This is a genomic window from Thalassobius sp. Cn5-15, assembly GCF_022347685.1.
GTDB lineage: Bacteria > Pseudomonadota > Alphaproteobacteria > Rhodobacterales > Rhodobacteraceae > Thalassobius.
Genome location: NZ_JAKRGF010000002.1, coordinates 394,326 through 442,424, shown reverse-complemented (window position 1 = coordinate 442,424; position 48,099 = coordinate 394,326). Strand labels below are relative to the sequence as shown.

Below are 48,099 nucleotides of genomic sequence, written 5' to 3'. Positions count from 1 at the left end.
GTTGGTTCCGGTGTTGTATCCAAAATCCTGGCCTAATTCAGGTTAGCGATTTAGCGATAGAATAGAAAAGGGCGTCCCTAGGGGCGCCCTTTTTGCGTGGGGGGAGGAGACTGGCAGGAGGCTGGCAAAAGGGCTTCGCTGACGATTGAATCGAGTTGTTTGGCATGAGAAGCCTGTGCTGCCTCACATTTCCTGCCAAAGGCCTCAAAACCCCTTGCCACATGGGCTTTGGCGCTGTAGATGGCGCAAGTCTGCTGTTGCAGATAGAGGCGGGGTGATTCCCGCCTTTTGGGTTCGATGAGGATCGGCGATGGTCGCTGACCCTCCTCTCAACTCCAACGCCTAAAAAAAGGCTGACGAAATGCAAAGTCAAAACATTCGCATTCGGCTGAAGGCATTTGATTACCGTGTGCTGGATGCCAGCACTCAGGAAATCGTCAACACTGCCAAGCGCACCGGCGCTCAGGTACGTGGCCCGATCCCGCTGCCGAACAAGATTGAGAAGTTCACCGTTCTGCGTGGCCCTCACATCGACAAGAAATCCCGCGACCAGTTCGAGATCCGTACGCACAAGCGTATGCTCGACATCGTTGATCCGACCCCCCAGACCGTTGACGCGCTGATGAAGCTCGACCTCGCCGCTGGTGTGGACGTCGAGATCAAGCTGCAAGCGTAATCGGGGGGTATAAATTATGCGCTCTGGTATTATCGCTAAAAAAGTGGGCATGACCCGCTTGTTCATGGAAGACGGCAAGCAGATCCCTGTAACCGTTCTTCAACTGGAAAACCTGCAGGTCGTTGACCAGCGCACCGAAGAGCGTGACGGTTACACCGCCGTTCAGCTGGGCGCCGGTTCGGCAAAAGCCAAACGCACCAGCCAGGCCATGCGCGGTCACTTCGCCAAAGCCAACGTTGCGCCCAAGCGTAAACTGGCTGAATTCCGCGTTTCCGCTGACAACCTGATCGAAGTGGGCGCCGAAATTTCGGCTGAGCACTATGTTGAAGGTCAGAAAGTCGATGTTGCGGGCACGTCGATCGGTAAAGGTTTTGCCGGTGCGATGAAGCGTCACAACTTCGGTGGTCTGCGTGCATCGCACGGTGTATCGATCTCGCACCGTTCGCACGGTTCGACCGGCCAGTGTCAGGATCCCGGCAAGGTTTTCAAAGGCAAGAAAATGGCCGGCCACATGGGTGCCGTCCGTGTGACCACTCAGAACCTGGAAGTCGTCAAAACCGACGCCGACCGTGGCCTGATCATGGTCAAAGGTGCCGTTCCCGGTTCCAAAGGTGGCTGGGTCACCGTTAAGGACGCCGTGAAAAAGGCTCTGCCTGAAAACGTACCGTTCCCGGCCGCTCTGAAAACCGCAGCTGCTGAAGCTGTGGCCGAAGAAGCACCTGCCGAAGGGGGTGAAGCATGAAACTTGATGTGATCAAACTCGACGGTGGCAAGGCTGGTTCTGTAGAACTGTCCGAAGACCTGTTCGGTCTGGAGCCGCGTGCGGACATCCTGCACCGTGTGGTCCGTTGGCAGCGTAACAACGCGCAGGCCGGCACCCACAAGGTGAAGACCCGCTCGGAAACCTCCTACTCGACCAAGAAGATCTACCGCCAGAAGGGCACCGGTGGCGCTCGTCACGGCGACCGCAACGCGCCGATCTTCCGTAAAGGTGGTATCTACAAGGGCCCGACCCCGCGTTCGCACGGCCACGACCTGACCAAGAAGTTCCGTAAACTTGGTCTGAAGCACGCTCTGTCGGCGAAAGCTGCAGCAGGTGAGCTGGTTGTGATCGAAGCTGCCGAGGCAGAAGGCAAAACCGCTGCGCTGGCCAAACAGGTGAAGAACCTTGGCTGGAAGCGCGCGCTGATCATTGATGGCGCAGCCGTCAACGAAGCGTTCGCCGTCGCAGCACGCAACATCGAAGGTCTGGACATCCTGCCGACGATGGGCGCCAACGTTTATGATATCCTGAAGCGTGACACCCTGGTGATCACCAAAGCAGGTGTCGAAGCTCTGGAGGCTCGCCTGAAATGACCAAAGCTGCACTGTATGATGTGATCCGCAAACCGATCATCACCGAAAAAGCGACCATGGCGTCGGAAAACGGTGCTGTTGTGTTTGAAGTGGCGATCGACAGCAACAAACCCCAGATCAAAGAGGCCGTTGAGGCTCTGTTTGGTGTGAAGGTCAAAGCTGTGAACACCACCATCACCAAAGGTAAAGCCAAGCGTTTCCGCGGCCAGCTGGGCAAGCGTAAAGACGTGAAGAAGGCTTATGTTACCCTGGAAGAGGGCAACACCATCGACGTGACCACCGGTCTGTAAGTCGCTGGACTGCTGAAAATAGGAGGCCCCTGCGCAAGCGGGGGCCTTTTTCGGTTTGGGGGTCTGAAAATAGTCGTTTGGATTTGCCAAAAAGTCGACGAATTCAGTTTGGAAATACCGACTTTCTTGCATTGTGCGTTCAAAAGTTTGGGGTAGTTTAGCCGTTCGATAAGAGCGAGTCGCTGCGATGCCCCCGATCAACCTGATTGTTAACGGAACCTTTGACGCCGGTGCCACCGGCTGGTCCGGTACGGATATCGAGGCGACCTACCGCGAGAATGCTTATCTGGGCAATGGATCTGCAAACCGCGTGGCCGAAATTGATGGCCATCGGCGCGCCACCACGGTGATGGAGCAGAGTTTCACTGTCTCTGGGTCCAGCACGCGTACAGTCACCTTTGATACGGCATTGCGGACTGCTTCAAATCGATATGCTGGGGCGGAAGGGTTCCGTGTCGAGGTTTTGGATGACAAGGGCACTGCCATAGCCTTTGCCGAGGTGCGCCCAACAAACAACGTCTTGCAGGAATTTTCGCTGCCAGTGACCTTTCCCGAGGCTGGCACCTATACGCTGCGGTTTACAGAACGTGGGCCGGATAACAGTCTGGGTGCGATCGTCGACAATGTCGAATTGATGGTGTGCTTTCATGGGGAAACGCGGATTGCCACCGACGTTGGCCATAAGGCCGTGCGCGACATTGTGATTGGGGATCGTGTCTGGACCGAAAACGGTTTGCAGCCGGTGCGCTGGGTTGGGCGCAGATGCCTGACGCCGGCGGATTTGGCGCAGGATCCCCTGTTGCGCCCAGTACGCATTGAGGCCGGGGCTTTGGGACAAGGGCTGCCAGAGCGGGATCTGCGGGTGTCGCGTCAGCACCGGATGCTGGTCCACTCGCCGGTGTGCCAGCGCATGTTCGGTGCTGCCTCTGCTTTGGTTGCTGCGGTGCGCCTGTGCGATTTGGACGGGATTCAGATCGACGCAGATGCGCGGGATGTCGACTACGTGCACCTTTTGTTTGATGCCCATGAGGTGGTCTTTGCCGAAGGCTGTCCGAGTGAGAGTCTGTTCTTAGGTCCGCAGACGCGGCGCGCGCTGACGGATGAGGCGATCGAAGAAGTGTGTAAAATTTTCCCCCGCTTCAAATCGCACACCTTTGTCGCACACAGCGCCTATTACATCCCCGAACGTAACCAGCAAAAGCAGTTGGTCTGGCGTTTGCTCAAGAACGGGCGTCGCCCTATGCAGAACTACCGGGTGGGCCAGACGGGCATCGAGGCTGCCTAAAACGCATTCTGTGCGACGGCTGAGCAGTCTCCGGTCTGTGTGGTGTTTGGCCGACGACGTGTTAGGCGCCTCAACGAAACGGCGGTAAGCGTCCTAAAAAGACCCCAATTCGCACACAGACTATCCATAAGTCTGGGGCAATCTCGCAGTGATTGAGCTGAGAGTGTGTGAGATGCCGCCTATTAACCTGATCGTGAATGGAACCTTTGATGCTGGTGCCACCGGCTGGTCCGGCACGGATATCGAGGCGAACCACCGCGAAAGCGCTTATCTGGGCAACGGCTCCTCTAACCGCGTTGCAGAGCTTGACGGTCGCAACAATCAGATCACGGTGATGGAGCAAACGTTCACCGTGTCCGGTTCCAGCACACGTACTGTTTCCTTCGATTCAGCGTTGCGTCTCTCGTCGAATGGGAATGCGGGTGTCGAAGGGTTTCGGGTTGAGGTGCTGGATGATACCGGCACCGCCATCGCTTTTGCCGAGATACGACCAACCAATAACACTTTGCAGGAATTTACGCTGCCGGTGACCTTTCCGGGGGCGGGAAACTATACGCTGCGCTTTAGCGAACGTGGGCCGAATGACAGCCGGGGCGCCATTGTCGACAATATCGAGCTGATGGTCTGTTTCCATGGCGAAACTCAGATTGCGACGGAGGCTGGCAGCAAGGCTGCGCGGGATATCGCGATTGGTGACCTGGTTTGGACCGAAAACGGTTTGAAACCAGTGCGCTGGGTTGGGCGGCGCAGGCTGGAAGCCGCTGATCTGGAGCAGGATCCGACTTTGCGCCCCGTGCGGATTTCAGCGGGTGCCTTGGGGCAGGGGTTGCCGATCCGGGATCTACGGGTATCACGTCAGCACCGGATGCTGGTGCATTCGCCAGTTTGTGAGCGGATGTTTGGCGCACCCTCTGCCATGATCGCGGCCGTGCGCCTGTGCGACATGGGGGGTGTCAGTATCGACGAAGATACGCAGGAGGTGGACTATGTTCACCTGCTGTTTGATGCTCATGAGGTGGTCTTTGCCGAAGGTTGCCCCAGTGAGAGTCTGCTGTTGGGGCCACAGGCGCGGCTGGCGCTGAGGGATGAGGCGATTGAAGAGGTCTGCAAAATCTTTCCCCAGTTTAAATTTCACGGCTTCGCCGCCAACAGCGCCTATCATATCCCTGAACGTAAACAGCAGAAGCGGCTGGCGTGGCGTCTGGGCAAAAACGGACGTCCGGCGTTGCAGGGGTATAGAGCACAGATTGCGCCTGTTTGTGTTGCATAGCGAAGATGTTGGTTGCGGCTGACCTTATCCCGCCTTGACGGGGACTTTATTGTCAGAGGGGCAGGATCGGTTGAATGCAAGGGATTGGCCTTGAAATGGCCGTCTTCTATCCTTCGAGCCTCCACAAACCGTCGCCATCCTATCTCGCATTAATGGGTGCATCGGTGCCCGACCTTCGCTGACGGGCCTAAGATGGGCGATGTCTGCGTCGTTTTCCTATCTAGACCCCTCTACAGGAGCTTTGAGTATGGCGTTTAAGAAACTGAGCATGATCACCGTTATCGCAAGCGTTCTGGCCCTGTCGGCCTGCAGTAGTGGTCCGCTGCCAGTGCGTGACGGCCCGCAAACCAAGAGCCCGATTTACGGTAAGTGGTAACGCAGCATCCACCTTTCTGTCTGTGCCGCAAGGCGCAACTCGGATCAAATAAAAGGGGCAGGCGCGCATTGCGCTTTGCCCCTTTATTTCTTGCCTCTGCTATAGACTCCCCCCCGCATCTCTGATACCTCCCGCGCATCTTGTGGCCCCGGATTCGTTCCGGGGCCTCAGATGTTTTGGAATTTGGGACCTTCGGGGCCCTATGATCGGCCACCTAAGTAGGGCGTTTCCTTCAGCAGGGGACAAACGGACGGGGGGCTATAACCTAAGGGTAGGCAATCGCCTGCCTCACAAAACGGAAGACAGAAGCATGGCACTTAAGTCGTATAAGCCGACTACGCCAGGCCAGCGTGGGCTGGTACTGATCGACCGTTCGGAGCTGTGGAAAGGACGCCCCGTCAAAGCCCTTACTCAGGGTTTGACCAAGAAGGGCGGCCGGAACAACACCGGGCGGATCACGATGCGTCGCAAAGGCGGCGGGGCAAAACGCCTCTACCGTATCGTGGACTTCAAGCGTAACAAATTCGACGTTGCAGCAACCGTTGAGCGTATCGAATATGACCCCAACCGTACCGCATTCATCGCACTGGTGAAATACGAAGACGGCGAGCAGGCCTACATCCTGGCCCCGCAGCGTCTGGCAGTTGGTGATCAGGTTGTTGCGTCTGCTAAAGCCGACATTAAACCCGGTAACACCATGCCCTTCTCGGGTATGCCCATCGGTACCATCGTTCACAACATCGAACTGAAACCGGGCAAAGGCGGCCAGATCGCCCGTGCAGCTGGTACTTACGCTCAGTTCGTTGGTCGTGACGGCGGCTACGCTCAGATCCGTCTGAGCTCGGGTGAACTGCGTATGGTTCGTCAGGAATGCCTGGCAACTGTTGGTGCGGTTTCCAACCCCGACAACTCCAACCAGAACTTCGGTAAAGCCGGTCGTATGCGCCACAAAGGCATCCGTCCGTCGGTCCGTGGTGTGGTAATGAACCCCATCGACCACCCCCACGGTGGTGGTGAAGGTCGTACCTCTGGTGGTCGTCACCCGGTAACCCCTTGGGGTAAGCCGACCAAGGGCAAGCGTACCCGCAACACCAACAAGGCGTCGCAGAAGCTTATCATCCGCTCGCGTCACGCCAAGAAGAAGGGCCGTTAAGACATGGCACGTTCTGTATGGAAAGGCCCCTTCGTGGATGCTTATGTGCTGAAAAAAGCCGAAGCATCGCGTGAATCGGGTCGTAACGAAGTCATCAAAATCTGGTCGCGCCGCTCGACGATCCTGCCCCAATTCGTGGGCCTGACGTTTGGCGTTTACAACGGTCAGAAGCACATCACCGTCAACGTCACCGAAGACATGATTGGTCAGAAGTTCGGTGAATATTCGCCGACTCGTACCTATTACGGTCACGCGGCTGACAAAAAAGCGAAGCGGAAGTAAGTCATGGGCAAGGCAAAAAATCCCCGCCGCGTGGCAGATAACGAAGCAATGGCCAAGGCCCGTATGCTCCGTACCTCGCCGCAGAAACTGAATCTGGTCGCCGCAATGATCCGCGGCAAGAAGGTAGAAAAGGCTCTGACCGATCTGACCTTCTCGAAAAAGCGGATCGCGCAGGATGTGAAGAAATGTCTTCAGTCCGCAATTGCGAACGCCGAAAACAACCACAACCTGGATGTGGACGAGCTGATCGTGGCAGAAGCCTTTGTAGGCAAAAACCTGACCATGAAACGCGGTCGCCCTCGTGCACGTGGCCGTTTCGGCAAGATCGTCAAGCCGTTCTCGGAACTCACCATCACGGTGCGTCAAGTTGAGGAGCAAGCCTAATGGGTCAGAAAGTAAATCCGATTGGCATGCGCCTGCAGGTGAACCGCACCTGGGACAGCCGCTGGTATGCCGACACCAAAGACTACGGTGATCTTCTGCTGGAAGATCTGAAAATCCGTGAGTTCATCGGTGAAGAGTGCAAGCAGGCCGGTATTGCCCGCGTGATCATCGAACGCCCCCACAAGAAGTGCCGTGTGACCATTCACACCGCGCGTCCGGGTGTGATCATCGGCAAAAAAGGTGCTGACATCGAAGTTCTGCGCAAGAAACTGTCGAACATGACCGACAGCGAACTGCACCTGAACATCGTTGAAGTGCGCAAGCCCGAGCTGGACGCTCAGCTGGTTGCAGAGTCGATCGCTCAGCAGCTGGAACGCCGTGTGTCCTTCCGTCGTGCGATGAAGCGTTCGGTTCAGAACGCCATGCGCATGGGCGCCCTGGGCATCCGTGTAAACGTTGCTGGCCGTCTGGGCGGTGCAGAAATCGCGCGTACCGAATGGTACCGTGAAGGCCGCGTGCCGCTGCACACCCTGCGTGCGGACATCGATTACGCTCACGCCGAAGCGATGACTCCCTACGGTATCATCGGCATCAAAACCTGGATCTTCAAAGGCGAAATCATGGAGCACGATCCTGCTGCTCGTGATCGTCGCGCTGCAGAAGCCCAGGATGGTCCCGCGCCCCGCACTGGCGGTGGTCGTGGCCGTCGTTAAGGAGATCTGACAATGCTTCAGCCAAAGCGTACTAAATTCCGCAAGATGCAGAAGGGCCGGATCAAAGGTCTGGCCAAAGGCGGTTCCGACCTGAACTTCGGCACCTACGGTCTGAAGGCAACCACGCCCGAGCGTGTAACTGCCCGTCAGATCGAAGCTGCGCGTCGTGCCATGACCCGTCACATGAAGCGTCAGGGTCGTGTATGGATCCGTATCTTCCCCGATGTACCGGTCACTGCAAAGCCGATCGAAGTTCGTATGGGTAAAGGTAAAGGTTCGGTTGACCGTTGGGTAGCCAAGGTCAAGCCGGGTCGTGTGATGTTCGAAATCGACGGCGTCGACGAAGAGATCGCACGTGAGGCCCTGCGTCTGGCCGCGATGAAACTGCCGGTGAAAACCCGCGTCGTCGTTCGCGAAGACTGGTAAGCCTTACCGCTCTTGAAAAATTCGAAACCCCCGCTGTTCGCGCAGCGGGGGTTTTGTTTTGTGTAGTTCTTGCGTGGCGCTCTAAAACCCCACATATAGCGCTCAAGCGAACAGAGGGTAAATCATGCGCAGAGCCGTAGCTGAATTTCTGGACCGCCCGTGGGTGGGCAATGCCATTTTGGCGGTGATCCTGTTTAACGCGATGATCCTCGGGTTGGAAACGTCACCTGCTGTGATGGCCACGGCGGGCGGCGTTATCGAGGCGCTGGATCAGATCTGTCTGGCGATCTTTGTGATCGAACTGGCCGCCAAACTTTATGCGCGCGGTTTTGCCTTCTTCCGCTCTGGCTGGAACCTGTTTGACGCGGCGATTGTGGCGATTTCCCTGTCGCCAGCGGGTGATGGTCTGGCCGTCCTGCGGGCGCTGAGGATCCTGCGTCTGTTGCGAGTCGTCTCGGTTGTGCCCTCCTTGCGCCGTGTGGTTGAGGCGTTCATCTTGGCGCTGCCGGGCATGGCCTCGGTCTTTTTGCTGACGGGCATCATCTTTTACATTGGCGCGGTGATGGCGACCAAGCTTTATGGCGCAAGCTTCCCTGAATGGTTCGGCACACTGGGTGCCTCGCTCTATTCTCTGTTTCAGGTCATGACGCTGGAAAGCTGGTCGATGGGCATCGTGCGTCCGGTGATGGAGGTGCATCCAAGTGCTTGGCTGTTCTTTGTGCCGTTTATCCTGATCACGGCCTTTGCGGTGATGAACCTTGTTGTGGGTCTGATCGTCAGCACTATGCAGGATGCCCATGCGGAGGAGACGGCGGCTGCCACGGATGAATACCGTGATGATGTTGTGGCCCGGTTGGACCGCATCGAACAGGCGTTGCGGGATCGCTAAGCAAGCGACGAAACGAAAACGGCCCCGCATGGGGCCGTTTCTATCTGGGGCTTACTCTGCCGCCCATTTGTAGTTGAAGCTGACAGAGACACGGTCATCCTCGGCCATGTTCATCGGCACCTCGTGGCGCAGCCAGCTCTCCCAGAGCAGCACATCGCCCACCTTCGGTTCCATATAGACAAAGGTTTGCAGATCGCGGCGCGCGTCCTTCTTGCGCGGCGGGGCGGCCATCAGGCGGCCGGAACGGGGATCTTCCAGCTTCAGTGACGACGTGCCTTCGGGCATCGACACATAGGTGGTGCCGCTGATCACCGAATGGGGGTGCAGGTGCGACGAGTGCATGCCGCCTTCGGGCAGGATGTTGATCCAGAGGTCTTCCAGCTCCAGCTTGCGATCGGCGAGGTCAAATTCCAGATCCTCGGCAAAGGCGGCGACGTGTGCGTCGAGTGCCTTGATCACATCGGCAAAGATCGGCGAGCGCCAGCCAAGGTCGGTGAGCGAGGCATAGGAGGTGTAGCCGGGATAGCCGTTTTCCTCACACCAGTCCTGACCAGCCTCATCATCCTCGGCAATGCCATAGCAGGAGGCTTCCAGCTCATCCGGATCAACGCCGGGGCCAAATTCGTTGAGTTCTGCGCGATAGATGCGCGTGACGAAGAGCGATTCAATCTGTGACATGGGGTGGTGATACACCCGCGCGTGCATGAGGGGTAGGGGGTGTGACGATTGGGCTGAACGCTGGCGAAGCATTGCTGCCAAACCTGCGATTTGGCAGGGCCCGTCTCTCCGACGGAGCGGGCGCTTCGCTTCACCTCTGCGGTTCAGGCGTGGTGTGCGGTTTGACATAATAAAATAAGGCCGCCCCATCTTTCCCTTGCCCTCACCCCTGATCCCCCTTATGTAGCGGCATCTGCGGATTCGCAGGCTGTAAGGATTCGTCCGTGCAGACATAACCCACCAGGCAACAAGGTGACCCAAACACATAGCGGGGCCTTCTGGTGTAGTAGAAAGGAAAAGGCGACATGAACGCCAATGAACTGCGTGATAAGACGCCGGATCAGCTCCGTGAGGAACTGTCGGCTCTTAAGAAAGAAGCGTTTAACCTGCGCTTTCAACAGGCCACCAATCAGCTCGAAAACACTGCTCGTATGCGCCAAGTCCGTCGTGACGTCGCACGCGTTGCCACTGTGCTGAACGAAAAAGCCCAAGCGGCTGCTGAATAAGGACCTGATTGATGCCCAAACGTATTCTGCAAGGCACCGTAACCTCGAACGCTAACGAACAAACCGTGACTGTTCAGGTTGAGCGCCGCTTTACGCACCCCGTTCTGAAAAAGACCATCCGTAAGTCCAAAAAGTACCGGGCTCACGATGAGAACAACCAATTCAACGTCGGTGACAGCGTCCGTATCCAGGAATGTGCACCGAAGTCGAAGACGAAGCGTTGGGAAGTGATCGCCTAAGTCTGACTTAGCCGATCCCAACGCTTTAATTAGCGAAACCCTGGGGAAATGGACCTCTGCAAGTCCCCCCACAGGTCGGGAGAAACCAAATGATCCAGATGCAGACCAATCTGGATGTAGCTGACAACTCAGGCGCACGCCGAGTTCAGTGCATCAAGGTTCTGGGTGGCTCGCACCGTCGTTATGCGTCGGTGGGCGACATTATTGTCGTTTCCGTAAAGGAAGCCATTCCGCGTGGTCGTGTGAAAAAAGGTGACGTGCGTAAAGCCGTCGTCGTTCGCACCGCCAAAGAAGTACGTCGTGAAGACGGCACCGCGATCCGTTTCGATCGCAACGCAGCTGTTATCCTGAACAACAACAACGAGCCCGTAGGTACACGTATCTTTGGCCCGGTTGTTCGTGAGCTGCGCGGCAAAGGCATGATGAAGATCGTGTCGCTCGCTCCGGAGGTGCTGTAATATGGCTGCTAAACTGAAAAAAGGCGACAAGGTCGTCGTGCTGACCGGCAAAGACAAGGGCAAAGAAGGCGTTATCGCTTCCGTTGATCCCGCAGCCGGCAAAGCAGTTGTAGATGGTATCAACATGGCCATCCGCCACACCCGTCAGACCCAGACCAGCCAAGGTGGCCGCCTGCCCAAGGCCATGCCGATCCAGCTGTCGAACCTGGCGATCCTGGACGCAAACGGCAAAGCAACCCGCGTTGGCTTCCGCATGGAAGGTGACCAGAAGGTACGCTTCGCCAAGACCACGGGGGACGTGATCTAATGACTGATGCAACTTACACCCCGCGTCTGAAGGCTCAGTATGTCGAAACCATCCGCGCTGCTTTGAAAGAAGAGTTCGGCTACAAAAACGACATGCAGATCCCGCGTCTGGACAAAATCGTCCTGAACATCGGCTGCGGCGCAGAAGCTGTCAAAGACAGCAAGAAAGCCAAATCCGCTCAGGAAGATCTGACCAAGATCGCTGGTCAGAAAGCTCTGACCACCGTTGCCAAGAACTCGATCGCGGGCTTCCGCGTACGTGAAGGTATGCCGATGGGCGCGAAAGTGACCCTGCGTGGCGACCGCATGTATGAATTCCTGGACCGTCTGATCACCATCGCAATGCCTCGTATCCGCGACTTCCGCGGTGTTTCGGGCACGTCGTTCGACGGCCGTGGCAACTACGCCACCGGCCTGAAAGAACACATCGTGTTCCCCGAAATCGACTTCGACAAAGTTGACGAAGTCTGGGGTATGGACATCGTGATTGCCACCACCGCGAACACCGACGCGGAAGCGAAGAGCCTGTTGAAAGCACTCAACATGCCCTTCAACAGCTAAGCGCGGGGAGATTAGAGTTATGGCTAAAAAATCCATGGTCGCCCGTGAGGTTAAGCGCGAGAAGCTGGTTGCAAAATACGCTGCCAAGCGCGCTGCCCTCAAAGAGGTTATCAACGACAAAGAAAAGCCGATGGAAGAGCGTTTTCGCGCTTCTCTCGCGCTTGCGAAACTGCCGCGCAACAGCTCGGCTACCCGTCTGCACAACCGCTGTCAGCTGACCGGTCGTCCTCACGCTTACTACCGTAAGCTTAAGGTCAGCCGTATCATGCTGCGGGAACTGGGCTCGTTTGGCCAGATCCCCGGTCTGGTGAAATCCAGCTGGTAAGGGAGAGATAGTAATGAACGATCCTATCGGCGATATGCTCACCCGTATCCGTAACGCTCAAATGCGTGGTAAGTCGAATGTTTCGACCCCCGCATCCAAGCTGCGCGGCTGGGTTCTGGATGTACTGGCTGACGAAGGCTACATCCGCGGCTACGAAAAAGGCACCGGTGTTGATGGTCATCCGACCCTCGAAATCGAGCTGAAGTACTACGAAGGCACCCCCGTTATTCGCGAACTGAAGCGGGTCTCCAAACCCGGTCGTCGCGTATACATGGGCGTCAATGACATCCCCGTTGTCCGTCAGGGCCTGGGCGTGTCGATTGTCAGCACTCCGAAAGGTGTGATGTCGGATGCAAACGCTCGCTCCAACAACGTTGGCGGCGAAGTGCTCTGCACCGTCTTCTAAGGAGGTCTGCAATGTCTCGTATTGGTAAAAAACCGGTCGAACTGCCCAGCGGCGTTACCGCCACTGTGTCCGGCCAGACCATCGAAGTGAAAGGCGCGAAAGCGACCCAGACCTTCACTGCAACCGATGATGTGACCATCGCTGTTGAAGATAACGCTGTGACCATTACCCCGCGTGGTAAGTCCAAGCGCGCTCGTCAGCAGTGGGGCATGTCGCGCACCATGGTGGCCAACATGGTCAAAGGTGTGACTGTTGGTTTCAAGAAAGAGCTTGAGATCAACGGTGTTGGTTACCGTGCTCAGATGCAGGGCAATGTCCTGAAGCTGAACCTCGGTTACTCGCACGACGTGAACTTCGAAGTGCCGGCCGGCGTGACCGTGACCGCACCGAAGCCCACCGAAATCATCATCGAAGGTGACGACGCTCAACTCGTTGGCCAGGTCGCGGCGAACATCCGCGAATGGCGTAAGCCCGAGCCCTACAAAGGCAAAGGCATCAAATACAAAGACGAGTTTATCTTCCGCAAGGAAGGCAAGAAGAAGTAAGGACCAGACTAATGGCAAACAGCAAAAGAACCCTGTTTCTGAAGCGCCGCCTGCGCGTCCGGAACAAACTTCGCAAAGTGAACACCGGCAAGCTGCGCCTTTCGGTTCACCGTTCGAACAAGAACATCAGCGCTCAGCTGATCGACGACGTCAGCGGTGTAACCTTGGTATCGGCTTCGTCGCTGGAAAAAGACCTGGGCGTTGTTGGCAAAAACAACATCGAAGCAGCTGCCAAAGTTGGTGCAGCTGTTGCGGAACGCGCCGTAAAGGCCGGCCACACCGAAGCGTACTTCGACCGTGGCGGTTTCCTGTTCCACGGCAAAGTCAAGGCTCTGGCCGAGGCTGCGCGTGAAGGTGGCCTGAAGGTCTAATGACCTGCGGGGGGCGCCTGTCGCCCCCCCGATGATCCGGGGTTGTCCTATCAGGCTTTTCTGATCGGGCAGTCACCAGGATTGAAACAACAGGCGCCGCAATGCGCCATTCAGAAAGGAATGCCGAAATGGCAGAACGTGAAAACCGCCGGGATCGCCGCGACCGCGACGAAGCTCCGGAATTCGCAGATCGTCTCGTCGCGATCAACCGTGTGTCGAAAACCGTTAAAGGTGGTAAGCGCTTCGGCTTCGCCGCTCTGGTGGTTGTCGGCGATCAGAAAGGCCGTGTAGGCTTCGGTAAAGGTAAAGCGAAAGAGGTCCCTGAGGCCATTCGTAAAGCCACCGAGCAGGCCAAGCGTCAAATGATCCGCGTACCTCTGAAAGAGGGCCGCACCCTGCACCACGACATGGAAGGTCGTCACGGTGCCGGTAAGGTCGTGATGCGCACCGCACCGGAAGGGACCGGGATCATCGCAGGTGGTCCGATGCGTGCCGTTTTCGAAATGCTGGGCATCAAAGACGTTGTGTCCAAGTCGATCGGTTCGCAGAACCCCTACAACATGATCCGCGCAACCCTGAACGGTCTGACCAAAGAGTCCAGCCCGCGTTCGGTTGCAGCACGTCGTGGCAAAAAAGTTGCTGACATCCTGCGCAAGGACGAAGCACCTGCCGCGGCAGACTCGTAAGGAGAGCGTCCCATGGCTAAAACCATCGTCGTAAAACAGATCGGTTCCCCGATCCGTCGCCCCGCAGATCAGCGCGCCACTCTGGTGGGTCTGGGTCTGAACAAGATGCACAAAACTCGTGAGCTGGAGGATACTCCCTCGGTTCGCGGCATGGTCAATAAGATCCCGCATCTGGTGAAAATCATCGAAGAGCGCGGCTAAGCCGTCCGCTTCTTGAAAATTGAAAACGCCCCGATCTTCTGGTCGGGGCGTTTTCTATTGTGCGGTATGTGGCGCATATGACCACTGTGACCAGTGGAGATAAGGGATCATATAGCCAAGCAGATATTCATGCAGAGGCAGATCTGCGCGGCGACGGCGGCAGCGGAGGCTCAGATGATGGCATGACAGCTGCGGCATCAGTATCGCAGTGACGTATGTTTCGGGGTGTTATGGCGCAGGATCGGTTCGAAATCCTGAAATCCGATTCTGTTCATCTTCGCATTGGCGCGCACGGCTCAAACGCTATCGTTATCTGCTGGTGGAGAGGGGGTGAGGGTTTCATCCACGAGCTGATGCGATGTCCGAACGGGGCTAAAAGGAATCGTGGGCCCGGTACCGCCAGTTGTCTGTGTCACGAAACGTAAAGCGCTGAGGTGCCTGCACAGGTGGTATGCGCCTGCAGCAACGCTCCGCTTTCGCTGTATGAGGTGGAGTTGCTAGTGGCCATCGCCGCGCCACTATGTCTGGCCTCAAACGCGGCCGCATGAGGCAAGCCATGCACAAAACGCAGAGCAGGCGGGCGGAGTCTGCGATACTCTTTCTACAACACCATTCCTATATAACCGCTGTCGCCAACAACGACATGCAAGCACGCTTGGGGAATTCGCCCTGACGTACAACATTAGGAATAAAAATATGGCTTTTGCAGCTACTACTCCCCGTGGGTTTCACCCCGTTGCCCGTCTGAACGCCGCCTTCGCGGCACTGAGAGCTGCGCGCAAGCGCCGCGCCGCTTACAATGAAACCGTGAGCGAACTGTCCGCGCTCAGCAACCGCGAACTGATTGATCTGGGCGTAGATCGCCACGACATCCAGCGCGTCGCTTTTGAGCACGTTTATCGCCTCTAAGCGGCGCATCAACGCACATCGCTTTGATTGCATGACGCCTCTGCCTTTGCAGAGGCGTTTTGCGTTTTTTGGGGGGCGGCCGGACGATGCATCGTTGTGTTCACAGGTGTTGGGCAGGGATCGCCCCCTTGATCCATGTGCCCAACCCGCGTATACGCGCCCGGTGGCCTTAGGTGGGTCATAGAATCAACAAGCAAAAAACGCCGTGTTTGACCCGCTTACGCTTCAGGGGTCAGTTCCGGCAAGGAGAAGCGAAATGAAACTTAACGAACTCCGCGACAATCCTGGCGCAACCAAAAAACGCATGCGCGTTGGCCGTGGTCCCGGCTCCGGCAAAGGTAAAATGGGTGGCCGTGGTATCAAAGGTCAGAAGTCGCGTTCGGGTGTCTCGATCAACGGCTACGAAGGTGGCCAGATGCCGCTGTACCAGCGCCTGCCTAAGCGCGGTTTCAACGTACCGAACCCCAAGAAATATGCCGTTCTGAACCTGGGCCTGCTGGGCAAGTTCATCGAAGCCGGCAAGATCGACGTATCTGCACCGATCACCGAAGATGTTCTGGTCGAAAGCGGCCTGATCCGTCGCAAACTGGACGGCATCCGCATCCTCGCCAAAGGCGAGTTCAACGCCAAAGTTGAACTGGATGTGACTGGCGCCTCCAAGTCGGCCATCGAAGCTGTCGAAAAAGCAGGCGGCTCTCTGAAGGTCAAAGGCGCGTAAGTGACGCGTTAACGGGTTGTGAGCGGCGGCTTCGCCGCTTACATATGACCCCAGTTTTCCTAAGAACGCCGCCTGAGCTGGAAAACGCTCCGGGCGGCGTTGTCATATGAAGAGAGACCAACGCATGGTATCTGCTGTAGAACAAATGGCTGCGAACACCAGCTGGTCCGCTTTTGGTAAGGCGACTGAGCTGCGCAACCGCATCCTGTTCACCCTGGGCCTTCTGATCGTTTATCGTCTGGGCACTTTCATTCCCGTTCCCGGCATCGACGGCAACGCACTGCGCGAATTCATGGAAGGCGCGGCAGCTGGTCTGGGGGGCATCCTGTCGATGTTCACCGGCGGTGCGCTGGGTCGGATGGGGATCTTTGCCCTGGGCATTATGCCCTACATCTCTGCCTCGATCATTGTGCAGCTCCTGACCTCGATGGTGCCGGCGCTGGAGCAGTTGAAAAAAGAGGGCGAGCAGGGCCGTAAAAAGATCAACCAATACACCCGCTACGGCACCGTGTTTTTGGCAACTGTGCAGGCCTACGGTCTGGCAGCGGGCCTTTATTCCGGTGATCTGGTGCAGGCGGAATTGGGCTATTGGTTCTTTGTTGCCTCCTGCGTGATCACGCTGGTGGGCGGCACCATGTTCCTGATGTGGCTGGGTGAACAGATCACTCAGCGTGGCATCGGCAACGGTATCTCTTTGATCATCTTTGTTGGCATCATCGCCGAAGTTCCTGCTGCACTGGCCCAGTTCCTGAGCCAAGGCCGTTCGGGCGCCATCAGCCCCGGTGTGATCATCGGTGTGATGGTCATGATGATCGCCACCATCGCTTTTGTTGTGTTCATGGAACGCGCACTGCGCAAGATCCACATCCAGTACCCGCGCCGTCAGGTCGGGATGAAAGTTTATGATGGCGGCTCCAGCCACCTACCGATCAAGGTAAACCCGGCGGGCGTGATCCCGGCGATCTTTGCCTCGTCGCTTCTGCTGCTGCCGACCACGATCTCTACTTTCTCTGGGAACCAGACCGGTCCGATCATGTCTACCATTCTGGCCTATTTTGGCCCTGGTCAGCCGCTCTATCTGTTGTTCTTCGTGGCGATGATCGTGTTCTTTGCGTTCTTCTACACCTTCAACGTTTCGTTCAAACCGGACGAAGTTGCCGACAACCTGAAAAACCAAAACGGTTTCGTGCCGGGCATCCGTCCCGGTAAGAAGACCGCCGAATATCTGGAATACGTCACCACCCGTGTGCTGGTTCTGGGTTCGGCCTATCTGGCAGCTGTGTGTCTGTTGCCGGAAATCCTGCGCAGCCAGTTGGCTATCCCGTTCTACTTCGGGGGCACTTCCGTGCTGATCGTTGTGTCCGTGACCATGGACACTATTCAGCAAGTGCAAAGCCATCTGTTGGCCCACCAATACGAAGGCCTCATTGAAAAATCCCAGCTGCGTGGCAAAGGGAAAAAACGCAACAGGAAGGGACCATCGCGTCGATGAACATTATTCTGCTTGGACCGCCCGGCGCGGGCAAAGGAACTCAGGCCGCGAAACTCGTGGAAGAGCGTAACATGATCCAGCTGTCCACTGGTGACATGCTGCGTGAAGCGCGCTCCAGCGGCACTGAAATGGGCAAGGTTGTGGCCGAGGTGATGGATCGCGGTGGTCTGGTGACCGATGACATCGTGATCGGCCTGATCCGCGAAAAGCTGCAGGGCGACAAAAAGGGTGGTTTCATCTTTGACGGCTTCCCCCGTACCCTGCCGCAGGCGGATGCATTGGCGGAGCTGCTGGAAGAGCAGGGTGAAACCCTTGCTGCGGTTGTTGAAATGCAGGTTGACGATGAAACGCTGGTTGCGCGGATCGTGAACCGCGCTGCCGAAGCGGTTGCTGCTGGTAAAGAGGCGCGTGCTGACGACAATGAGGAAAGCGTGCGTTTCCGTCTGGTCGAATACTACAAAAAGACCGCGCCGCTGATCGGTTACTACTATGCCAAAGGCCTGTCGACTGCGGTAGATGGTCTGAACGACATCGACACCGTGTCCGCAGACATCGCCAAGGTGCTGGACGCCTGATCGGACGGCTGACTGAATAAAAAACCCGGCTTTGCGGTCGGGTTTTTTTACGTCTAAAGAGAGCCTCTAAAGGCTTGCCGCAAGGGAAGTGTTGATTTTCTGACAGGCAAAACCGTGCGTATGCACAAGCTGGGTTGACCTTTGGCAGAATTCCTCCTACCTACGGCCATCCCCTATGGGGAATCGAATTTTTGCGCCGTCTTTTAGGCACCTGCGCAGACCACCTAGATCAGCAAAGGCCCGGTGAAAACACGCCGGGCTTACGTTGTGAAAAAAGGTTCTGGAACTACGGAACCGCAACTGAAAAGGAAAGTGACACGTGGCACGTATCGCCGGCGTTAACATCCCGACCTCTAAACGGGTCCCGATCGCCCTCACCTACATCACTGGCATTGGCCAGACCTCGGCCGAAGCAATCTGCGAAGCTGTAAAAATCGACTTCACCCGTCGCGTCAACGAACTGTCCGACGCCGAAGTGCTGGCCATCCGTGAGCACATCGACGCCAACTACACCGTTGAAGGTGACCTGCGTCGTGAAGTGACCATGAACATCAAGCGCCTGATGGACCTGGGTTGCTACCGTGGCCTGCGCCACCGTCGTAGCCTGCCGGTTCGCGGTCAGCGTACCCACACCAACGCTCGTACCCGTAAGGGCCCGGCAAAACCGATCGCCGGTAAGAAGAAGTAAGGGAGGTAGCTACCAATGGCACGTGATACCCGTCGTGGGGGCAAGAAAAAGGTCTCCAAGAACATCGCAGCTGGCGTTGCACACGTTAACTCCAGCTTCAACAACACCAAGATCCTGATCTCGGACGTACAGGGCAACGCGATCTCGTGGTCGTCTGCCGGTACCATGGGTTTCAAAGGTTCGCGTAAATCGACTCCTTACGCCGCTCAGATGGCTGCAGAGGACGCGGGCAAGAAAGCTCAGGAACACGGTGTTAAGACTCTGGAAGTTGAAGTTCAGGGCCCCGGTTCGGGCCGTGAATCGGCACTGCGCGCACTGGCCGCAATCGGTTTCAACATCACCTCGATCCGTGATGTAACCCCGATCGCACACAACGGCTGCCGCCCGCCGAAACGCCGCCGGGTCTAATCCAGCTTTTAAGACTGGGGCTGTGTCACCGACACGGCCCCAGTATGTCATTTTGAAGCCTCGGGCGTTCTGTCTTTGGGACATGGAGACAGAACAGGAATGGAGGGACGCATGATCCATAAGAACTGGGCAGAATTGATCAAGCCTACCCAGCTTGACGTAAAGCCGGGCAATGACCCGACTCGTCAGGCAACTCTGGTTGCTGAACCGCTGGAGCGCGGTTTTGGTCTGACCTTGGGCAACGCGCTGCGCCGCGTTCTGATGAGCTCGCTGCAAGGCGCGGCCATCACCAGCGTACAGATCGACAACGTTCTGCATGAGTTTTCCAGCGTTGCTGGTGTGCGCGAAGACGTAACCGATGTGGTTCTGAACCTCAAAGGCGTGTCGCTGCGCATGGAAGTCGAAGGCCCCAAGCGCCTGTCGATCAACGCCAAAGGTCCGGCAGTTGTGACCGCTGGTGACATCTCTGACAGTGCTGGCATCGAAATCCTGAACAAAGATCATGTGATCTGCCACCTCGACGATGGTGCAGACCTCTACATGGAGCTGACCGTCAACACCGGCAAAGGCTACGTTCCTGCGGACCGTAACAAGCCGGAAGATGCGCCCATCGGTCTGATGCCGATCGACGCCATCTACTCGCCGGTCAAAAAGGTTTCGTATGACGTTCAGCCGACCCGTGAAGGTCAGGTTCTGGACTATGACAAACTGACCATGAAGGTTGAAACCGACGGTTCGATCACTCCTGAAGATGCCATCGCGTATGCGGCGCGTATTCTGCAGGATCAGCTGTCGATCTTCGTAAACTTCGAAGAGCCCGAGTCGGCTGGCCGTCAGGACGAAGACGACGGTCTGGAGTTCAACCCGCTGCTGCTGAAGAAAGTGGACGAACTGGAACTGTCCGTACGTTCGGCCAACTGCCTGAAGAACGACAACATCGTTTATATCGGCGATCTGATCCAGAAAACCGAAGCGGAAATGCTGCGCACCCCGAACTTCGGCCGCAAATCCTTGAACGAAATCAAGGAAGTGCTGTCGGGTATGGGGCTGCATCTGGGCATGGACGTCGAGGACTGGCCGCCGGACAACATCGAAGATCTGGCGAAGAAGTTCGAAGACGCTTTCTAAGCCATCTAAAATACCGGGGCGGTCCAGTGGGCCGCCCCGTGTACACATGCCCGGAGCTGCCGGGGACTATTCGGGTCGCATGACCCCAAGGTGAGCCAGCGACACGCATCGCCGGCCTGACAAAGCAAAAACGCAAGTTTAGGAGATAGAAAATGCGTCACGCTCGTGGTTACCGCCGTCTGAACCGTACTCATGAACACCGTAAAGCGCTGTTCTCGAACATGGCCGGTTCGCTGATCGAACATGAACAGATCAAGACCACCCTGCCGAAAGCAAAAGAACTGCGCCCGATCATCGAAAAGATGATCACTCTGGCGAAACGTGGCGATCTGCACGCCCGTCGTCAGGCAGCTTCCAAGCTGAAGCAAGACCAGTACGTTACCAAACTGTTTGACGTTCTGGGCCCGCGCTACAAGGACCGTCAGGGCGGCTACGTTCGTATCCTGAAGGCCGGCTTCCGTTACGGTGACATGGCGCCGATGGCGATCATCGAATTCGTTGATCGTGACGTCGACGCCAAAGGCGCTGCTGACAAAGCACGCGTTGCCGCTGCAGAAGCAGCCGTTGACGAATAAGATCCTCGGTCATTCGTGACCGGACCTGCCCCCGCATCAGAAATGGTGCGGGGGTTTTTCTATTTTGTAGCCTGATTTTTTGCGGCCCATTTTGCCATGCGCTTTTTATGAGACCTATATAGCCACGGCGCTGCGATCCTCTCATACCCCCAGCGGGCAAGGGGGCGGATCAGGGGCAGCCGGCCAATGCGCGCGGCAAAACGGTAACGCGGCATCTGGTCCCAAAGGATCACAAAGGCATCAAATCCGACGTAGATCTGCCCCTGATGCAGCACATGCAGCCGCCGCATAGCCTGATCCGATGTGACGCCCCAATCGGTGAGATCGACGGTGTTCAAATCCTCAAAGGCCAAGGGCAACGCGCGCGCATCGGAGTAGGCGGCGTAATGACAAATCTCGGCGTTACAGACGGGACAGTCTGCATTGTAGAGCGTGCGGGTTTCGGGTGTTTCGGTCATGTTGTTTCCTATCTTGCGGATCAGATAGCCCCGATAGCTGGAATGTCATTGCCAAATCTTTGACTTGGCAGCGCCCGAACCGCCTCACGGGGCGGGCGCTCTGCTTCGCCCCTCGGTTCGGACGCGGTGTGCGTAAAAAACAGACATTGTCCCCCCCTTTACAGAATCCCGAATCGTCGCTAGCGTTCTGGCCATGACACATCAGACCGTATTCTTTTGGTATTCCTTCTATCCGCGCCACACGGCGGTCGGAGGGATCTGCGCGTTCTGAGGAAACATTCTAAACGCACCAGAGATACCAGACGAACCGCCCCCCAACGGGCGGTTTTTTCGCATCCGCCGACGGGGGGCCTAACCCAGACACTCTTCAATCTTAGGACACCCGACCATGACATCTGAAACCGCAAATCTGCGCATCACCAATATGATGGAAATGCGCACCCCCGCTGAACTGACCGCCAAACTGCCAATCACCGCGCAGTCCATCCGCACCGTTTTGGACGGGCGCACAGCCGTGCAAAAGGTGCTGCATGGCCATGATGATCGGCTGATTGTCGTTGTTGGCCCCTGTTCGATCCATGACCCAGAGGCGGCGATGGACTATGCCCGCCGCCTGGTCCCTCTGCGCGACGAATTGGGCGAACAGCTAGAGATTGTCATGCGCGTCTACTTTGAAAAACCGCGCACGATTTCCGGCTGGAAGGGGCTGATCAATGATCCCGGCCTTGATGGTACTTTCTGCATTGATGCGGGCCTTGAGGTGGCGCGCCAGTTGCTGCTGGACGTCAATCAACTGGGCCTGCCAGTGGGGACGGAATTCCTCGATGCCTCCGTGCCGCAGTACATTTCCGATCTGGTCAGCTGGGCCGCTATCGGTGCACGCACCACTGAGAGTCAGATCCACCGCGAAATGGCATCGGGCCTCAGCTGTCCTGTCGGGTTCAAAAACGGCACCCGTGGCAATGTGCAGATCGCCATTGATGCCGCCCGTTCGGCGGCGCACCCGCATCATTTCATGGCGCTGGCCAAAAACGGCCGTCCGGCGATTGCGGCGACCAGCGGTAACCCCGACTGCCACATCATTCTGCGCGGTGGGGGCGGCACGAACTATGATGCCACCTCGATCGATGCGGCCTGCCGTATGGCCGAACAGGATGGCATTCGCCCCCATGTGATGATCGACGCCAGCCACGCCAACAGCGGCAAGGATCCGATGAAACAGCCGATGGTTCTGGAAGATATCGCTGGCCAGATGGAGGCAGGCGATCACCGCATCACTGGTGTGATGATGGAGAGCAATATCGTTGCAGGCCGTCAGGATTTGGGCGACGGACCGCTGACCTATGGCCAGTCGATCACGGATGGTTGTCTGGGATGGGAAGACACGGTGACCATGCTACGCCGTCTGGCACAGGCAGTGGAAATCCGCCGCGCTAGCCCGCTGCGCAAAGCGGGCTGAACCCTTCATCAGCCGCAATCGGGATCGGCCCGCCGCGTGCCTTGCATTTACGGCGGGTCGACCGCATATCTTCGGTGACCTGAAGGAGGATCTTTGATGTTGCGTTACGCCGTGCCCATTGTCGCTGCCCTGACCCTTGCGGCGCAGCCGCTCATTGCTGTGGCGGAAACCAAGGTGCCCAGCTCGCAGGCAGAAATTGCGCTCGGCTTTGCGCCTTTGGTGAAACAGGCGGCCCCTGCGGTGGTCAACATCTACGCCAAACGTGTGGTGCAAACCCGCAGCAGCCCATTCAGCAATGATCCCTTCTTTCGCGAGTTTTTCCGTGATTTTGGCGAAACGCGTCCAGAGGTGCAGAACTCCCTCGGGTCGGGTGTGATTCTGTCGGCGGATGGCTATGTGGTGTCGAACTACCATGTTGTTGGCGGCGCCACGGATATTCGCGTGGTGCTGAAGGACCGCCGCGAATTTGCCGCCAAGGTGATGCTGGCGGACCAGGCCAGCGATTTGGCCATCCTGAAGCTGGAGGAGGCGCCGGACATGCCCTTCCTGTCCTTGCGCGACAGCGACGCGGTTGAGGTGGGTGAGCTGGCACTTGCTATCGGCAACCCTTTTGGCATCGGCCAAACCGTCAGCTCAGGCATTGTGTCGGGCCTCGCACGATCTGGCGCGGCCACGGGGGCAGGGCGGGCCTATTTCATTCAGACCGACGCGGCAATCAACCCCGGTAACTCCGGCGGGGCTTTGATTGATATTAATGGTCAGCTGATCGGGGTGAACACCTCGATCCTCACCCGCTCTGGTGGGTCAAACGGGGTGGGCTTTGCCATTCCTGCGGATCTGGTCGAACAGTTCGTGGCGCAGGCGCGTCAGGGCTACGACAGCTTCCTCCGCCCTTGGGCGGGGATGAGCGGGCAAAGCATCGACAATGCCATCGCCGAAACGCTGGGGCTGGACCGTCCCGGTGGCGTCCTGATCTCTGGCCTGCATGCGGCCAGCCCCTTTGCCGCAGCGGGCCTGCAACCCGGTGACGTAGTGCAGATGGTGTCGGGCGGTGAGGTGAACAGCCCGCAGGAAATGATCTACCGCATGTCGGTTGCCGGTATGGGCAGCCGTGTCGCAGTCACCTACTACCGTGATGGCGTTGCGCGCCAAGTGGATGTGGACCTGATCCTGCCACCGGAAGAGCCCGCGCGCGACACAGTCACTCTGTCGGATGCCGACGTTCTGCCGGGGTTGGAACTGTCGCATGTGAACCCTGCGGTGATTGCCCAGTTTGGCCTGCCGCTGGATGCGATGGGCGTGATTGTCGAAGCGACCGGCCCCTACGGCGCGCGTGTCGGCCTGCAACGGGGCGATATCCTGTTGGGCATCAACGGCACGCAGGCCACCACACCGGCAGAGGCGCGCGAAATCCTGTCAGAACTTGGCAGCAGGGTGGCGATCACCGTGCAACGCGGCTTGCAGCGGGTGCAGATCCGGTTCAGAAACTGAGGCATGGCTGACCTCTTTGCATCTGACACCCCATCTGCTGAAACCGCTACCGGAACGGCGCCGCGCCCGCTGGCGGATCGCCTGCGCCCGAAAACGCTGGCAGAGGTGATCGGTCAGCAACAGGTGCTGGGCGACGAGGCACCGCTGGGCGTCATGTTACGATCTGGCAGCCTGTCCTCGCTGATCTTCTGGGGGCCGCCCGGTGTGGGCAAAACCACCATTGCGCGGCTGTTGGCGGATGAAACCGATTTGCATTTCGTGCAGATCAGCGCGATTTTCACCGGCGTGCCAGAACTGCGCAAAGTGTTTGAGGCCGCGAAAATCCGCCGTCAGAACGGGCAGGGCACGCTACTGTTCGTGGATGAGATCCACCGTTTCAACAAGGCCCAACAGGACGGCTTTCTGCCGCATATGGAGGATGGCACCATCCTCCTTGTGGGCGCGACCACCGAAAACCCCAGCTTTGAGCTGAACGCGGCTGTTCTGTCGCGTTCGCAAGTCTTGGTGCTGGAACGCCTGTCGACGGAAGAGTTGGAGAGGCTGACCGCACGGGCGGAAGCGGAATTGGGCCGTGACCTGCCGCTCGATGCAGGGGCGCGGGAGGCATTGCTGGACATGGCCGATGGCGATGGTCGGGCGCTGCTTAATCTGATCGAACAGGTGGCCGCGTGGAAGGTGGTTGATCCGCTTGGCCGCGACGCGCTGGCAAATCGCCTGATGAAACGGGCGGCGAAATACGACAAATCCGGTGAGGAACATTATAACCTCATCTCCGCACTACATAAATCCGTGCGCGGATCAGACCCAGACGCGGCGCTTTATTGGTATGCCCGTATGCTGGAGGGCGGCGAGGATCCCCGCTATCTGGCCCGCCGCCTGCTGCGCATGTCGGTCGAAGATATCGCGCTGGCTGATCCGCAGGCACAGGCGATCTGCATGCATGCGTGGGAAGCGTATGAGCGCCTCGGCTCGCCTGAGGGCGAGCTGGCATTGGCGCAGGCGGTGATCTATCTGGCGCTGGCACCAAAAACCAACGCCGGTTATATGGCCTACAAGGCGGCGCGTCGCGCGGCCAAAAAACACGGATCAGAACCGCCGCCGAAACATATCCTGAATGCCCCCACGCAAATGATGAAGGATCAGGGTTATGGTGCAGGTTATGCCTATGACCATGACGCCGAGGATGGGTTTTCCGGCCAGAACTACTTCCCGGAAACGATGGAGCGTCAGCCGTTTTATCAACCAGTTGAACGCGGTTTTGAACGCGATCTGAAAAAGCGGATGGAGTATTTCGAAAATCTCCGTCGCAAACGAGGCGACTAGGGCTATGCAACGCACGCATGGCGCCAGAGCCTGCTGTAAAACTTGACAATGCAGCGTCCAGCCCGCAGGAGAGGCGCCATGTTTATCACCGCTTTGCATGTGGCCCTTGGCGGGGCAGTGGGCGCTGTTTTGCGTTACCTCTCGGGCGTGGCGATTTTCAAGCTGGTCGGCGCGGGCTTTCCGCTGGGCGTCCTGTTTGTGAATGTGCTGGGGTCTGGTCTTATGGGGATGGCGGTGGTGTTTCTGGGTCAGCGCGGGCTGAGCCACCTCAATCCGGTGCTAATGACCGGTGTTTTGGGCGGCTTTACCACGTTTTCGGCCTTTTCTTTGGAAGCCTACACATTGTTCGAGCGCGGACAGGTGGGGTGGGCGGCGCTGTATGTCGGGGTGTCGGTGGTCTGTTCGCTGGCAGCTTTGATTTTGGGCGTTTACGCAATGCGATGGGTGTTGGCATGAGCCGTGTACAGATGATCACAGTGGGGCCGGGTGACGGCGATCAGCGGCTGGACCGCTGGCTGAAGCGGATGTTCCCGCATGTGTCGCAGATTCGGATCGAAAAGATGTGCCGCAAGGGTGAACTGCGCGTTGACAGTGCGCGGGTGAAGCCCGCAACGCGGCTCGAGGTCGGTCAGAACGTCCGCATCCCGCCTCTGCCCGATGCTTCTGAGCAGCCCAAAGAACCCGCAAAGCCCAAGGTTTCCCCAGCGGATGAGAAGCTGATCCAGTCGACTGTACTCTACCGCGACGATCATATCATCGCGATCAACAAACCCGCTGGTCTGCCGACCCAAGGTGGCAGCAAGCAGAAACGCCATGTCGATGGTCTGGCAGAGGCGTTAAAGTTCGGGTTTGAGGAAAAGCCGCGACTGGTGCACCGCCTTGATAAAGATACCTCCGGTGTTCTGTTGCTGGCGCGTACCCGTCAGGTGGCGCAGGCGCTGACGGCCGCGATTCGCCATAAACAGACGCGCAAGATCTACTGGGCTTTGGTTGCCGGTGTGCCGACGCCCTATCTGGGCGAAGTGAAATACGGGCTGGTGAAGGCGCCGGGGCACGGCCGACAGGGCGAGGGCGAGAAGATGATCTGCGTCCACCCCCGCGAAGTGGATCGCACCGATGGGGCCAAACGCGCGCATACGCTTTATGCGACGCTCTACCGTGTGGCCAGCCGCGCCGCTTGGGTCGCGATGGAACCGGTGACCGGCCGGACCCACCAGCTGCGCGCCCATATGTCCGAGATCGGCCATCCCATTATTGGGGATGGCAAATATGGCGGATCTGGTCAGGAAAATCTTGGCGATGGCTGGGGCGCTCAACTGGGGGGGGTGATTTCCAAGAAGCTGCACCTGCACGCCCGTCAGATGCAGTTTGAACATCCGATCACCGGCAAGGTCACCTCCATTGAGGCGCCGTTGCCTGATCACATGGCGCACAGCTGGGACACGCTGGGCTGGTCCGAGGACCTGATCGAACACGACCCGTTTGAGGGTCTGCGATGAGTGCTGACCTGCGGCTGATCCTCTTTGATGTGGATGGCACGCTGGTGGACAGTCAGGCCCATATACTTGAATCAATGAGACGTGCCTTTCAGGGCGTGGGCGCGGCGCCCCCCAGCCGCGCGGCAACCCTCTCGATCGTTGGCCTGTCGCTGCCCATTGCGGTGGCCGAGCTGGCACCGGATATGACGGCGCAGGATCAGGCTTTGATCGTTGAGGGTTATAAACAGGCCTATATGCAGATCCGCGCTGAACAGGGATCTGCGCAATCCTCGCCCTTTTACCCACATGCCCGCACGGTGCTGGATCAACTGGCAGCGGTGGATCACTATCTGTTGGGGATCGCGACCGGCAAATCGCGTCGCGGCCTTGATGCGCTGCTGGCCGGCCACGGGCTGGAACGTATGTTTCTGACCCAGCAGGTGGCGGACCATCATCCCTCCAAGCCGCATCCCGCGATGATCGAAGCGGCGCTGAGTGAAATGGGACTGACCGCGGGTAACGCGGTGATGATCGGTGACACGGTATTTGACATGGAAATGGCAGGCGCGGCGGGTGTCGCTGCCATTGCAGTCGATTGGGGTTATCATGACGTGGCGCGTCTGGCGCCCTTGGCGGATCAGGTGGTCAGCGATTTCCGCGATCTGCCGGCTGCAATTGAAAAGATCTGGGAGAGTTGAGACATGAGCATCATGAAACCCAAACGGTTCTGGAAAGAGGCCAAAGTTGCCGAGGTTGACGGCGGTTTCCGGGTGGAACTGGACGGGCGGCCCGTGCGGACACCGGCAAAAACGCTGGTGATTCTCCCGACTCGCGCTTTGGCAGAGGCGATCGCGCAGGAATGGGAGGCCCAAGAGGGCGAAGTGGACCCCGCAAATATGCCGTTCACCCGTACCGCCAACTCTGCGCTGGACAAGGTGGCAACGCAGCACGATGAGGTTGCGGCGATGTTGGCGGAATACGGCGGCACGGATCTGCTGTGTTATCGCGCTACGTCTCCAGCAGAACTGATCGACCGTCAGGCGGCGCTCTGGGATCCAATGCTGGATTGGGCGGATCAGACTTTCGGTGCCCGTCTGGCAACCAGTGGAGGTATCATGCATGTGGCGCAGGATGCGGTATCCCTAGCCAAATTGGCTAAAAATGTGCACAAAATGGACAACTTTCAGCTGGCGGCCTTCCATGATCTGGTCGGCATTTCCGGCTCTCTCGTTCTTGCCTTTGCTGCCGCGTTCAACCAGCAGGAGATCGCCGCGATTTGGGATCTGTCCCGTGTCGATGAGACCTGGCAGGAAGAGCAGTGGGGCGCCGATGATGAGGCCACAGAACAGGCGGCCAAGAAGCGCGCGGAGTTCCTACACGCCAAGGCATTTTTCGACCTGTGCCAACCCTTTGATGTAGGTATTGATTAATAGGCAAATACCGACGTCTTCTGTGAAAGAACCGACAATGCTTCGGTTTTTGTGAACTGCGTCTTGACCTTTAGCGATGAATTCGCCCAATGTTTTGGAATTGCCGGGCAATGTCTCGGCTTTATCGCCCACGGTTCTGGCCTAAGTGTTATCAATGCTAAGACTACGGACCGAAGCATAACCGCCCAAAGCAGGGCGGATAATCAGGAAGAGGTAAACATGAAAAAATCCGTATTTCTTGGCGCGCTGACCGTTGCTGGTCTGGCCGCTGGTGCAGCGGCTGCTGGTACGCTTGACGACGTCAAAGCGCGCGGCAAGCTGAACTGCGGCGTGACCACCGGTCTGGTTGGCTTCGCTGCCCCCGACGCAAACGGCAACTGGGAAGGCTTCGACGTTGGTATGTGCCGCGCTGTAGCTGCCGCTGTTCTGGGTGATCCGGCCGCCGTGGAATTCGTACCGACCACCGGTAAAACCCGCTTTACCGCTCTGGCGTCGGGTGAAATCGACATGCTGGCGCGTAACACCACATGGACTTTCTCGCGCGATGTCGACCTGAAGTTTGAATTCGTTGGTGTGAACTACTACGATGGTCAGGGCTTCATGGTTCCCAAAGAGCTGGGTGTATCCTCGGCCAAGGAGCTGGACGGCGCGACTGTTTGTATCCAGACCGGCACCACCACCGAGCTGAACCTGGCGGACTTCTTCCGTTCCAACAACATCAGCTATGAGCCTGTTCCGGTAGAAACCAACGCAGAATCGCAGCAGCAGTACCTGTCCGGCGCCTGTGACGTTTACACCACCGACGCCTCGGGTCTGGCCGCAACCCGCGCCACCTTCGAAGCACCGGGTGAGCACGTTGTTCTGCCCGAAATCATCTCCAAAGAGCCGCTGGGCCCGCTGGTCCGTCATGGCGACAACGAGTGGGGCGATGTTGTTCGCTGGACTTTGAATGCGCTGATCTCCGCTGAAGAGCTGGGCGTGACCTCCGCCAACGTAGCAGAGCTGGCAGCAGGCACCGACGTTCCTGAAACCAACCGTCTGCTGGGTTCCGAAGGCACCCTGGGCGCGATGCTGGGTCTGGACGCAGACTGGGCGAAGAAAGCCATCATGGCAGGCGGCAACTACGGCGAACTGTTCGAAAAGAACATCGGCGAAGCAACCCCGATCGCTCTGTCGCGTGGCTTGAACGCATCCTACAAGGACGGTGGTCTGCTGTACTCGCCGCCGTTCCGCTAAATACATCTAACGTTAAAGGGCGCGGCGCAAGCTGCGCCCTTTGACCTACTGACAGGTAAAAAGTTCGACCAAAAGGCCGGCAAAACGGCTATAAAATAACAAGGTCGACAGACGGGGAATTCCCAAATGACAACTCTCACCGACCCTCCCAAGGCGTCGTTTCGGCTATCTATGCTGATTTATGACACCCGGTATCGTTCGCTGACTTTTCAGGCGATCGCTGCCATTATGCTTGCGCTGTGCATCTGGTTTCTGGGCAACAACCTGATCCAGAACCTGCGCGCTGCGGGCCTCAACATCTCTTATGGTTTCCTCGGCGACCCGGCTGGTTATGACATCAACCAGCGGCTTGTCGAATACGACAGCCAATCCTCCCACGCCAAAGCGGCGCTGGTCGGGATCCTGAACACCCTGCTGGTGGCCGTCTTGGCATGTATCACGGCCACCGTATTTGGCGTGATTGCGGGTGTTTTGCGCCTGTCGAACAACTGGCTGGTGTCCAAACTGATGGCCGTCTACGTCGAGATCTTCCGGAATATTCCGGTGCTGATCTGGATCATCATCATCTTCACCATCATGACCGCTGTGATGCCGGCTCCGCGTGATTTCCGCGGTGATGACGCCACTGCAGGCATGGTGCTGGACCTCTTTGCCTTCACCAATCGCGGCGTCTACATCCCGATGCCCTATTTCCAGAACGGTATCTTTGCCAATGCGGCGATGAACTGGATTCTGGTGCTGGCCGGTTTTGTCCTGTCGCTGGTGATCACCCGCCAGATCACATCCCGCGCCAACGCCAAGCAAGAGGCAACCGGCGTGCGCCCGCGCACCCTGCTGCCCATTTTGGCTGCGTGGTTTGTGCCCTTCGCCGTGCTGATGCTGGTGATGGGGCTGACCTTTGAAGTGCCGGCGCTGAAAGGCTTCAACTTCAAAGGCGGCATCAAGGTCGGTGGCCCGCTGATTGCCCTGTGGTTCGCCCTGTCGATCTATACCGGTGCCTTCATTGCGGAAAACGTGCGTGCTGGTATTCAGGCTATTAACAAAGGCCAGACCGAAGCCGCCGCTGCATTGGGGCTGCGCTCGGGTCGGATCATGAATTTGGTGGTCCTGCCGCAGGCGCTGCGGGTGATCATCCCGCCGCTGATTTCGCAGTTCCTCAATATCACCAAGAACTCTTCGCTGGCGATCGCCGTGGGCTATGCGGATATCACCGCAACGCTGGGCGGGATCACCCTGAACCAGACAGGTCGCGCGATTGAATGTGTTCTGCTGTTGATGCTGTTCTATCTGACCGCATCGCTGCTGATCTCGATGGCGATGAACTTCTACAACGCATCCGTGAAGCTGAAGGAGCGCTGAGACATGGCAACACCGAAAGATTCGATTGCCTTCGTCGCCGAAGGCACACTGCCGCAGCTGGATCCGCCCGCAAACTCCGTGGGTCCGGTTAAATGGCTGCGTGAGAACTTGTTCTCCACCCCCGCCAACACATTGCTGACCGTTGCGTCCTTCTATGTGATCTACATGATCCTCGGGCAGGTTCTGCCTTGGGTGATGAATGGTCTGTGGACCACCGGCAGCCTGTCGGAATGTCGCGAAATCCTGCAGGGTGAAACCGGCGCTTGTTTCTCGGTCCTGACCGAACGCTGGCACCAGTTGCTCTATGGTTTCAAATATCCGGCATCGGAATACTGGCGCCCGAACCTTGCTGTGGTTCTGTTGCTGGTTGCCGCTGCGCCGGTACTGTTCTTTGACTTGCCGCGCAAGTTGCTGATCTTCACCGCGCTTTACCCGTTTATTGCCTACTGGCTGATCTGGGGCGGAACGATCCTGGCGCCTGTCGTGGGCCTCTTGGGTTTCGTCGGTGCCGGGCTGGTGTTCCGCACCCTTGGGCGTGACAACTTCGCTCTTGGCTTCATCGGTGCCATTGGTGCCGCGCTGGTGGTGTGGTACGTGGGCGGGGCGCTGATCCCTGAGGGCGCATCGGATAATGCTGTGCTGCAGGCGGTGCCCAGCCGTGACCTTGGCGGGTTCATGCTGAACCTAATGCTGGGCGTCACCTGTGTGTCGCTGTCGCTGCCCTTGGGTATCGCGCTGGCACTGGGGCGTCAGTCCAACATGCCGCTGATCAAAGGCATCTGTGTGGTCTTCATCGAGTTCGTGCGCGGCGTGCCGCTGATCACGCTGCTCTTTGTCGCCTCGGTGATGTTGTCTTACTTCTTCCCACCAGATAGCACGGTGGACCTGTTCCTGCGCGTTGTGATCATGATCACCCTGTTCTCCTCGGCCTATATCGCCGAAGTGATCCGGGGCGGTCTGGCCGCATTACCGAAAGGGCAGTACGAAGCGGCAGACAGCCTTGGCCTGGCCTATCCCGAAGCGATGCGTCTGATTATCCTGCCGCAAGCATTGAAAATCTCGATCCCCGGTATCGTGAATGTGGCCGTTGGCCTGTTCAAAGACACCACACTGGTTTCGGTGATCTCGATGTTTGATCTGGTCGGTATGATCCGCGGCCCAATTTTGGCGTCCACCGAATGGAACGGCGTCTACTGGGAACTGCTGGGCTTTGCCGCGCTTTTGTTCTTTGTCGTCTGCTACGGCATCTCTCAATACTCACAGTGGCTCGAGCGTCGCCTCGCCACCGATCACCGTTAAGGAGTTCAACATATGTCTGAACTGGCAATCGACCGCGCAATTGACCGCACCAAAATGCAAGTCTCGGATGAGGTCGCAATCGACATCACCGGGATGAACAAATGGTACGGTGCGTTCCATGTGCTGCGCGACATCAACCTGACCGTCAATCAGGGTGAACGTATCGTTATCGCAGGCCCCTCGGGGTCGGGTAAATCGACCCTGATCCGCTGCCTGAACGCGCTGGAGGAACACCAGCAGGGCAAGATCATCGTTGATGGTACAGAACTGTCCAATGACCTGAAAAACATCGACAAGATCCGGTCCGAGGTTGGCATGGTGTTTCAGCACTTCAACCTGTTCCCGCATCTGACCATTTTGGAAAACTGTACGCTGGCCCCGATTTGGGTGCGTAAAACGCCCAAGAAAGAGGCCGAAGAGCGTGCAATGCACTTCCTTGAGAAGGTGAAAATCCCCGATCAGGCGAACAAATATCCCGGTCAGCTGTCTGGTGGTCAGCAGCAGCGTGTGGCGATTGCGCGTTCGCTCTGCATGATGCCGCGTATCATGCTGTTTGATGAACCCACCTCGGCGCTGGACCCAGAGATGATCAAAGAGGTGCTCGACACCATGATCGAACTGGCCGAAGAGGGTATGACCATGCTGTGTGTGACCCACGAAATGGGCTTTGCCCGTCAGGTGGCAAACCGGGTAATCTTTATGGATCAGGGGCAAATCGTGGAACAGAACGAACCGGAAGAGTTCTTCAACAACCCCAAGAGCGAGCGGACCAAGCTGTTCCTCAGCCAGATCTTGGGCCACTAAGAAAACCTCTGATACGATACAGAAACGGCGCCCCAAGAGGGCGCCGTTTTGCTGTTCTGGCGTTAGAAAAGCGGCTGGGAATTTGGGGCAAATTCCAAGGCGCTTAGATCAATCGCCGCGGAATGGTGAAATCAAGCACCATGCCTGTCTGCGGTCGCACCCCGGCCCAAGCATCTGCCTCAAACCCAAACACCGTTGTGGCGCAGGTGGGGTAGGGGGCAAACCCATCATCACGCGGATCCGCCGCCGCCAATTGCTGCGCCAGATCGCCAATGCCGGGGTTGTGCCCCAGCATCAAAACCGTCTGCGCGTCACGCAGCTGCCGCAACACCTCTAGCATCTGCAAGGCAGGCGAGAGGTAGAGGGACCGCATCATCCGTACCTCGGCGGTCATCCCCAACCGCTCCCACGTTGCCTGAGTGCGGACAGAATCCGAGCTGAGCACAAGGTCCGGAAGATGCCGTCTCTCACGCAGCCAATCCCCCATCGCCGTGGCCGAGGCACGACCGCGTTTGTTCAGCGGACGCTGATGATCGCTTAGCGTGGGATCATCCCAATCGGATTTGGCGTGGCGCATAAGGATCAGTTTCAGGCTCATAGAAAGGCCTCCATATGAAAGGCACTGTGATCCGCGTTCCGTGGATAACGGGCGCTGATCGGGCAGGCGCGGCGGGCCAGGCACCCCCGCATACAAACCTTGCCAGCCGCACTGCTGATATGGGCCTTGCAGGCAGAAACATCATAGATCCCACTGTCAAAGGCACCAACAGGGCAGGTGCTGCGGCAGGGTTGGTCTGCACAGCTGTCACAGGGGCACAGCGGTACCTTCTTCGGGATCTCTAACCGCTGGGGCAGCCCCAGCGCGCCGCGATAGGACACCAGCAGCCCCGCTGTATCATGCACCAACAGATTGATCGGGGAGGGCCAAGCCCGCCCTGTCGCCAGCGCCCATTGATAAAACGGCTGATAGGGTGGCCCGCCGAATGGATAAAACGCCTGGCCGTCAAATTGCGTCGCCAGATCAGTGATCATCCGGGTGGACCAGCGATCCATCGGATCGGGCAGGCCATCACCATACTCTGCCGTATGGACGAACTGTGGCCAAAACCCCGGCTCCTTTGGACCTAGCAGGATCAGCGTTTCCACCCCTGCCAGATCATTGGGGTAGAGCGCCCCCATAATAACAAGATGCCGCCCGGAGGCGGCATCTTCGATATCAGACCAGCTGATCAAACGTCCTCGGCTTCATCACCGCGGATCATTGATCCGGCGCCGTGTTCGGTGAACAGCTCCAACAGGCAGGCATTGGGCACCCGCCCGTCCTGAATAACGACCGCGCGCACGCCATCTTCTACCGCCTTAAGCGCGGTTTCGGTTTTCGGGATCATGCCGCCAGCGATGGTACCATCGGCGATCATGTCGCGCACCTGTGTGGTGCTCAGCTGGGTGACAACCGCCCCGTCAGCGCCTTTGACACCCTCCACGTCGGTGAGCAGCAGCAGGCGATCGGCCTGCAGCGCACCCGCGATGGCACCGGCGGCGGTGTCACCGTTGACGTTATAGGTCTCATTGCCCTCACGGCCTGCGCCGACGGGGGCGATCACCGGAATCATTCCGGCATCATACAGATCACGCACCACCTGCACGTTCATCTGGGCGGGACGCCCGACGAAACCCAGCTCTGGATCATCCACATCACAGATCATCAGCCCGTCATCTTTGCCGGAAATACCAATGGCGCGGCCACCTTCATGGTTGATCGCCTGCACGATACGCTTGTTGACCATCCCAGCCAGCACCATTTCGACGACCTCAACCGTGGCCTTATCGGTCACCCGCTTACCGCGCACCCAATCGCTTTCGATGTTCAGCTTGGCCAGCATTTCATTGATCATTGGGCCGCCGCCATGCACGATCACAGGATTCACGCCCACTTGTCGCATCAGAACCATGTCGCGGGCAAATTCGGCCATCGCCTCATCATTGCCCATGGCGTTGCCGCCAAATTTCACGACCACCACCGCGCCGGTGAAGCGCTGCAGGTAGGGGAGGGCCTCGGACAGGGTCCGGGCCGTTGCAATCCAATCGCGATCCATGTTCTGCTTCTTCATTGTGAACGTCTTATCTCTAACTAACCTAAACGGTGTTATCCGCTCAGCGGGCTGCTGCCAACCCCGCGATCTGCTGTGACTGCGGCGCCGGGTCCGGTTGCGCCCGCTGGTGGGGATGCTACGCTGACCGCAAAAGGTGGCTAGAGAGAGTGGCAGAGATGAGTGATACAGGCGACAGACGTAAAACCCTGCTGTTGACTGGCGCCAGTCGCGGTATCGGCCACGCCACCGTGCGTCGGTTCAACAAAGCGGGCTGGCGGGTGATCACCTGTTCCCGTGCGCCCTTTCCAGCGGAATGCCCCTGGGGTGGAGGGGCGGAAAACCACATCCAGATCGACCTGTCTGACCCTGCCGATACCATCAACAAGGTTGAAGAAATCCGCGACCGTCTGGACGGCAAGTTGGATGCATTGGTCAACAACGCGGGCATCTCACCCAAAACCCCCGAAGGCGGGCGGCTCAATACCATTGACACTGATCTGATGACGTGGGGGCAGGTGTTCCATGTGAACTTCTTTGCCTCTGTTGTGCTGGCCCGTGGCCTGCGCGAAGAACTGGCAGCGACTAAAGGCGCTGTTGTCAATGTGACCTCCATCGCAGGCTACCGCGTGCATCCCTTCGCCGGTGCCGCCTATGCCACGTCCAAGGCCGCGCTGACCGCGCTGACACGTGAAATGGCACATGACTTCGGCCCGATGGGCGTGCGGGTCAACGCGATTGCACCGGGTGAGATTGAGACCGCGATCCTGTCACCGGGCACTGAAAAACTGGTTGAGGATATTCCGCTGCGCCGTTTGGGGCAGACCGAAGAGGTGGCAAACACCATCTATTTCCTCTGTACTGATGCGTCGTCCTACATCACCGGCACAGAGATTGAGGTGAACGGCGGCCAACACGTCTGAGGCCGCCGTTAATGTGTCTTAGATCAGCGTCGCAATGGTGCTGCGCAGCGTCTCGATCCCATCGCCTTTTTCGGATGAGGTGACGATCAGTTCAGGAAAAGCGGCGGGGTGTTTCGCCAGCCTCTCACGCACCTGATCCAGAATGCGTTCACGATCCTTGGCCTTCACCTTGTCTTCCTTGGTCAATACGCACTGGAAGGTCACGGCGGAGCTGTCCAACAGGCTCATAATCTCCTCATCCACGGGTTTCACCCCATGGCGATGATCGACCAGCACAAAGGCACGGCGCAGGTTCTGACGGCCGGACAGATACTGTTTCAGCAGCCGCTGCCATTTTTCCACCACCGCCAGCGGCGCGTTGGCAAAACCATAGCCGGGCAGGTCGACCAGATAATGTTCTTCACCCGCGGTGAAAAAGTTGATTTCCTGCGTACGGCCCGGCGTGTTTGACGCGCGCGCTAGACCCTTGCGGCCGGTGAGTGCGTTGATCAGGCTGGATTTCCCGACGTTCGAACGACCGGCAAAGCAGACTTCGATCCGGTCCGCCTCTGGCAGGCCGTTCATTGCGACCACGCCCTTGAGGAAGTCGGTTTCACCGGCAAACAGCAGGCGGCCCTTTTCGCGGGTGATTTGATCCGGCGCTTCGGCCAGTGGGAAGGGGAGTTGCATCAAAGTACCTCAAAGCGGTCGCCAAGCGCGATCTCGCCATCATTCAGAACCTCGGCACGGATGCCGAAATCAGTGTGCCCCTGACTGTCACGGATCGCCTTCAGCGTGGTCTGATCGCGTTCACCAGTTTCGGGGTTTGTTTCCGTGGCGCGGCAGCGCTGGATGCGGTCAATCACCTTCAGTCGCACGTCGCCAATCCGCAGCTCACGGCCCATCAGATCCAGTTCGGACCATGCCGTTAGCCCGTCAACCCACAGGTTGCCACGAAATCGGCGCTGATCCAGATCGGCACCCAGAGTTTGGCCCAGATCGGTCAGCGATGAGGTGGACAGAATCGATACAGCGGAAAAATCCGCGTCGGCCATGCCGCCGGCTGGGGCCTTGATCAGGGTATGCGGCGCGGCGCGTTCCGCAGGATAGATCGGTTTGATCCACTCCACCACCTTGGCACCGTCCAGATCTGGGTTCACCGTCAGATCATCCAGCTTCGGATGGGTCAGCGTGATCAGATCACCATCACTGCGAGCGGTGACCGCCATCAGTTCTGGGCCGTAACAGCCGCGGGCGAAATACCGGCAGCTCTGCCATGCGCCAGTGTCCACTGCATCGCCCGTCAACACGCCATAGGCCCGATCCAACGGAACAGGCCCGCCTCGTGAGAGACGGACCTTGGAGAGAGGCTCGGCCCCGATGCCTTTGATCGGGTGCCGCCAAAGATTTGCGACTGTTGCGCTCATTCTTTTGCCTTTTCCTTTCGCTTGAAGCTCGACTTGATGTTGCCGAACACGTCCGGTTTGTAACCGTGGCTGCGCATGATCAGATACTGCTGGGTAAAGGTGATCATGTTGTTGGTGATCCAGTAGAGGACCAGACCGGAGGCAAAGCCGCCGAGCATGAACATAAACACCCAAGGCATCCATGCAAAGATCATCTGCTGTGTCGGATCCGTGGGCGCCGGGTTCAGTTTTTGCTGCAACCACATGGAGATACCCAGCAGGATCGGCAGAATGCCCAAGCTGATGATTGCCAGAATGGAACCGGGTTCTGGCGGGGTAAAGGCCAGCAGACCAAACAGGTTCAGGATTGAGCTGGGATCGGGTGCCGACAGATCGGTGATCCAGCTGACCCAAGGAGCGTGGCGCAACTCAAGCGTGACGAAGATCACCTTGTAGAGCGAGAAGAAGATCGGGATCTGGATCAGGATCGGCAGACAGCCTGCCGCCGGATTGACCTTTTCCTTCTTATACAGCTCCATCATCGCTTGCTGCATCTTCTGGCGGTCATCGCCCGCCTTTTCCTTCAACGCTTCCATCTGTGGCTGCAGTTCCTTCATCTTCGCCATCGATGCATAGGATTTATACGCCAGTGGGAAGACGAGGATTTTGATCACCACGGTCAGACCGATGATGGCCCAGCCCATGTTGCCGATCATGGCGTTCAGCGTGTGCAGCAGCCAGAAGATCGGTTTGGTGAAGAAGAAGAACCAGCCCCAGTCGATCGAATCGAGGAAGCCGGGCACGCCTGCGTTGTTTTCATAGGCGCGGATTGCCTCCCATTCCTTCGCGCCTGCAAACAGACGGGTGGAGGCTGTTACGGTTGCGCCGGGGGCCAGCGTTTGGGTCGGTTGTACCGCTTCGGTCTGGTAAACGTCGCTGCGTTCGTCATATTTACGCACAGACTTAAAGCCCGCTTCGGGGATCAGGGTGGCCATCCAGTAATGATCGGTGAAACCGGTCCAGCCGGCTTCCGACACTTGGGTCACTTCGGCACGTGATCCTTCGCGGGCGTCGAAGTCCAGATCGGCTACGTCGTCATAATCCACCTCTGCCAACTCGCCGTCGGCCATAGAAATCAGGCCTTCGTGCAGGATGAAGAAGTTTTTCATCTCTTCCGGCTCACCGTGGCGGGCAATCACACCATAGGGCGCCAGCGACACGGTTGTGGCCCCGCTGTTCGTGACGCTCTGGGTGATCTGGAACATGTAGTTCTCATCAATCGCCATTTCGCGGGTGAAGATGAGGCCAGCGCCGTTGTCCCAGGTCAGGGTCACAGGGCTATCTGCGGTCAGCACGTCATTGCCGTTGACCGACCAGATGGTGTTGGCGCCGGGCACCTGATCGATGGCCAGCCCCTGACCGGGCGCCCAGCCGAACAGGGTGTAATAAGGCTGCGCGCTGTCGATGGGTGACAGCATGCTGACGATGTCAGAGTCTGCGTCCAGCGTTTCGCGGTAGTCCTTCAGCGCCAGCGTGTCGATACGGCCACCTTTGAGAGAGATGGAGCCGTTAACCCGTGCGGTCTCAATTGCCAGACGTGGGGCATCGGTGGTTTCCACCTCTGTCGCGACAGCGGCGGCGGTGTTGGCGGCGGCAGCTGCAACGGGGGCGCTGGCCTCAGCCGTCACTGCGGCGTTGGGGTCGGTTGCGGTCTGTTCCGGCGGGGGGAACATGACAAACCAAACCAGAATTACGACAAAGCTGAGTGCTGTTGCCAAAAGAAGGTTTTTGTTCTGATCGTCCATCGGGGGTGCGTGCCTGTCCTTGGAATTCTTAGCCGCTGGTTCAACAGAGTGCGGCCCCAAAGGTCAAGGGCTTTCCCCCCGTTTGCGACGATAGGCGCTGTTTTGTTGGGGTTTTATACGCAACTGGCGTTGGGGGCCGGCGTGCAGGCCGCGTGCGGCCCGGGGAATCGTTTGGCCCGCACCTGAGTGCGCTCCCGCCATTCTGACCGTTTTATCTGGTGCGATTGCTCAGGGTGCGGCCAATCTCTGGCACCAATGGATCGCGCGATTGATACCTGCGCAGCCAGTCCAGCGTATCCTTGGCGGGCATAGGTCGGGCGATGCCAAACCCCTGCACATGGCGGCAGCCCATCTGTGCCAGCAATGTGTGTTCTTCGGCAGTTTCCACGCCCTCAGCCAGGCTGTCCACCCTCAGCTGTTCCGCCATCGACAGGATCGCTGCGACCAAACGCTGCTGGTCTTGATCCTTATCTATGCTGGTAACAAAGGAGCGGTCGATCTTGATCCGTTTGACATCAAAACGGCTGAGCGCGGTGATCGAGGCGTTGCCAGTGCCGAAATCATCTAAGTCAATGCCGCAGCCCAGTGTCGCGAGTTTGGCGATATTCTGCACCACCACATCATCGGGGGAGGCGGCGACAACGCTTTCCAGAATTTCCACATTCAGACGGCTGGGGGCAAGGTCGAAACGATCCAGCGTCCAGTTGATTTTGTCCACCAGTTTAGGATTGCGCAGTTCCGCGTCAGAGAAGTTGACGCCAACCTGCGGCACCACGACCCCCGACTGATCCCAGGACGCCAGCGCCATCAGGCTATGGGTCAGGACCACATCGCCCAGCCGTTCGCACAGTCCATGCTGTTCGATCAGTGGCAAGAATTCCGACGGGGGGACAATCTGATCGCTGTGTTTCCAACGCGCCAGTGCCTCGACCCCCGTAATCTCCCCCGTTTCGGTGGAGATCTGGGGCTGGAACCACGGATGAATCGCTCCGCTTTCCAAGGCGCGGACCAGATCGTGCAGCCGGTCGGTACGCGCACGCCGCCGTCCTTCCATCCCCGGGGCATAGGCGCGGATCGCAGCAGGAGCATTGTGCAGCGCATCATCCAGCGCGGCCTGCGCGGCCTCCAACATGGCTGGGCCAAACGGATGCGCCATCTGCCGCTCCAGTGCAAAACCGACCGAACAGGTCATATGCAGCGCCGTGCCATCCAGCGGCACAGGGCGCGCCACCGTGTCCTGTAGCCGTCGCGCCAGTTGCAGCGCGTTTTCCAGGTCCAGCGTTGCCACCGGCGCCAGCACCACCGCATATTTGCCGCCGCCCTGATTGAACAGCCGATCATCAGGTCGCAGCACCCGCTGCAACTGACCGGCAATGTGGGTTTCTACCTGATCGGCCGCCGAAAACCCATGCTGGGTGTTCATTTTGTCAAAGGAATCGATCGCCACCAGAAACAAGGCAGAGCGTAGATTTCGCATGTCGCACTGCAGTAGGAACTGATCCAGCGTCGCCTCCAATCCCAGTGGTGCAGGCATCACCGCCTTCGTCGCCATGCCACCGTTCATTGCAATTAAAGCTGGCAGCCCCAGTGCCACTGCCAGCAGCCATCCCTCACCGCCCAGCCAGAGGGCTGCCAGCATCAGCGCTGGCAGAAAGGCCAGTGCCTGCGGACCTGACATCACTGCATTGAACGCACGGCGCAGGGACCGAACGGGCAGACCCCGGGCCGGAAAGACAGAAGTGACAGCGGAAAACAGGCGCATACTCGTGACCTTTTGTTGTCGGACAGGACAACTTGGTCACGAAATGCTCAAAGGAGGATTAACGCAACTTGGGTATTTCATCCGCGATCTGATCAATTTTATCTTTCCCCAGTGCGAGGCCCATAAAATCGAACAGTTTCGGATCCAGCATATGCGACGGGCGCACATTGGTCAGTGCACGGAACATCACCTGACGGCGGCCGGGGCTGTTCTTTTCCCATTGATCAAGGATCTGTTTTACCTGCTGACGCTGCAATCCGTCTTGTGATCCGCACAGATCACAGGGAATGATCGGATAGTTCATCGACACGGCAAACTTTTCGCAATCCGCTTCGGCCACATGAGCAAGGGGACGGTAGACAAACAAATCGCCCTCTTCATTTACCAGCTTCGGCGGCATGGTCGCCAGACGGCCGCCGTGGAACAGGTTCATGAAAAAGGTTTCCAGAATGTCATCGCGGTGATGACCCAGCACCACCGCCGAGCAGCCCTCTTCGCGTGCGATCCGGTAAAGGTTCCCGCGGCGAAGACGTGAACACAGTGCGCAATAGGTGCGGCCCTGCGGAACCTTGTCCATCACGACAGAATAGGTGTCCTGATACTCAATTCTGTGCTCAACGCCCATCCGCTCCAGAAACTCTGGCAGGACGGTGGCCGGAAACCCCGGTTGTCCCTGATCCAGATTGCAGGCCAGCAGATCCACAGGCAGCAGACCGCGCCATTTCAGCTCGTGCAGGACGGCCAGCAGGGTGTAGCTGTCTTTGCCGCCTGACAGACATACCAGCCAGCGGGTGCCGCGTTCGATCATGCCATATTGCTCAATCGCCTCGCGCGTCTGACGCACGATTCGTTTGCGCAGCTTCTTGAACTCGGTCGTCGAAGGCGCGCCGGCAAAGAGCGGGTGGATATCGTCCAGATCATCATCAAGCATGCGCCGCCGCCTAAACGCTGAGGGCCGCTTTGCCAAGTAAAATCTTGCGCAGGATCACCGCGTGCAGGCCAAGGTTATATGTGGTTTCATCCAAACAGGACGGTGCTGCGTATACCTCAGTAAAGGAGGTTCTCGTGCGTGCATTTATCATCCTGATTCTCAGCCTCAGTGCCCTGATCACCCTCACCGCCTGCGGCAAGCCCAGCCTTGAGGATCCCAAGCTCAGCGACAAGCAATTGAACTTGGAGGAATACTTTGATGGTCGCACCATCGCCTACGGTCAGTTCAATGATCGTTTCGGCACCGTGCGGCGGCGGTTTGAGGTGGTGATTGATGGCACATGGGACGGCGAAACCCTGACCTTGGTCGAAGACTTCGCCTATGCCGACGGCAGTACAGAGCAACGCATCTGGCGCCTGCGCAAAACCGGTCCCGCTGGCGCGGATCAGACGTGGGAAGGCACGGCACAGGGCGTGCAGGGCATCGCCGTGGGGGAGGAGCGTGGGGATACCTTCAACTGGCGCTACCAGATCGACCTACCCGTGCCGGGCGGTGACACGCTGCGTGTCGATTTTGACGACTGGATGTGGCTGTTGGAGGATGGGCGTCTGCTCAACCGCGCGTATATGTCCCGTTTTGGCGTGGAACTGGGTGAAGTTCTGATCTTCTTTGAGAAACAGTAAGCGTAACGCTCTGTTTTGCTTGCGAAACAAGGAATTTTGCACCCGTTTTGGATTGATGAATTGACGATTTTCTCGGTGATCGGATAACAGTTTCAAGACTTGCTGTGCGGCTATTTGCACGGATAGGTGTTTGAAAGGATTGAAATGGAAACCGGTTTCTTCAAATGGATTTGGCGCTTTAACGGTGTTGTTATTGCCTGTGCTTCACTCATCTTTCTGATCACGACAGTCTTTAGTGCCGTGGTGACATATAACTCTTGGATGAGTGGTGAAAGCGTGTTTGCGGTCAGGCACAATGACGAAGAAAAGCTGCCCAAGGTGCGGGATGAAAAGAGCTTTCGTTATGGCACAGCGTTTGTAGCGGGCGATGCTTATGTTGTTCCGCTCGTAGCGAGGCGCCGCAGCCTTATCTTGGGGGCGGGCAGCTATGCTTTGCCGGATCAGGTGAATTACTTGCATGTTGCAGCTGACGGGCAAAGTACATGGTTGTTTGATGGTGTGGATCAACTGGCGCTGAACAAGACTGAACTAAAGCGCCCTTTGGGGGATCAGAATGCGCCGATTGTGGCTTACACGCTGGAGGTGGTGCGACGTGACACCAATGGCGATCAGCGCTTGTCAGATCGTGATCGCAAAGGCCTGTGCTTGCTAGATGCAGCGTTTTCTGTCTGCACGCCTATTCTAACGGATCACGACAGCTACCAGCTGGTGGGTGAAACGGAAGAGGCGCTGACCATCGCCGCCACCCGTGATAAGGCGGTGACGCTGTTCACCCTGTCGCTTGCGGATCAAACCATCCTTCGCGAACAGGCTTTACCTGCGGTGGAGACGGCTTTGCCCCCGAACTGACAGTTGGGGGAGGGGCGCGTGCAGGGAGGCTTGCCTCCCTGCACGCGCCCCCGCCTTACCGACCCCGCCGTGGGGGTGCGGTTTGGGTGGGCAGGCCCAGATCGCGACGCATGTGGTCTGTCATCCGTGCTGCCGCACGCTTGCGGGTCCGCTGACGGCTTTGCGCATGGATCAGTGCGCGCAGGACGCTGATCAGGCCGTGTTTGGTGATCAGCTCTTCTAGAATCAGGCTGGGGTTCAGCCCATTAGGAGTGGTTTCGGTACGTGTCATATGTTGATGCGGTCCACTTGGACCGGTCCTTCAGTGTTGAGGGTAGGTGGGCCGACATCGGGATGCGGTGCGACTAAGATGGTGCAGATGCACCAAGGGGCAGTGGTCACAGATCAGCAGGCGATGTCGGAAAGGATGGGGCCATCATGGCGCCCGTTGGCGAAGGATCGGAATGCTTAGCGCAGTGCGCAAGCCCCGCCGCGTCGTGCCGCGGGGTATCCCGCCAGGCCGCGTCCCGCGCCAGATTGGACCTCAGCCAGCTGAGAGCGATATGCAATGATATACATGGTCACCCTCCTTGCCTCTGGTTGTGGACCTGTGGAGGGCATACACGATTTGGGCGGGATCGCAAAATACGCTGTGCAGTGTTTGCCCGGTCCGGCGCATGGCTGTGTTTTTCGGATCACGTTCGCCACGGCCAATGGGGGGCACGCCTGCTAAGAAGCCAAGATGAAATCACACGATTAATGGTTCCAACTGTGGCGCGAGGGGGTGACTGCGTGAATGCCAGAGGGTGCACAGCGCGATGCGGCGCCGGAATATGAACATATCTATACCCCGCCTTGGGTACGGCAGAAAACGAACCTGGTACAGTTGCAGTGCAGCAGCGCGACTGTGCGGCAGGGCGCTGGGCATTGCGGCACATCCGTTGATGATCACATTTGGTATTGGCCGGGGCACATCTGTGTCACTGCAAAACGGTGCGAGGGTTTCGTGCCCTCGGCAGGGGCATGATGGCGGTTCAGCGGGGCTGATCGTCGCCTGTTTCGCAGCCGCCTTTGCCTGTCGGCTCTGGCACTGGATCATAGCCAGAACTGCCAAGTGGGTGACACCGACCGATGCGGCGGAGCGCCAGCCAGCTGCCTTTGAAAGCACCGTGTTTTTCCAACGCTTCCAGCGCGTAGGCAGAGCAGGTGGGTTGGTAGCGACAGTTGGAGCCAAGCCAGGGGCTGATTACCAGACGATAGAAATGCACTGGTAGGGCAGCGATATGGGCAAGCGGGCTCATGACGTCTGAGGTTTCCATTTGTGCGGTCGATTGTGAGGACGTTTCGCCTTGTCCCCCTCACCCCGCGGCGGGGGCGGTTGGTGCAGACGTTTCAGTGCATATATAAGGTCACCCTGCAGCTGATCAAAGGGGCGCTGGGCGGTTGCCTCGGCGCGGCCGATCAGAACGTAGTCATAGTCAGGCAGGCCATGCTCCGGCAGGACCAGACGCGCGACCTCACGCATCCGGCGTTTCGCACGGTTGCGGGCCACGGCATTGCCAACCTTTTTGGAACAGGTAAATCCGACACGTACGCCGGTTGCAGCTTCCTCCGGCTGGCGTTTGCGGGCCTGCACCATCATACCGCCCGTGCCTTGCCGGCGCGCTTTGGCGGCACGCAGGAAATCGCTGCGGTTCTTCAGAACCGTCAGACAAACAGAAACCGCCGGAGGGGTCTTCCCCATGTCGGCACTGTCGCCTGTCATGGGGGCCTCCGGCGGTGTCATCTGTCCGATAAGTGGCTAAGCTTATGCGCTCAGCGACTTGCGGCCACGTGCGCGACGTGCATTCAGAATCTTGCGGCCTGCTTTGGTGGCCATGCGCGCACGGAAACCGTGGCGGCGTTTACGAACCAGGTTCGAGGGCTGGTAGGTGCGTTTCATCGCTCCGACTCCATCTTGTCTAGAGGGCCAGACAAGCGGAATCGCTACGGCCCGATATATAATCCGAGGCCCGTCCTTAGGGGGGATTTCGGCAATAGTCAAATGCCCAAATCCGGTTTTGCAACAAAAATGCTGCAATTTCGGACGGTGGACGGTGTTTGTGTAACAAACCCCGCCTTTACCCGCGTTTTCTGCACCGGATCGTAACCAGATATCAACCCACCGTGAGGATGCTGCGCACAGACTGTCAAAAATGGCCCGTAATCTGCATCTTAGGCCTGAATGAGTTGAGCAAAACCAACGTGGACCCTGCACTATGACACATGATTCCCAACCCCCGAACAGCGATTCCAGAGGTAAGGACGCGCCCAAGTCCGGCCTTGCGCGTTACCTGCCGCTGGCGGTGATCGGCGTGGCCGCCGTGCTTGGGGCGGTGTTCCTTAAGGATGTGTTCAGCTTTCAGGCGCTGGCAGAGAATCGTCAGGCCCTGATCGCATTTCGCGACGCCAATTACCTGATCAGCGTGCTGCTGTTCATTGCGGTCTATGTGGCGATCGTCGGTTTTTCGCTACCGGGTGCTACCATCGCGACGCTGACCGGCGGTTTTCTCTTTGGCACCTTTCCCGGTGCTCTGTTCAACATCACCGCCGCCACCGTCGGTGCGGCAGCCATCTTTATGGCAGCGCGCTGGGGGCTGGGTGAACGGCTTGCGGCCAAAATGGACGCGGGTGAGGGTGCGGTAAAGAAGATCAAGGAAGGCATTGATGAAAACCAATGGTCGATGCTGTTCCTGATCCGTCTGGTGCCGGCGGTGCCGTTTTTCGTCGCGAACCTTGTGCCCGCCCTTGTGGGGGTGCCGCTCAGCCGGTTCATCATCTCGACCTTCCTTGGCATCATTCCGGGCGGTGTTGTCTACACCTCTGTTGGGGCTGGTCTGGGGGAGGTGTTTGCCCGCGGCGAAACACCCAACCTTGGCATTATCTTTGAACCGGCCATTCTGTTGCCGATCCTGGGGCTCTGCGCACTGGCGGCGCTGCCCATCGTTATTAAGGCCGTGCGCGGCCAGAAAGGGCTGTAACCATGGCTGACATTAAAACCGATCTTCTGGTCATTGGTGCAGGCTCTGGCGGGTTGTCCGTTGCGGCAGGGGCGTCGCAGATGGGTGCCGACGTGACCCTGCTGGAAGGCCACAAAATGGGCGGTGACTGCCTGAACTTTGGCTGCGTTCCCTCCAAGGCATTGCTGGCCGCCGGTCATGCGGCTCACGCGATGAGCGCGGGGGCTGCGATGGGGATCACGCCGGTTGCGGCTGAGGTCGACTATTCCGCCGCCAAGGATCATGTCATGGGGGTGATCAATCAGATCGCACCGGTGGACAGTCAGGAACGGTTTGAAAGCTTCGGCGTGCGGGTGATCCGCGAATACGGTCGTTTCATCGCGCCGCGCACGGTGCAGGCGGGTGAACACACGATTACCGCACGCCGGATTGTGATTTCGACGGGTTCGTCGCCGCTGGTGCCGCCAATCAAGGGGCTGTCAGATGTGCCGTTTTACACAAATGAAACCCTGTTTGATCTGCGTGAGAAGCCGGAGCACCTGATCATCATCGGGGGTGGCCCTATCGGTCTTGAAATGGCGCAGGCGCATGTGCGTCTGGGCTGCAAGGTGACGGTCATCGAAGGGGCGCGGGCGCTGGGCAAAGATGATCCGGAACTGGCGACCATCGCGCTGGACAATCTGCGCGCTGAGGGGATCGAGATCCTTGAAGACGCGCCGGCCGAGGCAATCACCGGAACCGCAGGCGCGATCACCGTGCAGACCCCGAAAGGCGCAGTAGAGGGCACCCATCTGCTGGTCGCGGTGGGGCGCAAGGCCAATATCGACAGTTTGGATCTGGACAAGGCAGGCATCGCCTACACGCCCAAGGGCGTCACCGTGGACGCCAGCATGCGTACCACGGACAAGAAAGTTTTTGCCATCGGCGACGTGGCCGGTGGGCTGCAGTTCACCCATGTCGCGGGCTATCATGCGGGGCTGATCATCCGTCAGGCGCTGTTTGGCCTGCCCGCGAAAGAAGTGACCGCGCATATCCCATGGGCCACCTACACCGATCCTGAAATGGCGCAGGTGGGCCTGACCGAAGAACAAGCGCGCCAGATCCATGGCGATGCGCTGGAAGTGGCGCGGTTTGAATATTCCCACAACGACCGCGCCATCGCGATCCGTCAGACCAGGGGCCTGATTAAGGTGATGGTGGTTAAAGGGCGTCCTGTCGGGGCTTCTATCGTTGGGCATCAGGCGGGCGAATTGATCGCCACATGGTCTTTGGCGATCGCGAATAAGATCAAGATGTCGGGGGTCAGCGCAATGGTCGCACCCTATCCAACCATCGCAGAGCTTAACAAGCGCGCCGCGGGTGCCTATTTCTCGCCTAAACTGTTTGATAACCTACGGGTGAAAAAGGTGGTGCGGCTGGTGCAACGCTTCCTGCCATGATCT

62 protein-coding genes are annotated in these 48,099 nt (G+C 58.1%); 48 read left to right on the top strand and 14 right to left on the bottom strand.

Features of this window, described 5'->3' with window-relative positions; all coding sequences use genetic code 11:
• Positions 1-361: 361 nt before the first annotated feature.
• From rpsJ to MHM86_RS08035, 13 genes are all read left to right on the top strand, one after another.
• Positions 362-676: a 30S ribosomal protein S10 gene (rpsJ, locus tag MHM86_RS08090; protein WP_058245166.1), complete on the top strand. Its 315-nt coding sequence runs from the start codon at positions 362-364 to the stop codon at positions 674-676.
• Positions 677-692: 16 nt separating this feature from the next.
• Entirely contained in the window at positions 693-1,418 is a 726-nt protein-coding gene (gene rplC / locus MHM86_RS08085) for a 50S ribosomal protein L3 (protein ID WP_239197734.1), read from the top strand.
• Positions 1,415-2,032, top strand: coding sequence for a 50S ribosomal protein L4 (rplD, locus tag MHM86_RS08080; protein ID WP_058318648.1), 618 nt, complete (start codon positions 1,415-1,417; stop codon positions 2,030-2,032). Before rplC ends, rplD begins: the two co-directional genes overlap by 4 nt.
• Positions 2,029-2,322 carry a 50S ribosomal protein L23 gene (locus MHM86_RS08075; RefSeq protein ID WP_058318649.1) on the top strand — a complete coding sequence of 98 codons (294 nt, stop codon included), beginning with the start codon at positions 2,029-2,031 and terminating at the stop codon, positions 2,320-2,322. Before rplD ends, MHM86_RS08075 begins: the two co-directional genes overlap by 4 nt.
• Before the next feature lie 187 nt (positions 2,323-2,509).
• The gene (locus MHM86_RS08070) at positions 2,510-3,607 is read left to right on the top strand and encodes a Hint domain-containing protein (protein WP_239197732.1); all 1,098 of its coding nucleotides are present in this window, start codon (positions 2,510-2,512) and stop codon (positions 3,605-3,607) included.
• Between the two features lie 172 nt (positions 3,608-3,779).
• Positions 3,780-4,877 (top strand): Hint domain-containing protein, encoded by a 1,098-nt coding sequence (locus MHM86_RS08065; protein WP_239197730.1) that lies wholly within the window; start codon positions 3,780-3,782, stop codon positions 4,875-4,877.
• Between the two features lie 247 nt (positions 4,878-5,124).
• Positions 5,125-5,253: a hypothetical protein gene (locus MHM86_RS17045; protein ID WP_255723097.1), complete on the top strand. Its 129-nt coding sequence runs from the start codon at positions 5,125-5,127 to the stop codon at positions 5,251-5,253.
• Positions 5,254-5,563: 310 nt separating this feature from the next.
• The gene (rplB, locus tag MHM86_RS08060; RefSeq protein WP_239197728.1) at positions 5,564-6,406 is read left to right on the top strand and encodes a 50S ribosomal protein L2; all 843 of its coding nucleotides are present in this window, start codon (positions 5,564-5,566) and stop codon (positions 6,404-6,406) included.
• 3 nt (positions 6,407-6,409) lie between these two features.
• The gene (gene rpsS / locus MHM86_RS08055) at positions 6,410-6,688 is read left to right on the top strand and encodes a 30S ribosomal protein S19 (RefSeq protein WP_058245159.1); all 279 of its coding nucleotides are present in this window, start codon (positions 6,410-6,412) and stop codon (positions 6,686-6,688) included.
• A gap of 3 nt (positions 6,689-6,691) precedes the next feature.
• Complete coding sequence (rplV, locus tag MHM86_RS08050; RefSeq protein ID WP_239197726.1) at positions 6,692-7,072, top strand: 50S ribosomal protein L22; 381 nt, start codon at positions 6,692-6,694, stop codon at positions 7,070-7,072.
• Positions 7,072-7,785 (top strand): 30S ribosomal protein S3, encoded by a 714-nt coding sequence (rpsC, locus tag MHM86_RS08045; RefSeq protein WP_058318654.1) that lies wholly within the window; start codon positions 7,072-7,074, stop codon positions 7,783-7,785. Before rplV ends, rpsC begins: the two co-directional genes overlap by 1 nt.
• Before the next feature lie 12 nt (positions 7,786-7,797).
• Complete coding sequence (gene rplP, locus MHM86_RS08040) at positions 7,798-8,211, top strand: 50S ribosomal protein L16 (RefSeq protein ID WP_239197724.1); 414 nt, start codon at positions 7,798-7,800, stop codon at positions 8,209-8,211.
• A 124-nt stretch (positions 8,212-8,335) separates the two neighbouring features.
• Positions 8,336-9,100 (top strand): ion transporter, encoded by a 765-nt coding sequence (locus MHM86_RS08035; RefSeq protein WP_239197722.1) that lies wholly within the window; start codon positions 8,336-8,338, stop codon positions 9,098-9,100.
• Positions 9,101-9,151: 51 nt separating this feature from the next.
• Here MHM86_RS08035 and MHM86_RS08030 read toward each other — a convergent pair whose 3' ends face one another.
• On the bottom strand, positions 9,152-9,778 hold the full coding sequence (locus tag MHM86_RS08030) for a 2OG-Fe(II) oxygenase family protein (RefSeq protein WP_239197720.1): 627 nt from the start codon (positions 9,776-9,778) through the stop codon (positions 9,152-9,154).
• Positions 9,779-10,122: 344 nt separating this feature from the next.
• On the opposite strand from MHM86_RS08030, the gene rpmC reads away from it, so the two are divergent.
• The 19 genes from rpmC to rplQ all read left to right on the top strand — a co-directional run bounded on the left by rpmC (position 10,123) and on the right by rplQ (position 20,914).
• Positions 10,123-10,323, top strand: a complete 201-nt coding sequence (gene rpmC / locus MHM86_RS08025) for a 50S ribosomal protein L29 (RefSeq protein WP_239197718.1) — start codon at positions 10,123-10,125, stop codon at positions 10,321-10,323.
• A gap of 11 nt (positions 10,324-10,334) precedes the next feature.
• Positions 10,335-10,562 (top strand): 30S ribosomal protein S17, encoded by a 228-nt coding sequence (gene rpsQ / locus MHM86_RS08020; RefSeq protein ID WP_239197716.1) that lies wholly within the window; start codon positions 10,335-10,337, stop codon positions 10,560-10,562.
• Positions 10,563-10,651: 89 nt separating this feature from the next.
• On the top strand, positions 10,652-11,020 hold the full coding sequence (gene rplN, locus MHM86_RS08015) for a 50S ribosomal protein L14 (RefSeq protein ID WP_058245151.1): 369 nt from the start codon (positions 10,652-10,654) through the stop codon (positions 11,018-11,020).
• A 1-nt stretch (position 11,021) separates the two neighbouring features.
• Positions 11,022-11,327: a 50S ribosomal protein L24 gene (gene rplX, locus MHM86_RS08010; RefSeq protein WP_239197714.1), complete on the top strand. Its 306-nt coding sequence runs from the start codon at positions 11,022-11,024 to the stop codon at positions 11,325-11,327.
• Complete coding sequence (gene rplE / locus MHM86_RS08005) at positions 11,327-11,887, top strand: 50S ribosomal protein L5 (protein ID WP_058318660.1); 561 nt, start codon at positions 11,327-11,329, stop codon at positions 11,885-11,887. Before rplX ends, rplE begins: the two co-directional genes overlap by 1 nt.
• A gap of 19 nt (positions 11,888-11,906) precedes the next feature.
• Positions 11,907-12,212 carry a 30S ribosomal protein S14 gene (rpsN, locus tag MHM86_RS08000; RefSeq protein ID WP_058245148.1) on the top strand — a complete coding sequence of 102 codons (306 nt, stop codon included), beginning with the start codon at positions 11,907-11,909 and terminating at the stop codon, positions 12,210-12,212.
• 13 nt (positions 12,213-12,225) lie between these two features.
• A complete protein-coding gene (rpsH, locus tag MHM86_RS07995) occupies positions 12,226-12,618 on the top strand; it encodes a 30S ribosomal protein S8 (protein ID WP_239197712.1) in 393 nt (130 codons plus the stop codon).
• 11 nt (positions 12,619-12,629) lie between these two features.
• Positions 12,630-13,163 carry a 50S ribosomal protein L6 gene (gene rplF / locus MHM86_RS07990; protein ID WP_239197710.1) on the top strand — a complete coding sequence of 178 codons (534 nt, stop codon included), beginning with the start codon at positions 12,630-12,632 and terminating at the stop codon, positions 13,161-13,163.
• A gap of 11 nt (positions 13,164-13,174) precedes the next feature.
• Positions 13,175-13,534, top strand: coding sequence for a 50S ribosomal protein L18 (gene rplR / locus MHM86_RS07985; protein ID WP_058318663.1), 360 nt, complete (start codon positions 13,175-13,177; stop codon positions 13,532-13,534).
• Positions 13,535-13,662: 128 nt separating this feature from the next.
• Entirely contained in the window at positions 13,663-14,220 is a 558-nt protein-coding gene (gene rpsE, locus MHM86_RS07980) for a 30S ribosomal protein S5 (protein ID WP_058245144.1), read from the top strand.
• A gap of 12 nt (positions 14,221-14,232) precedes the next feature.
• On the top strand, positions 14,233-14,421 hold the full coding sequence (gene rpmD / locus MHM86_RS07975) for a 50S ribosomal protein L30 (protein WP_058318665.1): 189 nt from the start codon (positions 14,233-14,235) through the stop codon (positions 14,419-14,421).
• A gap of 696 nt (positions 14,422-15,117) precedes the next feature.
• On the top strand, positions 15,118-15,330 hold the full coding sequence (locus MHM86_RS07970) for a DUF1127 domain-containing protein (RefSeq protein WP_239197708.1): 213 nt from the start codon (positions 15,118-15,120) through the stop codon (positions 15,328-15,330).
• A 256-nt stretch (positions 15,331-15,586) separates the two neighbouring features.
• Positions 15,587-16,048, top strand: a complete 462-nt coding sequence (gene rplO, locus MHM86_RS07965) for a 50S ribosomal protein L15 (RefSeq protein WP_239197706.1) — start codon at positions 15,587-15,589, stop codon at positions 16,046-16,048.
• A 124-nt stretch (positions 16,049-16,172) separates the two neighbouring features.
• On the top strand, positions 16,173-17,540 hold the full coding sequence (gene secY / locus MHM86_RS07960) for a preprotein translocase subunit SecY (protein ID WP_239197704.1): 1,368 nt from the start codon (positions 16,173-16,175) through the stop codon (positions 17,538-17,540).
• Positions 17,537-18,115: an adenylate kinase gene (locus MHM86_RS07955; RefSeq protein WP_239197702.1), complete on the top strand. Its 579-nt coding sequence runs from the start codon at positions 17,537-17,539 to the stop codon at positions 18,113-18,115. Before secY ends, MHM86_RS07955 begins: the two co-directional genes overlap by 4 nt.
• 319 nt (positions 18,116-18,434) lie before the next feature.
• Entirely contained in the window at positions 18,435-18,803 is a 369-nt protein-coding gene (gene rpsM / locus MHM86_RS07950) for a 30S ribosomal protein S13 (RefSeq protein WP_239197700.1), read from the top strand.
• A gap of 15 nt (positions 18,804-18,818) precedes the next feature.
• Positions 18,819-19,211, top strand: coding sequence for a 30S ribosomal protein S11 (rpsK, locus tag MHM86_RS07945; RefSeq protein WP_058245136.1), 393 nt, complete (start codon positions 18,819-18,821; stop codon positions 19,209-19,211).
• A gap of 111 nt (positions 19,212-19,322) precedes the next feature.
• Positions 19,323-20,339 (top strand): DNA-directed RNA polymerase subunit alpha, encoded by a 1,017-nt coding sequence (locus MHM86_RS07940; RefSeq protein WP_239197698.1) that lies wholly within the window; start codon positions 19,323-19,325, stop codon positions 20,337-20,339.
• A 152-nt stretch (positions 20,340-20,491) separates the two neighbouring features.
• Positions 20,492-20,914, top strand: a complete 423-nt coding sequence (gene rplQ / locus MHM86_RS07935) for a 50S ribosomal protein L17 (RefSeq protein WP_239197696.1) — start codon at positions 20,492-20,494, stop codon at positions 20,912-20,914.
• 59 nt (positions 20,915-20,973) lie between these two features.
• Here the strand turns inward: rplQ and MHM86_RS07930 are convergent, their stop codons facing one another.
• Positions 20,974-21,372, bottom strand: a complete 399-nt coding sequence (locus MHM86_RS07930; protein ID WP_239197694.1) for a thiol-disulfide oxidoreductase DCC family protein — start codon at positions 21,370-21,372, stop codon at positions 20,974-20,976.
• A 388-nt stretch (positions 21,373-21,760) separates the two neighbouring features.
• On the opposite strand from MHM86_RS07930, the gene MHM86_RS07925 reads away from it, so the two are divergent.
• The 11 genes from MHM86_RS07925 to MHM86_RS07875 all read left to right on the top strand — a co-directional run bounded on the left by MHM86_RS07925 (position 21,761) and on the right by MHM86_RS07875 (position 33,251).
• Complete coding sequence (locus MHM86_RS07925; protein ID WP_239197692.1) at positions 21,761-22,831, top strand: 3-deoxy-7-phosphoheptulonate synthase; 1,071 nt, start codon at positions 21,761-21,763, stop codon at positions 22,829-22,831.
• A gap of 96 nt (positions 22,832-22,927) precedes the next feature.
• Complete coding sequence (locus MHM86_RS07920) at positions 22,928-24,322, top strand: trypsin-like peptidase domain-containing protein (RefSeq protein ID WP_239197690.1); 1,395 nt, start codon at positions 22,928-22,930, stop codon at positions 24,320-24,322.
• A gap of 3 nt (positions 24,323-24,325) precedes the next feature.
• Positions 24,326-25,645, top strand: coding sequence for a replication-associated recombination protein A (locus MHM86_RS07915; RefSeq protein WP_239197688.1), 1,320 nt, complete (start codon positions 24,326-24,328; stop codon positions 25,643-25,645).
• A 78-nt stretch (positions 25,646-25,723) separates the two neighbouring features.
• The gene (crcB, locus tag MHM86_RS07910; RefSeq protein ID WP_239197686.1) at positions 25,724-26,101 is read left to right on the top strand and encodes a fluoride efflux transporter CrcB; all 378 of its coding nucleotides are present in this window, start codon (positions 25,724-25,726) and stop codon (positions 26,099-26,101) included.
• Positions 26,098-27,144, top strand: coding sequence for an RluA family pseudouridine synthase (locus MHM86_RS07905; protein ID WP_239197684.1), 1,047 nt, complete (start codon positions 26,098-26,100; stop codon positions 27,142-27,144). Before crcB ends, MHM86_RS07905 begins: the two co-directional genes overlap by 4 nt.
• Positions 27,141-27,821, top strand: coding sequence for an HAD-IA family hydrolase (locus tag MHM86_RS07900; RefSeq protein WP_239197682.1), 681 nt, complete (start codon positions 27,141-27,143; stop codon positions 27,819-27,821). The genes MHM86_RS07905 and MHM86_RS07900 overlap by 4 nt, the downstream gene beginning before the upstream one ends.
• 3 nt (positions 27,822-27,824) lie before the next feature.
• Positions 27,825-28,553, top strand: coding sequence for an ATP12 family chaperone protein (locus MHM86_RS07895; protein WP_239197680.1), 729 nt, complete (start codon positions 27,825-27,827; stop codon positions 28,551-28,553).
• A 219-nt stretch (positions 28,554-28,772) separates the two neighbouring features.
• The gene (locus MHM86_RS07890; protein ID WP_239197678.1) at positions 28,773-29,789 is read left to right on the top strand and encodes an amino acid ABC transporter substrate-binding protein; all 1,017 of its coding nucleotides are present in this window, start codon (positions 28,773-28,775) and stop codon (positions 29,787-29,789) included.
• A 126-nt stretch (positions 29,790-29,915) separates the two neighbouring features.
• A complete protein-coding gene (locus MHM86_RS07885) occupies positions 29,916-31,148 on the top strand; it encodes an amino acid ABC transporter permease (RefSeq protein WP_239197676.1) in 1,233 nt (410 codons plus the stop codon).
• A 3-nt stretch (positions 31,149-31,151) separates the two neighbouring features.
• Positions 31,152-32,447 (top strand): amino acid ABC transporter permease, encoded by a 1,296-nt coding sequence (locus MHM86_RS07880; protein WP_239197674.1) that lies wholly within the window; start codon positions 31,152-31,154, stop codon positions 32,445-32,447.
• Between the two features lie 12 nt (positions 32,448-32,459).
• Positions 32,460-33,251, top strand: a complete 792-nt coding sequence (locus MHM86_RS07875) for an amino acid ABC transporter ATP-binding protein (RefSeq protein ID WP_304651011.1) — start codon at positions 32,460-32,462, stop codon at positions 33,249-33,251.
• A gap of 103 nt (positions 33,252-33,354) precedes the next feature.
• Here the strand turns inward: MHM86_RS07875 and MHM86_RS07870 are convergent, their stop codons facing one another.
• The 3 genes from MHM86_RS07870 to argB are packed head-to-tail and all read right to left on the bottom strand — an operon-like array spanning position 33,355 to position 35,362.
• Positions 33,355-33,849, bottom strand: coding sequence for a histidine phosphatase family protein (locus tag MHM86_RS07870; RefSeq protein ID WP_239197672.1), 495 nt, complete (start codon positions 33,847-33,849; stop codon positions 33,355-33,357).
• Entirely contained in the window at positions 33,846-34,484 is a 639-nt protein-coding gene (locus tag MHM86_RS07865; RefSeq protein ID WP_255723095.1) for a ferredoxin, read from the bottom strand. The genes MHM86_RS07870 and MHM86_RS07865 overlap by 4 nt, the downstream gene beginning before the upstream one ends.
• Positions 34,481-35,362, bottom strand: coding sequence for an acetylglutamate kinase (argB, locus tag MHM86_RS07860; protein ID WP_239197670.1), 882 nt, complete (start codon positions 35,360-35,362; stop codon positions 34,481-34,483). The genes MHM86_RS07865 and argB overlap by 4 nt, the downstream gene beginning before the upstream one ends.
• A 158-nt stretch (positions 35,363-35,520) precedes the next feature.
• Between argB and MHM86_RS07855 the strand changes: the two genes are divergently transcribed.
• Positions 35,521-36,264, top strand: a complete 744-nt coding sequence (locus MHM86_RS07855) for an SDR family NAD(P)-dependent oxidoreductase (protein WP_239197668.1) — start codon at positions 35,521-35,523, stop codon at positions 36,262-36,264.
• An 18-nt stretch (positions 36,265-36,282) separates the two neighbouring features.
• Here MHM86_RS07855 and yihA read toward each other — a convergent pair whose 3' ends face one another.
• The 5 genes from yihA to ttcA form a co-directional block, all read right to left on the bottom strand.
• The gene (gene yihA / locus MHM86_RS07850; protein WP_239197666.1) at positions 36,283-36,933 is read right to left on the bottom strand and encodes a ribosome biogenesis GTP-binding protein YihA/YsxC; all 651 of its coding nucleotides are present in this window, start codon (positions 36,931-36,933) and stop codon (positions 36,283-36,285) included.
• Positions 36,933-37,670 (bottom strand): MOSC domain-containing protein, encoded by a 738-nt coding sequence (locus MHM86_RS07845; protein ID WP_239197664.1) that lies wholly within the window; start codon positions 37,668-37,670, stop codon positions 36,933-36,935. Before MHM86_RS07845 ends, yihA begins: the two co-directional genes overlap by 1 nt.
• Positions 37,667-39,454 carry a membrane protein insertase YidC gene (gene yidC / locus MHM86_RS07840; RefSeq protein ID WP_239197662.1) on the bottom strand — a complete coding sequence of 596 codons (1,788 nt, stop codon included), beginning with the start codon at positions 39,452-39,454 and terminating at the stop codon, positions 37,667-37,669. The genes MHM86_RS07845 and yidC overlap by 4 nt, the downstream gene beginning before the upstream one ends.
• Before the next feature lie 211 nt (positions 39,455-39,665).
• On the bottom strand, positions 39,666-41,216 hold the full coding sequence (locus MHM86_RS07835; RefSeq protein WP_239197660.1) for a bifunctional diguanylate cyclase/phosphodiesterase: 1,551 nt from the start codon (positions 41,214-41,216) through the stop codon (positions 39,666-39,668).
• A 58-nt stretch (positions 41,217-41,274) separates the two neighbouring features.
• Positions 41,275-42,147, bottom strand: a complete 873-nt coding sequence (ttcA, locus tag MHM86_RS07830) for a tRNA 2-thiocytidine(32) synthetase TtcA (RefSeq protein ID WP_239197658.1) — start codon at positions 42,145-42,147, stop codon at positions 41,275-41,277.
• A 134-nt stretch (positions 42,148-42,281) separates the two neighbouring features.
• Here ttcA and MHM86_RS07825 point away from each other — a divergent pair, with 134 nt between their 5' ends.
• Together MHM86_RS07825 and MHM86_RS07820 are read left to right on the top strand one after the other, a co-directional pair.
• Positions 42,282-42,830, top strand: a complete 549-nt coding sequence (locus MHM86_RS07825) for a DUF3833 domain-containing protein (RefSeq protein WP_239197656.1) — start codon at positions 42,282-42,284, stop codon at positions 42,828-42,830.
• A 144-nt stretch (positions 42,831-42,974) separates the two neighbouring features.
• Complete coding sequence (locus tag MHM86_RS07820; RefSeq protein WP_239197654.1) at positions 42,975-43,679, top strand: hypothetical protein; 705 nt, start codon at positions 42,975-42,977, stop codon at positions 43,677-43,679.
• Positions 43,680-43,734: 55 nt separating this feature from the next.
• Here the strand turns inward: MHM86_RS07820 and MHM86_RS07815 are convergent, their stop codons facing one another.
• From MHM86_RS07815 to rpmH, 4 genes are all read right to left on the bottom strand, one after another.
• Positions 43,735-43,950, bottom strand: coding sequence for a hypothetical protein (locus MHM86_RS07815; protein ID WP_239197652.1), 216 nt, complete (start codon positions 43,948-43,950; stop codon positions 43,735-43,737).
• A 742-nt stretch (positions 43,951-44,692) separates the two neighbouring features.
• Entirely contained in the window at positions 44,693-44,959 is a 267-nt protein-coding gene (gene yidD / locus MHM86_RS07810) for a membrane protein insertion efficiency factor YidD (RefSeq protein ID WP_239197650.1), read from the bottom strand.
• Entirely contained in the window at positions 44,956-45,444 is a 489-nt protein-coding gene (rnpA, locus tag MHM86_RS07805; protein WP_370644093.1) for a ribonuclease P protein component, read from the bottom strand. The genes yidD and rnpA overlap by 4 nt, the downstream gene beginning before the upstream one ends.
• A gap of 21 nt (positions 45,445-45,465) precedes the next feature.
• Positions 45,466-45,600 (bottom strand): 50S ribosomal protein L34, encoded by a 135-nt coding sequence (gene rpmH, locus MHM86_RS07800; protein ID WP_005980833.1) that lies wholly within the window; start codon positions 45,598-45,600, stop codon positions 45,466-45,468.
• Between the two features lie 316 nt (positions 45,601-45,916).
• Between rpmH and MHM86_RS07795 the strand changes: the two genes are divergently transcribed.
• Positions 45,917-46,678, top strand: a complete 762-nt coding sequence (locus tag MHM86_RS07795; protein ID WP_239197648.1) for a TVP38/TMEM64 family protein — start codon at positions 45,917-45,919, stop codon at positions 46,676-46,678.
• 2 nt (positions 46,679-46,680) lie between these two features.
• On the top strand, positions 46,681-48,096 hold the full coding sequence (locus tag MHM86_RS07790; protein ID WP_239197646.1) for an NAD(P)/FAD-dependent oxidoreductase: 1,416 nt from the start codon (positions 46,681-46,683) through the stop codon (positions 48,094-48,096).
• The last annotated feature ends 3 nt before the right edge of the window (positions 48,097-48,099 follow it).

Coding starts and splice junctions, on each gene's coding strand:
- rpsJ (WP_058245166.1), top strand. CDS start 362: ATGCAAAGTCAAAACATTCGCATTCGGCTGAAGGCATTTGATTACCGT.
- rplC (WP_239197734.1), top strand. CDS start 693: ATGCGCTCTGGTATTATCGCTAAAAAAGTGGGCATGACCCGCTTGTTC.
- rplD (WP_058318648.1), top strand. CDS start 1,415: ATGAAACTTGATGTGATCAAACTCGACGGTGGCAAGGCTGGTTCTGTA.
- MHM86_RS08075 (WP_058318649.1), top strand. CDS start 2,029: ATGACCAAAGCTGCACTGTATGATGTGATCCGCAAACCGATCATCACC.
- MHM86_RS08070 (WP_239197732.1), top strand. CDS start 2,510: ATGCCCCCGATCAACCTGATTGTTAACGGAACCTTTGACGCCGGTGCC.
- MHM86_RS08065 (WP_239197730.1), top strand. CDS start 3,780: ATGCCGCCTATTAACCTGATCGTGAATGGAACCTTTGATGCTGGTGCC.
- MHM86_RS17045 (WP_255723097.1), top strand. CDS start 5,125: ATGGCGTTTAAGAAACTGAGCATGATCACCGTTATCGCAAGCGTTCTG.
- rplB (WP_239197728.1), top strand. CDS start 5,564: ATGGCACTTAAGTCGTATAAGCCGACTACGCCAGGCCAGCGTGGGCTG.
- rpsS (WP_058245159.1), top strand. CDS start 6,410: ATGGCACGTTCTGTATGGAAAGGCCCCTTCGTGGATGCTTATGTGCTG.
- rplV (WP_239197726.1), top strand. CDS start 6,692: ATGGGCAAGGCAAAAAATCCCCGCCGCGTGGCAGATAACGAAGCAATG.
- rpsC (WP_058318654.1), top strand. CDS start 7,072: ATGGGTCAGAAAGTAAATCCGATTGGCATGCGCCTGCAGGTGAACCGC.
- rplP (WP_239197724.1), top strand. CDS start 7,798: ATGCTTCAGCCAAAGCGTACTAAATTCCGCAAGATGCAGAAGGGCCGG.
- MHM86_RS08035 (WP_239197722.1), top strand. CDS start 8,336: ATGCGCAGAGCCGTAGCTGAATTTCTGGACCGCCCGTGGGTGGGCAAT.
- MHM86_RS08030 (WP_239197720.1), bottom strand. CDS start 9,778: ATGTCACAGATTGAATCGCTCTTCGTCACGCGCATCTATCGCGCAGAA.
- rpmC (WP_239197718.1), top strand. CDS start 10,123: ATGAACGCCAATGAACTGCGTGATAAGACGCCGGATCAGCTCCGTGAG.
- rpsQ (WP_239197716.1), top strand. CDS start 10,335: ATGCCCAAACGTATTCTGCAAGGCACCGTAACCTCGAACGCTAACGAA.
- rplN (WP_058245151.1), top strand. CDS start 10,652: ATGATCCAGATGCAGACCAATCTGGATGTAGCTGACAACTCAGGCGCA.
- rplX (WP_239197714.1), top strand. CDS start 11,022: ATGGCTGCTAAACTGAAAAAAGGCGACAAGGTCGTCGTGCTGACCGGC.
- rplE (WP_058318660.1), top strand. CDS start 11,327: ATGACTGATGCAACTTACACCCCGCGTCTGAAGGCTCAGTATGTCGAA.
- rpsN (WP_058245148.1), top strand. CDS start 11,907: ATGGCTAAAAAATCCATGGTCGCCCGTGAGGTTAAGCGCGAGAAGCTG.
- rpsH (WP_239197712.1), top strand. CDS start 12,226: ATGAACGATCCTATCGGCGATATGCTCACCCGTATCCGTAACGCTCAA.
- rplF (WP_239197710.1), top strand. CDS start 12,630: ATGTCTCGTATTGGTAAAAAACCGGTCGAACTGCCCAGCGGCGTTACC.
- rplR (WP_058318663.1), top strand. CDS start 13,175: ATGGCAAACAGCAAAAGAACCCTGTTTCTGAAGCGCCGCCTGCGCGTC.
- rpsE (WP_058245144.1), top strand. CDS start 13,663: ATGGCAGAACGTGAAAACCGCCGGGATCGCCGCGACCGCGACGAAGCT.
- rpmD (WP_058318665.1), top strand. CDS start 14,233: ATGGCTAAAACCATCGTCGTAAAACAGATCGGTTCCCCGATCCGTCGC.
- MHM86_RS07970 (WP_239197708.1), top strand. CDS start 15,118: ATGGCTTTTGCAGCTACTACTCCCCGTGGGTTTCACCCCGTTGCCCGT.
- rplO (WP_239197706.1), top strand. CDS start 15,587: ATGAAACTTAACGAACTCCGCGACAATCCTGGCGCAACCAAAAAACGC.
- secY (WP_239197704.1), top strand. CDS start 16,173: ATGGTATCTGCTGTAGAACAAATGGCTGCGAACACCAGCTGGTCCGCT.
- MHM86_RS07955 (WP_239197702.1), top strand. CDS start 17,537: ATGAACATTATTCTGCTTGGACCGCCCGGCGCGGGCAAAGGAACTCAG.
- rpsK (WP_058245136.1), top strand. CDS start 18,819: ATGGCACGTGATACCCGTCGTGGGGGCAAGAAAAAGGTCTCCAAGAAC.
- MHM86_RS07940 (WP_239197698.1), top strand. CDS start 19,323: ATGATCCATAAGAACTGGGCAGAATTGATCAAGCCTACCCAGCTTGAC.
- rplQ (WP_239197696.1), top strand. CDS start 20,492: ATGCGTCACGCTCGTGGTTACCGCCGTCTGAACCGTACTCATGAACAC.
- MHM86_RS07930 (WP_239197694.1), bottom strand. CDS start 21,372: ATGACCGAAACACCCGAAACCCGCACGCTCTACAATGCAGACTGTCCC.
- MHM86_RS07925 (WP_239197692.1), top strand. CDS start 21,761: ATGACATCTGAAACCGCAAATCTGCGCATCACCAATATGATGGAAATG.
- MHM86_RS07920 (WP_239197690.1), top strand. CDS start 22,928: ATGTTGCGTTACGCCGTGCCCATTGTCGCTGCCCTGACCCTTGCGGCG.
- MHM86_RS07915 (WP_239197688.1), top strand. CDS start 24,326: ATGGCTGACCTCTTTGCATCTGACACCCCATCTGCTGAAACCGCTACC.
- crcB (WP_239197686.1), top strand. CDS start 25,724: ATGTTTATCACCGCTTTGCATGTGGCCCTTGGCGGGGCAGTGGGCGCT.
- MHM86_RS07905 (WP_239197684.1), top strand. CDS start 26,098: ATGAGCCGTGTACAGATGATCACAGTGGGGCCGGGTGACGGCGATCAG.
- MHM86_RS07900 (WP_239197682.1), top strand. CDS start 27,141: ATGAGTGCTGACCTGCGGCTGATCCTCTTTGATGTGGATGGCACGCTG.
- MHM86_RS07895 (WP_239197680.1), top strand. CDS start 27,825: ATGAGCATCATGAAACCCAAACGGTTCTGGAAAGAGGCCAAAGTTGCC.
- MHM86_RS07890 (WP_239197678.1), top strand. CDS start 28,773: ATGAAAAAATCCGTATTTCTTGGCGCGCTGACCGTTGCTGGTCTGGCC.
- MHM86_RS07885 (WP_239197676.1), top strand. CDS start 29,916: ATGACAACTCTCACCGACCCTCCCAAGGCGTCGTTTCGGCTATCTATG.
- MHM86_RS07880 (WP_239197674.1), top strand. CDS start 31,152: ATGGCAACACCGAAAGATTCGATTGCCTTCGTCGCCGAAGGCACACTG.
- MHM86_RS07875 (WP_304651011.1), top strand. CDS start 32,460: ATGTCTGAACTGGCAATCGACCGCGCAATTGACCGCACCAAAATGCAA.
- MHM86_RS07870 (WP_239197672.1), bottom strand. CDS start 33,849: ATGAGCCTGAAACTGATCCTTATGCGCCACGCCAAATCCGATTGGGAT.
- argB (WP_239197670.1), bottom strand. CDS start 35,362: ATGAAGAAGCAGAACATGGATCGCGATTGGATTGCAACGGCCCGGACC.
- MHM86_RS07855 (WP_239197668.1), top strand. CDS start 35,521: ATGAGTGATACAGGCGACAGACGTAAAACCCTGCTGTTGACTGGCGCC.
- yihA (WP_239197666.1), bottom strand. CDS start 36,933: ATGCAACTCCCCTTCCCACTGGCCGAAGCGCCGGATCAAATCACCCGC.
- MHM86_RS07845 (WP_239197664.1), bottom strand. CDS start 37,670: ATGAGCGCAACAGTCGCAAATCTTTGGCGGCACCCGATCAAAGGCATC.
- yidC (WP_239197662.1), bottom strand. CDS start 39,454: ATGGACGATCAGAACAAAAACCTTCTTTTGGCAACAGCACTCAGCTTT.
- MHM86_RS07835 (WP_239197660.1), bottom strand. CDS start 41,216: ATGCGCCTGTTTTCCGCTGTCACTTCTGTCTTTCCGGCCCGGGGTCTG.
- ttcA (WP_239197658.1), bottom strand. CDS start 42,147: ATGCTTGATGATGATCTGGACGATATCCACCCGCTCTTTGCCGGCGCG.
- MHM86_RS07820 (WP_239197654.1), top strand. CDS start 42,975: ATGGAAACCGGTTTCTTCAAATGGATTTGGCGCTTTAACGGTGTTGTT.
- MHM86_RS07815 (WP_239197652.1), bottom strand. CDS start 43,950: ATGACACGTACCGAAACCACTCCTAATGGGCTGAACCCCAGCCTGATT.
- yidD (WP_239197650.1), bottom strand. CDS start 44,959: ATGAGCCCGCTTGCCCATATCGCTGCCCTACCAGTGCATTTCTATCGT.
- rnpA (WP_370644093.1), bottom strand. CDS start 45,444: ATGACACCGCCGGAGGCCCCCATGACAGGCGACAGTGCCGACATGGGG.
- rpmH (WP_005980833.1), bottom strand. CDS start 45,600: ATGAAACGCACCTACCAGCCCTCGAACCTGGTTCGTAAACGCCGCCAC.
- MHM86_RS07795 (WP_239197648.1), top strand. CDS start 45,917: ATGACACATGATTCCCAACCCCCGAACAGCGATTCCAGAGGTAAGGAC.
- MHM86_RS07790 (WP_239197646.1), top strand. CDS start 46,681: ATGGCTGACATTAAAACCGATCTTCTGGTCATTGGTGCAGGCTCTGGC.